This is a genomic window from Erythrobacter sp. SDW2 (assembly GCF_021431965.1).
In the GTDB taxonomy this organism is placed as follows: Bacteria; Pseudomonadota; Alphaproteobacteria; order Sphingomonadales; family Sphingomonadaceae; genus Parerythrobacter.
Genome location: NZ_CP090370.1, coordinates 1,750,270 through 1,807,020 on the forward strand (window position 1 = coordinate 1,750,270; position 56,751 = coordinate 1,807,020).

General features: G+C 63.7%; 51 protein-coding genes and 1 tRNA gene (2 of these 52 cut by a window edge). 15 read left to right on the forward strand and 37 right to left on the reverse strand.

Annotation, left to right across the window (positions count from 1 at the left end):
* From metG to LY632_RS08590, 8 genes are all read right to left on the reverse strand, one after another.
* Window positions 1–1,409, reverse strand: the 5' portion of a protein-coding gene (metG, locus tag LY632_RS08555) for a methionine--tRNA ligase (RefSeq protein WP_234090724.1). The gene continues 169 nt to the left of window position 1, outside the view; 1,409 of the gene's 1,578 nt are visible here — the first part of the coding sequence; it begins with the start codon at window positions 1,407–1,409; the stop codon falls past the left edge of the window.
* On the reverse strand, window positions 1,402–2,352 hold the full coding sequence (locus tag LY632_RS08560) for a DNA polymerase III subunit delta' (RefSeq protein WP_234090725.1): 951 nt from the start codon (window positions 2,350–2,352) through the stop codon (window positions 1,402–1,404). Before LY632_RS08560 ends, metG begins: the two co-directional genes overlap by 8 nt.
* Window positions 2,352–2,990 (reverse strand): dTMP kinase, encoded by a 639-nt coding sequence (gene tmk / locus LY632_RS08565; protein ID WP_234090726.1) that lies wholly within the window; start codon window positions 2,988–2,990, stop codon window positions 2,352–2,354. The genes LY632_RS08560 and tmk overlap by 1 nt, the downstream gene beginning before the upstream one ends.
* Window positions 2,987–4,126: a D-alanyl-D-alanine carboxypeptidase family protein gene (locus tag LY632_RS08570; RefSeq protein WP_234090727.1), complete on the reverse strand. Its 1,140-nt coding sequence runs from the start codon at window positions 4,124–4,126 to the stop codon at window positions 2,987–2,989. Before LY632_RS08570 ends, tmk begins: the two co-directional genes overlap by 4 nt.
* Before the next feature lie 33 nt (window positions 4,127–4,159).
* Entirely contained in the window at window positions 4,160–5,281 is a 1,122-nt protein-coding gene (locus LY632_RS08575) for an SPOR domain-containing protein (RefSeq protein ID WP_234090728.1), read from the reverse strand.
* Window positions 5,265–6,275: a lytic transglycosylase domain-containing protein gene (locus LY632_RS08580; RefSeq protein ID WP_234090729.1), complete on the reverse strand. Its 1,011-nt coding sequence runs from the start codon at window positions 6,273–6,275 to the stop codon at window positions 5,265–5,267. The genes LY632_RS08575 and LY632_RS08580 overlap by 17 nt, the downstream gene beginning before the upstream one ends.
* Before the next feature lie 96 nt (window positions 6,276–6,371).
* Entirely contained in the window at window positions 6,372–7,049 is a 678-nt protein-coding gene (locus tag LY632_RS08585) for a sulfotransferase (RefSeq protein WP_234090730.1), read from the reverse strand.
* 68 nt (window positions 7,050–7,117) lie between these two features.
* Window positions 7,118–8,035, reverse strand: a complete 918-nt coding sequence (locus tag LY632_RS08590) for an aminotransferase class IV (protein ID WP_234090731.1) — start codon at window positions 8,033–8,035, stop codon at window positions 7,118–7,120.
* Between the two features lie 68 nt (window positions 8,036–8,103).
* Here LY632_RS08590 and LY632_RS08595 point away from each other — a divergent pair.
* Window positions 8,104–8,193: transfer RNA gene (locus LY632_RS08595), tRNA-Ser, on the forward strand.
* Between the two features lie 130 nt (window positions 8,194–8,323).
* Here the strand turns inward: LY632_RS08595 and LY632_RS08600 are convergent.
* From LY632_RS08600 to LY632_RS08625, 6 genes are all read right to left on the reverse strand, one after another.
* Window positions 8,324–8,935 carry a 2-hydroxychromene-2-carboxylate isomerase gene (locus LY632_RS08600; RefSeq protein ID WP_234090732.1) on the reverse strand — a complete coding sequence of 204 codons (612 nt, stop codon included), beginning with the start codon at window positions 8,933–8,935 and terminating at the stop codon, window positions 8,324–8,326.
* On the reverse strand, window positions 8,935–10,806 hold the full coding sequence (locus LY632_RS08605; RefSeq protein ID WP_234090733.1) for a cation:proton antiporter: 1,872 nt from the start codon (window positions 10,804–10,806) through the stop codon (window positions 8,935–8,937). The genes LY632_RS08600 and LY632_RS08605 overlap by 1 nt, the downstream gene beginning before the upstream one ends.
* A gap of 21 nt (window positions 10,807–10,827) precedes the next feature.
* On the reverse strand, window positions 10,828–12,084 hold the full coding sequence (locus LY632_RS08610; RefSeq protein WP_234090734.1) for an amidohydrolase family protein: 1,257 nt from the start codon (window positions 12,082–12,084) through the stop codon (window positions 10,828–10,830).
* Window positions 12,085–12,109: 25 nt separating this feature from the next.
* The gene (lpdA, locus tag LY632_RS08615; RefSeq protein ID WP_234090735.1) at window positions 12,110–13,558 is read right to left on the reverse strand and encodes a dihydrolipoyl dehydrogenase; all 1,449 of its coding nucleotides are present in this window, start codon (window positions 13,556–13,558) and stop codon (window positions 12,110–12,112) included.
* Window positions 13,551–13,913, reverse strand: coding sequence for an acyl-CoA thioesterase (locus LY632_RS08620; protein WP_234090736.1), 363 nt, complete (start codon window positions 13,911–13,913; stop codon window positions 13,551–13,553). The genes lpdA and LY632_RS08620 overlap by 8 nt, the downstream gene beginning before the upstream one ends.
* Window positions 13,914–14,216: 303 nt before the next feature.
* Window positions 14,217–15,500, reverse strand: coding sequence for a pyruvate dehydrogenase complex dihydrolipoamide acetyltransferase (locus LY632_RS08625; RefSeq protein ID WP_234090737.1), 1,284 nt, complete (start codon window positions 15,498–15,500; stop codon window positions 14,217–14,219).
* A gap of 175 nt (window positions 15,501–15,675) precedes the next feature.
* Between LY632_RS08625 and LY632_RS08630 the strand changes: the two genes are divergently transcribed.
* A complete protein-coding gene (locus LY632_RS08630; RefSeq protein ID WP_234090738.1) occupies window positions 15,676–16,125 on the forward strand; it encodes a universal stress protein in 450 nt (149 codons plus the stop codon).
* A gap of 3 nt (window positions 16,126–16,128) precedes the next feature.
* Here the strand turns inward: LY632_RS08630 and rnr are convergent, their stop codons facing one another.
* The 9 genes from rnr to radA form a co-directional block, all read right to left on the reverse strand.
* Window positions 16,129–18,465, reverse strand: a complete 2,337-nt coding sequence (gene rnr, locus LY632_RS08635; protein ID WP_234090739.1) for a ribonuclease R — start codon at window positions 18,463–18,465, stop codon at window positions 16,129–16,131.
* Window positions 18,466–18,488: 23 nt separating this feature from the next.
* Window positions 18,489–19,868: a M28 family peptidase gene (locus LY632_RS08640; RefSeq protein WP_234090740.1), complete on the reverse strand. Its 1,380-nt coding sequence runs from the start codon at window positions 19,866–19,868 to the stop codon at window positions 18,489–18,491.
* Between the two features lie 188 nt (window positions 19,869–20,056).
* Window positions 20,057–21,601 carry a proline--tRNA ligase gene (proS, locus tag LY632_RS08645; RefSeq protein ID WP_234090741.1) on the reverse strand — a complete coding sequence of 515 codons (1,545 nt, stop codon included), beginning with the start codon at window positions 21,599–21,601 and terminating at the stop codon, window positions 20,057–20,059.
* A gap of 56 nt (window positions 21,602–21,657) precedes the next feature.
* Complete coding sequence (gene phaR / locus LY632_RS08650) at window positions 21,658–22,221, reverse strand: polyhydroxyalkanoate synthesis repressor PhaR (RefSeq protein ID WP_234090742.1); 564 nt, start codon at window positions 22,219–22,221, stop codon at window positions 21,658–21,660.
* A 92-nt stretch (window positions 22,222–22,313) separates the two neighbouring features.
* The gene (alr, locus tag LY632_RS08655; RefSeq protein WP_234090743.1) at window positions 22,314–23,357 is read right to left on the reverse strand and encodes an alanine racemase; all 1,044 of its coding nucleotides are present in this window, start codon (window positions 23,355–23,357) and stop codon (window positions 22,314–22,316) included.
* Between the two features lie 9 nt (window positions 23,358–23,366).
* Entirely contained in the window at window positions 23,367–24,980 is a 1,614-nt protein-coding gene (locus tag LY632_RS08660; RefSeq protein ID WP_234090744.1) for an MFS transporter, read from the reverse strand.
* 48 nt (window positions 24,981–25,028) lie between these two features.
* Window positions 25,029–25,460, reverse strand: a complete 432-nt coding sequence (locus LY632_RS08665) for an iron-sulfur cluster assembly scaffold protein (RefSeq protein WP_234090745.1) — start codon at window positions 25,458–25,460, stop codon at window positions 25,029–25,031.
* Window positions 25,457–25,993, reverse strand: a complete 537-nt coding sequence (locus tag LY632_RS08670) for a CvpA family protein (protein WP_234090746.1) — start codon at window positions 25,991–25,993, stop codon at window positions 25,457–25,459. Before LY632_RS08670 ends, LY632_RS08665 begins: the two co-directional genes overlap by 4 nt.
* Window positions 25,994–26,007: 14 nt before the next feature.
* Window positions 26,008–27,375 carry a DNA repair protein RadA gene (gene radA / locus LY632_RS08675; protein ID WP_234090747.1) on the reverse strand — a complete coding sequence of 456 codons (1,368 nt, stop codon included), beginning with the start codon at window positions 27,373–27,375 and terminating at the stop codon, window positions 26,008–26,010.
* A gap of 70 nt (window positions 27,376–27,445) precedes the next feature.
* Here radA and LY632_RS08680 point away from each other — a divergent pair, with 70 nt between their 5' ends.
* Window positions 27,446–29,761 carry a patatin-like protein gene (locus LY632_RS08680; RefSeq protein WP_234090748.1) on the forward strand — a complete coding sequence of 772 codons (2,316 nt, stop codon included), beginning with the start codon at window positions 27,446–27,448 and terminating at the stop codon, window positions 29,759–29,761.
* A gap of 3 nt (window positions 29,762–29,764) precedes the next feature.
* On the opposite strand, the gene LY632_RS08685 is transcribed toward LY632_RS08680, so the two are convergent.
* The 3 genes from LY632_RS08685 to dnaK form a co-directional block, all read right to left on the reverse strand.
* Window positions 29,765–30,646: an MBL fold metallo-hydrolase gene (locus LY632_RS08685; RefSeq protein WP_234090749.1), complete on the reverse strand. Its 882-nt coding sequence runs from the start codon at window positions 30,644–30,646 to the stop codon at window positions 29,765–29,767.
* A 75-nt stretch (window positions 30,647–30,721) separates the two neighbouring features.
* Window positions 30,722–31,834 carry a molecular chaperone DnaJ gene (gene dnaJ / locus LY632_RS08690; protein ID WP_234090750.1) on the reverse strand — a complete coding sequence of 371 codons (1,113 nt, stop codon included), beginning with the start codon at window positions 31,832–31,834 and terminating at the stop codon, window positions 30,722–30,724.
* Window positions 31,835–31,908: 74 nt separating this feature from the next.
* On the reverse strand, window positions 31,909–33,831 hold the full coding sequence (dnaK, locus tag LY632_RS08695; protein WP_234090751.1) for a molecular chaperone DnaK: 1,923 nt from the start codon (window positions 33,829–33,831) through the stop codon (window positions 31,909–31,911).
* A gap of 192 nt (window positions 33,832–34,023) precedes the next feature.
* On the opposite strand from dnaK, the gene LY632_RS08700 reads away from it, so the two are divergent.
* From LY632_RS08700 to LY632_RS08715, 4 genes are all read left to right on the forward strand, one after another.
* Window positions 34,024–34,527: a copper chaperone PCu(A)C gene (locus LY632_RS08700; protein ID WP_234090752.1), complete on the forward strand. Its 504-nt coding sequence runs from the start codon at window positions 34,024–34,026 to the stop codon at window positions 34,525–34,527.
* Between the two features lie 2 nt (window positions 34,528–34,529).
* On the forward strand, window positions 34,530–35,051 hold the full coding sequence (locus tag LY632_RS08705) for a vgr related protein (RefSeq protein ID WP_234090753.1): 522 nt from the start codon (window positions 34,530–34,532) through the stop codon (window positions 35,049–35,051).
* 25 nt (window positions 35,052–35,076) lie between these two features.
* Window positions 35,077–35,580: a PH domain-containing protein gene (locus LY632_RS08710; RefSeq protein ID WP_234090754.1), complete on the forward strand. Its 504-nt coding sequence runs from the start codon at window positions 35,077–35,079 to the stop codon at window positions 35,578–35,580.
* A gap of 108 nt (window positions 35,581–35,688) precedes the next feature.
* Window positions 35,689–36,843 (forward strand): indoleamine 2,3-dioxygenase, encoded by a 1,155-nt coding sequence (locus tag LY632_RS08715; RefSeq protein WP_234090755.1) that lies wholly within the window; start codon window positions 35,689–35,691, stop codon window positions 36,841–36,843.
* Window positions 36,844–36,960: 117 nt separating this feature from the next.
* On the opposite strand, the gene LY632_RS08720 is transcribed toward LY632_RS08715, so the two are convergent.
* Genes LY632_RS08720 through hrcA form a run of 3 tightly spaced genes read right to left on the reverse strand, consistent with a single transcriptional unit; the run spans window position 36,961 to window position 40,367 of the window.
* On the reverse strand, window positions 36,961–38,724 hold the full coding sequence (locus LY632_RS08720) for a DUF885 family protein (protein WP_234090756.1): 1,764 nt from the start codon (window positions 38,722–38,724) through the stop codon (window positions 36,961–36,963).
* On the reverse strand, window positions 38,721–39,308 hold the full coding sequence (gene grpE, locus LY632_RS08725; protein ID WP_234090757.1) for a nucleotide exchange factor GrpE: 588 nt from the start codon (window positions 39,306–39,308) through the stop codon (window positions 38,721–38,723). Before grpE ends, LY632_RS08720 begins: the two co-directional genes overlap by 4 nt.
* 18 nt (window positions 39,309–39,326) lie before the next feature.
* A complete protein-coding gene (gene hrcA, locus LY632_RS08730; RefSeq protein WP_234090758.1) occupies window positions 39,327–40,367 on the reverse strand; it encodes a heat-inducible transcriptional repressor HrcA in 1,041 nt (346 codons plus the stop codon).
* Window positions 40,368–40,515: 148 nt separating this feature from the next.
* Between hrcA and rph the strand changes: the two genes are divergently transcribed.
* Genes rph through LY632_RS08750 form a run of 4 tightly spaced genes read left to right on the forward strand, consistent with a single transcriptional unit; the run spans window position 40,516 to window position 43,923 of the window.
* Window positions 40,516–41,241 (forward strand): ribonuclease PH, encoded by a 726-nt coding sequence (gene rph / locus LY632_RS08735; protein WP_234090759.1) that lies wholly within the window; start codon window positions 40,516–40,518, stop codon window positions 41,239–41,241.
* Window positions 41,238–41,867: an RdgB/HAM1 family non-canonical purine NTP pyrophosphatase gene (rdgB, locus tag LY632_RS08740; protein ID WP_234090760.1), complete on the forward strand. Its 630-nt coding sequence runs from the start codon at window positions 41,238–41,240 to the stop codon at window positions 41,865–41,867. The genes rph and rdgB overlap by 4 nt, the downstream gene beginning before the upstream one ends.
* A gap of 11 nt (window positions 41,868–41,878) precedes the next feature.
* On the forward strand, window positions 41,879–43,030 hold the full coding sequence (gene hemW, locus LY632_RS08745) for a radical SAM family heme chaperone HemW (RefSeq protein ID WP_234090761.1): 1,152 nt from the start codon (window positions 41,879–41,881) through the stop codon (window positions 43,028–43,030).
* A complete protein-coding gene (locus LY632_RS08750) occupies window positions 43,027–43,923 on the forward strand; it encodes a tyrosine recombinase XerC (RefSeq protein WP_234090762.1) in 897 nt (298 codons plus the stop codon). The genes hemW and LY632_RS08750 overlap by 4 nt, the downstream gene beginning before the upstream one ends.
* On the opposite strand, the gene LY632_RS08755 is transcribed toward LY632_RS08750, so the two are convergent.
* The 4 genes from LY632_RS08755 to rsmI are packed head-to-tail and all read right to left on the reverse strand — an operon-like array spanning window position 43,920 to window position 46,725.
* On the reverse strand, window positions 43,920–44,525 hold the full coding sequence (locus LY632_RS08755) for a DedA family protein (RefSeq protein WP_234090763.1): 606 nt from the start codon (window positions 44,523–44,525) through the stop codon (window positions 43,920–43,922). The two genes, LY632_RS08750 and LY632_RS08755, sit on opposite strands and share 4 nt — an antisense overlap.
* Before the next feature lie 20 nt (window positions 44,526–44,545).
* Window positions 44,546–45,502, reverse strand: a complete 957-nt coding sequence (gene gshB / locus LY632_RS08760; protein WP_234090764.1) for a glutathione synthase — start codon at window positions 45,500–45,502, stop codon at window positions 44,546–44,548.
* Between the two features lie 9 nt (window positions 45,503–45,511).
* Window positions 45,512–45,862 (reverse strand): YraN family protein, encoded by a 351-nt coding sequence (locus LY632_RS08765; protein WP_234090765.1) that lies wholly within the window; start codon window positions 45,860–45,862, stop codon window positions 45,512–45,514.
* Entirely contained in the window at window positions 45,859–46,725 is an 867-nt protein-coding gene (gene rsmI / locus LY632_RS08770) for a 16S rRNA (cytidine(1402)-2'-O)-methyltransferase (protein WP_234090766.1), read from the reverse strand. The genes LY632_RS08765 and rsmI overlap by 4 nt, the downstream gene beginning before the upstream one ends.
* Window positions 46,726–46,751: 26 nt before the next feature.
* Here rsmI and LY632_RS08775 point away from each other — a divergent pair, with 26 nt between their 5' ends.
* The gene (locus LY632_RS08775; protein ID WP_234090767.1) at window positions 46,752–47,921 is read left to right on the forward strand and encodes a penicillin-binding protein activator; all 1,170 of its coding nucleotides are present in this window, start codon (window positions 46,752–46,754) and stop codon (window positions 47,919–47,921) included.
* Between the two features lie 78 nt (window positions 47,922–47,999).
* On the forward strand, window positions 48,000–49,976 hold the full coding sequence (gene parE / locus LY632_RS08780) for a DNA topoisomerase IV subunit B (protein WP_234090768.1): 1,977 nt from the start codon (window positions 48,000–48,002) through the stop codon (window positions 49,974–49,976).
* Window positions 49,977–50,021: 45 nt separating this feature from the next.
* On the opposite strand, the gene LY632_RS08785 is transcribed toward parE, so the two are convergent.
* The 3 genes from LY632_RS08785 to LY632_RS08795 form a co-directional block, all read right to left on the reverse strand.
* On the reverse strand, window positions 50,022–51,071 hold the full coding sequence (locus LY632_RS08785) for a TerC family protein (protein WP_234090769.1): 1,050 nt from the start codon (window positions 51,069–51,071) through the stop codon (window positions 50,022–50,024).
* Window positions 51,072–51,150: 79 nt separating this feature from the next.
* Window positions 51,151–51,321, reverse strand: coding sequence for a YdcH family protein (locus tag LY632_RS08790; RefSeq protein WP_234090770.1), 171 nt, complete (start codon window positions 51,319–51,321; stop codon window positions 51,151–51,153).
* Between the two features lie 218 nt (window positions 51,322–51,539).
* Window positions 51,540–52,769 (reverse strand): bifunctional alpha/beta hydrolase/OsmC family protein, encoded by a 1,230-nt coding sequence (locus tag LY632_RS08795; protein WP_234090771.1) that lies wholly within the window; start codon window positions 52,767–52,769, stop codon window positions 51,540–51,542.
* 352 nt (window positions 52,770–53,121) lie between these two features.
* Here LY632_RS08795 and LY632_RS08800 point away from each other — a divergent pair, with 352 nt between their 5' ends.
* Window positions 53,122–53,979: a MoxR family ATPase gene (locus LY632_RS08800; protein WP_234090772.1), complete on the forward strand. Its 858-nt coding sequence runs from the start codon at window positions 53,122–53,124 to the stop codon at window positions 53,977–53,979.
* Between the two features lie 210 nt (window positions 53,980–54,189).
* Here the strand turns inward: LY632_RS08800 and LY632_RS08805 are convergent, their stop codons facing one another.
* Entirely contained in the window at window positions 54,190–55,587 is a 1,398-nt protein-coding gene (locus LY632_RS08805; protein ID WP_234090773.1) for a methyl-accepting chemotaxis protein, read from the reverse strand.
* An 82-nt stretch (window positions 55,588–55,669) separates the two neighbouring features.
* On the opposite strand from LY632_RS08805, the gene LY632_RS08810 reads away from it, so the two are divergent.
* Window positions 55,670–56,751 carry the 5' portion of a VWA domain-containing protein gene (locus LY632_RS08810; RefSeq protein WP_234090774.1) on the forward strand. 103 nt of this gene lie beyond the right edge of the window, so only the first 1,082 of its 1,185 coding nucleotides appear in the window; it begins with the start codon at window positions 55,670–55,672; its stop codon lies off the right edge, out of view.

The following is a 56,751-nucleotide window of genomic DNA, read 5'->3' on the forward strand; positions in this document are numbered from 1 at the left end:
GGGATCACCGGGGCAATCGCCACCGCCAGCCGGGCGATGCAGATATAGAGCGTGGCGAGCACGGTCTCCATCCGTTCGGGGTCGGTTTTGCGCAGCGTCCACGGCGCCTGGGCATCGATATAGGCATTGCAGGCGAAGCAGGCCTGCAGCCAGGCCTCGACTCCCTGCTGCAAGGCCAGCGTATCGAAGGCGGCGGGGATTTCGCTGCGAACCGCCCTGTCGATTGCTTCGAACAGTTCGGCATCTGCGGGCTCGTGCCCGTGGATCGTCGGCAGCGCCCCGTCGAGGTTCTTGGCGATGAAGCCCAGCGTGCGCTGCGCCAGGTTGCCGAAGGCATTGCCGAGCTCGCCATTGGCGCGCTGCACAATCGCCTCGGCCGAATAGCTGCCGTCCTGCCCGAAGGCGATTTCGCGCATGAAGAAATAGCGCAGCGGATCGACCCCGAAACGCTCGGCCAGCTCCATCGGATCGACCACATTGCCCGCACTCTTGCTCATCTTCTCGCCGCCCCGGGCGAGCAGGAAGCCGTGGGCGAAGACCTGCCTGGGCAGCGGCAGCCCCGCGCTCATCAGGAAGGCCGGCCAATAGACGGTGTGGAAGCGGACGATGTCCTTGCCGATCATGTGGATGTCGGCGGGCCAGTAGCGGCTGAACATCGCGCCTTCGGTATCGGGGAACCCAACCCCGGTCATATAGGTCGTCAGCGCATCGACCCAGACATACATTACATGGCCCTGGCTATCGGGCACCGGCACGCCCCAGTCGAAACTGGTGCGGCTGACCGAAAGATCCTTCAGCCCGCCTTCGACAAAGCGCAGCACCTCGTTGCGGCGGCTTTCGGGGCGGATGAAGTCTGGCTGCTCGGCATAGAGCGCCAGCAGCTTGTCCTGGTATTTCGACAGGCGGAAGAACCACGTTTCCTCGACGGTCCATTCGACCGGCGTGCCCTGCGGCGATAGCTTCGCCCCGCCCTCACCATCGGTCAGTTCGCTTTCGTCGTAGAAGGCCTCGTCACGGACCGAATACCAGCCTTCGTAGCGGTCGAGATAAAGATCGCCATTGGCCTCCATCCGCTGCCACAGCTCGGTGCTGGCCGCATGGTGGCGCGGTTCGGTGGTGCGCACGAACTCGTCATAGGCGATGTCAAGCTTGGCGCACATGTCCTTGAAGTGGCCGGACATCTCTGTCGCCAGATCGATTGTTGCCATGCCCAGCCGGCGCGCGGTCTGGTCCATCTTGAGCCCGTGCTCGTCGGTGCCGGTGACCAGCCGCACATCGCGCCCGCGCATCCGCTGGAAGCGGGCGACGACATCGGTCGCGATCCCTTCGTAGGCATGGCCGATATGCGGGCGACCGTTAGGGTAATTGATCGCGGTGGTGATGTAGAAGGGTTCGGCGGGGTCAGACATAGGCGCGCTCCTTATTGGGCGCGGCCGATGCGAGCAAGCTGCCGATTTCCATGGCGAGGAATTGCGGGTCGAAATTATAGGTCGGAGCCTGGCCCGCCAGCGCGACCAGATCGGCATGGGCGTCGGCCAGTTGCATCAATTGTGCGGTCGGCACAGCGCCCATCTGCTCGGCCAGAATCGCGCGGCCCAGGTCGAAAGTCGCCTGCATCCGCTCCCGATCTGGGCGCGCCCCGATTGCGGCCGAGAGCTGTCCGCGCAGCTGGAAATCGGCATCACCCTCGGTCAGGATGGCGCGCATCAGGGCGGCAATCGGCGAGAGGTCCTGCGCGACGAACTCCAGCGCCGCCCCCGGCGAACCGCCTGCTGCGGCGATCGCTGCCGCGCGGGTCGCGGCATCGGCCTGCGGTGCAGATTCGGCCAACAACTTCGCTACTTCGCCCTCTGCCAGCGGGGCGAAACGCACCACGCGGCAGCGCGAACGTATCGTTGGCAGCAGCCTTGCCGGGCGGTGGACCACAAGCAGGAAAAAGGTTCCTTCGGGCGGCTCTTCGAGGCTCTTGAGCAGGGCATTGGAAGCGCCCTTTTCCAAATCATCTGCCGGATCGATGATGATTGCGCGTCGTGCCCCAAGGGTCGGCCGCGTGGTCAGACGTCGCTGCATGGCGCGGATCTGGTCGACGGTGATGTTGCGTTTCCGCTCGAATTCCTTGCCTTCGGCCCGCTTGCGTTCTTCCTTGTCGTCCTTGGGCGGGCGCGACAGGACGATGATGTCGGGGTGTTCGTCGGGGGCAGGCCCTCCCCCCACGAGCTTGTGCGCGGCGGCGAGAGCGAATTCGCGCTTGCCCAGCCCCTGCCGCCCGGCGAGCATCCAGCCGTGGTGCATGCGTGGGCCGGACAGCGCCGCCTCCCATTCGCGCCAGGGTTCTTGGTGGCCTGGGAGCATCAGGCAGTTCCTTCGAGCAATGGTGCAACGGCGGCGAAGATGCGCGCTTGCACCTCTTCGATCGAACCGCCGCCGTCGACCACGGCGAAACCTCGTGGGTCGCCCTCGGCAAAACGGCGAAAGGCCGTGCCGACGGCGGCGTGATATTCCGCCCCGCGCCCGCCGATGGCATCGCTGGTGTCGCCATCGCGCTCTGCCAGCCGGGCTGCCACCAGTGCAGGATCGACATCGACGAGCACGGTCAGGTCGGGCCGCAAGCCGTCGCTGCCCACGGCATGCAGCGCGCGGACAGCCTCGTCCCCCACGCCCCCTGCCCCGCCCTGGTAAGCGCGGCTCGAGTCGACAAACCGGTCGCACACCACCCATGCGCCGCGTTCGAGTGCGGGGCAGATCAGCTTCTCCACATGGTCGGAGCGTGCGGCGGCGAACAGCAGAGCCTCCGCGCGAGCGCCCCACCCCATGCCCGGAGGATCGAGCAGCAATTGCCGGATGGCTTCGGCCCCCGGCGTGCCGCCCGGTTCGCGCGTGAGCACGACATCCAGCCCACAGGCTTGCAGGGCTTCAGCCAACAGGCGCGATTGCGTGGACTTGCCGGTCCCTTCCCCACCCTCGAGCGCGATGAAGCGGCCCCGATTCACGAGACAAGTCTCACAAGGGCGTTGCGGATGCGGCGAAAGAATCCGGCCTTGGCGACGTTCTCGGCTGCGACCAGCGGCACCCGCGAAGGCTCCATCCCGTCGACCGAAATGACCAGTTCTGCCACGGTTTCGCCGGCCCTGACCGGTGCGCGCAAAGGGCCGTCATAGGCGATTGCCAGCGACAGTTTGCGCGTCGCGCCTACAGGCACGGAAAAGCGGATCGGATGATCGGTCGTCAGCGTAACCTCGCTCGCCGAACCGTCCTGCACCCTTGCCGAACCGAACTCGGCACCCCTTGCGAACAGTTGGGTGCTCTGGAAGTTGTCGAAACCCCATTCCATCAGTGCCCGCGCCGTTTCGTCCCGTTGGGATTCTTCGGCAGCACCGGCAACGACCAACACCAGTCGCCGGTCACCGCGCTGGGCGCTGCCGAGGAAGCCGAAACCGGCCTGGTTGGTAAAACCGGTCTTGATCCCGTCAGCGCCTTCGACACGACCTGTCAGCGGGTCATGATTGTCTTGGGCAAAGCCGTTGGTACGCAGACCCCGATGGCCGAAATAGCGGCGATAGAGCGCCGCATGCTCCGTCGTCAGCGCGCGGCCCAGCGTCACGAGGTCGCGGGCGGTGGTGAAGGTCCTTCCGCCATCCGGGAACCCGTTGGGATTGCCGAAATGGCTCTGTGTCATGCCCAATGCGCGGGCGTTGGCGTTCATGATCCTGACCCAGCCGTCGAGCGAACCGGCGACGCCCTCGCCAAGCACGACAGACCCGTCATTGGCGGAAACTGTGGTGATGCCCATCAGCAGGTCGTTGACCGTAACCTCCTGCCCCGGTTCGAGGAACATGGTCGAACCGGTGCGGCGCCATTCCTTGGCCGCCGCTTCGCTGAAGGTGAAGGTCTGCTCCGGCCTGAGCTTGCCCTGTGCGATCAGGTCGAACGCGGAATAGACGGTCATGGCCTTGGTAATCGAAGCCGGGACGAAACGCCGGTCGATATTGCGGGCATGGAGCACCTGGCCGCTCGACAGGTCGACCAGCATGGCGATGGGGATGTCGTCAGGGACCGGTGCCGGGGCCGCATGCCCGGGCACGCCCAGCGCGGCAACGGCCAGAACTGTCCCGAGAAATCGCTTCACTTTCACTCCCGCACACCGGCGGGAGCCGGTGGCCTATCCTGCTGAAACTACCTGAGCGTCGCTATAGCCAGCCGCCCGCACCTTGGCGAGCGCTGCCTCGGCCTGTCCACGGGTGGCGTAAGGCCCACAGCGGACACGGTAGATACTGCCGGACTTCGTCACGAAGCCGCCGTCGAGTTTGGCCGCGAGCCGCTTGGCGTTGGCTTCGCTGGAGAAGGCGGCGGCCTGGACCGCGAACTTGCCTTCCAATGCCGGGGCTGGTTCGCGCAGAGGGGTGTAAACAGGCTGCGCCGCCGGCATGGCTGCCTGTACCCCAGGAAGCGAGTAGCGCTGAATCTCCGGGGCACGGGGGACAGCTGCCGGCGCAGCCGGAACAGCGGCGCGGCTGGACTGCATCGGCATGGAGCCGGCCGGAAGCGGCGGCAGCGGATACACCTTGTTTGCCTTGGCAGGCTGGCTGCCGAAGGTACGGTCGAATTCGGTCTGCACAGGCGTCGTGCTGGCAGCCGAAGGTGCGACCGCCGTCGCGACAGGTCCAGTGCTTACAGGCGGACCCGACGGACCTGCGAGGCTGGCGAAGCCGCCATCTGCCGGTAGCTTCTTCTTCAGCACTGCCAGAAGCGAATCGGGCGTCGCGAGGCGTTCGGGGACCTGTTTGCCCATGCGCAGTTCGGCGCGTTCGGCCTCGGGCGGATTGACGCGGCGGACGCGCACCGGTTCGCCTTCGCGGATACCCAGCTGGGCTGCAGCACCCGGGGAAAGCGCCACTTCCCGCTGTGACGTCATCGGGCCCCGGCGATCGACGCGGGCGAGAATTGTGCGGCCGGTCTCCAGCGAGGTCACTTCGACATAGCTCGGCATCGGCAGTGTCTTGTGCGCCACGGAGACACCCTGCCCGCCTTCGCCATCGAAGGCGGCATAGCCGACAGTGTCGTAGCTGTAGGTGTCCTCTGGCGTGAACAGCTGGCCATCGACCGTGAACGGCTCGCCCAGCACTTGTGGATAGTCCGCCTCCGGACCGTAGGCTGCACCGGACCTTGGCGGAGCATCAAGGCTGGAAATGTCATAGCCGCCCGACCCACCGCCACAGGCGGCAAGCAAAGCGCTCAGGCCAAGGGCAAGGAAAGCCTTGTGGGCATTATCGGGCAATCTCATCGGCTAACAGCCCCACACTCATCGCGTAGTAGTTGGAGCAGTTATATTCGAGGATAACCCGATAATTTGAGGTTAAGAGCCAGGCACGCGTGCCAGGCCCATCGGGCTGGAACAGCGAAGTAAGCGTTCCGTCTGGCAGCGAACCATAGGGCTGGACACCGAGCTGGCGCCACTCCCCGACGGTCTTCCACTGGCTGTGCCGCTCATGCACCCGCGAGCATACAGGAGCGACCAGTTCGGTCTTGTAGCTGTCCGGATTGAAGCCTGCGGGCAGCGAGGCCTGCACGCCCCAGGGTATTCCGCTGCGCCAGCCCGAGTCCTGGAAATAGCGCGCGATCGAGGCGAGCGTATCGGCGCGATTGTCGAAAATATCGGCCCGCCCGTCGCCATCGCCATCGGTGGCCAGCCGCAAATACACGCTCGGCAGGAACTGCGGGTTGCCGAATGCTCCGGCCCAGCTGCCGACCAGCTTTGAGCGCGCGTAGCCCTTGTCGGCCACCTTCATCAGCGCGACCCATTCGTCCGCGAACAGATCGCGCCGCCGCCCTTCCCACGCCAGCGTGGCAAGCGAGCGCGAGAGGTCGAAATCGCCCTTGTAGCTGCCGTAATTGGTCTCGTGCCCCCAGATCGCCAGCAGGATCGGCGCCGGGACGCCGTAGCGGGACTCGATCCGGTCATGGAGATAGCGCGTAGCGTCGTACGCCCGCCGCCCGCCCTGGATGCGATTGTTGTCGACGTGGGTGTTGAGATAGGGCTGGAGCTTTGGAAAGCCGCTGCTGCTCGGGGTGCCGGGTTGCGAACGGTCGAGTTCGATCACGCGCTGGTTGGGCGTCAGTCCCTCGGTCATACGCAACAGGGTGGGTTCACTCACCCCCTCTGCTCTCGCCCTGGCCATCAGTATCTGGAGGTAGGAATCGAACGCCATGTCCTGCGCCGAAACGGGGGCAGCAAGAGCGATCGCGCTGAGGGCAAGGAGCAGGCGGTTCATTGGCATAGCTCGCCTTGTGTCACCCTCACACTGAATCGCCAATGACTGGAATGTGGGTTTTCGACCAGGGGTTGGTCGCACAGGCTGGAAAATCGCGAATGGTCATGGAGTTATCGCAAACTGCTTCAGCGTCTCGTAATCTTCGCGGCAGGCATCGGCGACCTCCCGATAATCTTCCGACAGTTCCGGCAAAGGACCCGGCGGATCGCCGAAGCCGGTCGAGGCATTGACCTTGTCATACCAGTGGCTGCCCCACACCCCGTCCTGCGGATGCGGGCCATGCGCCCATCGCAACATCGCTGGCTCCCAAGCGATATCAAGCGCTTGGCAGAGTTTCTTGAGAACGCTTTCGGGATTAGTCAGTACATCCGCACTATCCACCACGGGCGGTGCGCTGCCCCGTTGCTCGGCAATCATGTCGAAATAGCGCCGCTGGCGGGTGATGCCGAGATGGTCGGCATTGATGGCGCTGCGCTTGTTGGCATAGCTCGCCGCGACGCGGATGGGATCGCGGATCAGGAAGGCGTGGCGCATCTCGGGAAAGTCGCGGATGTCGACCGGCCCCTCCATATGGTGCGGCATGTGCTTCTGGTACCAGATCGGGCTGCCGTTGGGCACAGGGCCGCGCAGCGTTGCGGCAACCGACTGCCAGTCGCAGTCCATGCTGGCAATGACCGCGTCCGCCATCGGCTGCGGATCGCCAGTCGTTTCGAGGTAAGCGCCATAGAACGGCTCGTCGCTCACGAAGGTATCGGCGCGGCTGGAGAAACTGCGCATCATCGCGGTCGAGAGGTTGCGGGGCCCGCTCCACATTGCAATCCGAACGGGATCAGTGGCTTGCGATGACGTCATGCCGCCACATCCCGCTCCATCAGCGCCTTGTAGAGACGCTGCAACCGCTCAACCATCGGCCCCCTGCCCTGCGTCAGCTGGCGACCGTCGACCTCGGTGACGGGGACCACCCCGGCAAAGGTACCGGTAACGAAGGCCTCGTCCGCGCCATAGACATCGGTGAGCGAGAAATTTTTCTCGAACACCGGGATGCCTTCCTCGCGGCACACCCGGATGACATTGGCGCGGGTGATGCCGCCCAGGCAATAATCACCGCTGCTGGTCCAGACCTCGCCCTTGCGGACGATGAAGAAATGGGTCGAATTGCAGGTGGCGACGAAACCATGCGGATCGAGCATCAACGCCTCATCGGCCCCTGCCTGGGTGGCCTGGATGCAGGCGGTGATGCAATTAAGCTTGGAATGCGAATTGAGCTTCTGGTCCTGCACCGCCGGATCGCCGCGCCGGACATGGACCGTGAACAGGCGGATGCCCCGCTCGATGGTGGCGGGCAGCGGGGCCTTGTACTCGGGGATGATGACCACCGTTGCCGGTGAGATCACCACACGCGGGTCCTGGTACGGGGTCGAGCGGATGCCGCGCGTCACCATCAGGCGAATGTGGACCCCCGGCTGATCGCGCATGCCATTGCTATCGATGGTCTCGTAAAGTCGTGACGTCAGTTCGTCGCGGGTCAGGCCGATGTCCATCGCGATGGCCTTGGCGCCTTCGTAGAGCCGGTCGAGATGCGCCGCGAGGAAGGCAATGCGCCCCTTGTGGACCCGCAGCCCCTCCCACACCCCGTCACCCAGCATGAAGCCGCTGTCGAACACGGAGACGGTCGCCTGCGCCCGCGGGACGAGCGCGCCGTTGACGTTGATGAGGATGTTTTCGTTGCGCGGATCGGGCGCGAACTCATGGGTGCCTTGTGCCATGGGGCGGACCTTACTGCGCTGATGACAGGTGACAATCGCCAAAACGCCCGCTAGCGAGCGCACCACGCGGACAGGTGGCAGAGCGGTTGAATGCACCGGTCTTGAAAACCGGCGTGGGCGCAAGTCCACCGTGGGTTCGAATCCCACCCTGTCCGCCAAACGGGCTCGCCATCAGGCGGGCCCGTTTGGCGTTCAGGATGGTGGCAAGAATCCACCGGGTTCGGAGTCGGAGCCGCAAGGCGGAGACGTCCCGAAGGGACAATCCCACCCTGTCCGTCAAACCCGCGATCAGATCAGCGCCCGGATCCTCTGCGCCACGAGCGGCAACTGGTCGTTCCCGAAGTACCAGTGCTCTTCCCCGACAAAAATAGTCGGAGAGCCAAAGGCCCCGCGCGCAATCGCTTCGTCGGTGTTGGCGCGCAGGCGGTCCTTGACCGGCTGGCTTGCGGCCAGTTCGACCAGTGCCGCGCCGTCCATCCCGATCCCGTCCGCCACTTTGGCCAGCTCGGCCGGATCGTCGAGATTGCGCGCTTCGCCGAAATAAGCCTCGAACGCCGCCTCAGCAAAGCGCAGAAGCGCAGGGTGGTCATCCTCAAACGCGCAGCAGCAGCGCATCGCGTGGACCGACTTCAGCGGATGGTAGGGCGAAGGGAAATTCATCGCCACGCCCGCCAGCTGCGCCCATTCCTTGAGCCAGTCGAAACTGAGGAGCATCCGCGACTGGTCCCCCTCGCGCGCTTCGTAGACCCTGGGATTGACCGCATTGAATACCCCGCCGACCAGAAACGGTCGCCAGCGGGTTTCGGTCAGCGCGAATTCCGGCAAGCGCTGGTAATTGTGGAACGCCAGCCGCGTCCAGGGCGACGACAGGTCGAAGAAAAAATCGACAGCAACGGACATCACTCGGTCCCCAGTCCTCGCCTCATGATCTGGTCCATCTGGTCGCGCAGCTTGGGGTCCCATTCTCCGCGCAATTCGCGAACCTTGGCGATCAGTTCCTCGTTCTCATGTGCCGGGACATCGACCTTGTAGACATCCGCGATGGCCACCATCGAGCTGCGGTCCATGTCCTGGAAGGCGTCGGCCATCGCCTGCGCCGCCTGCCGGTCGTGCCCCATCGCTTCATAGGCCGAGCGGCCCATGCGGATCGAGCCGTCATAGACCTCGCGGATAATATCGCGGCAGCCGAGCGCCCACAGCTTGTAGACATGGTCCCGGTCGATCGCCCGGGCGATGACGTGCACCTTGGGATAGTTTTGCACGACATGGGCGACCAGCCGGTCGATCTGCTCCTTCTCGTCGAGCGCAACGATCAGCAGCTTGGCCCGGGCGATCCCGGCACTGGCGAGCAGGTCGGGCCGCGTGGCATCGCCGAAATAGGCCTTGGTGCCGAACTTCTCGAGATTGGCGATATGGCGCGAATCATAGTCGATCACGGTGGCCTTGTAGCCGGCCGCATCGAGCATCCGGTCGACAATCCCGCCGACCCTGCCGCGCCCGGCGAGGATGATCTCGTTGTTTTCGGCAATCGCATCGGCCTCGCGTTCGTCGCCGCCGGTGCAATACATCCGCATGATCACCTTGTCATAGACAATGAACAGCAGCGGAGTGATGAGCATGGAGGAAGCGATGACCAGCAGCAGCAGGCTCGCCAGATCCTGACCAAACACCGCATTGGCGACGGCGAAAGACACCAGCACGAAGCCGAACTCGCCCGCCTGTGCCAGCCCGAGCGAGAACAGCCAGCGGTCCTGCGCCCGCAGGTGGAACGCCTTGCCGATCGCGAACAGCACTGCCATCTTCGCGAGGACTACCACTGCGGTCCAGAACACGACATCGCCCAGACGGTCGCGCAGCAGGGTGAAGTCGATCCCCGCCCCGACGGTGATGAAGAACAGGCCGAGCAGCAGGCTCTTGAACGGGTTGATGTCGGCCTCGAGTTCGTGCCGGTATTCGCTGTTGGCAAGCACCACACCGGCGACGAAGGCACCCAATGCAGGCGAGAGGCCAACCAGCGTCATCAGCAGCGCGATACCGATTACGAACATGAGCGCCGCGGCAGTGAACAGTTCGCGCAATTGCAGGTTGGCGATCATGCGGAACACCGGGCGGGTCAGATAGATCCCGATCAGGATCACCAGCCCGACCGAGGCAATCGTAACGATGCCCGCCAGCCAGGTCGGCAGGTTCTCGACCAGATTGATGCCGCCGTGGCCATGGCCTGCATCGGCCCCATGGGTTGCACCGGCCAGTTCCGGTAGCGCCAGCAGGGGCAGCAGGGCAAGCATCGGGATCACCGCGACGTCCTGCACCAGCAGTACGGAGAAGCTCGCCTCCCCGCCCTGCGTCTTCATCAGGCCCTTTTCCTCGAGCGTCTGGAGCACAATGGCGGTGGAGGACAGGGCGAGGATCATCCCGATCGCCAGCGCGGTCTGCCACGGATTGCCGCCGACGAAGACTGCCACCGCCGCCAGCACCAGCGAAGTCAGCAGCACCTGCCCGCCGCCGAAGGCGACCAGGCGGCGCCGCATGTCCCACAGCCGCTTGGGCTCCAGCTCCAGCCCGATGACGAACAGCATCATCACCACGCCGAACTCGGCGAACTGCTGCATCTGGCCGACATCGACCCGCAGGACGCCCAGCAAAGGGGCAAGCGCCATCCCGGCGAGCAGGTAACCGAGGACCGTCCCCAGCCCGAAGCGCGTCGCCAGCGGCACTGCTACCACACCTGCCACCAGCAGGCTGAATGCGAGGATCAGGAAGTCGCCCATGGTATGCGCTGCGGTGCCGGCCTACTCGACCAGCACCCCGCCCTTCACCACCGCATCGACATCGGCCAGTTCACCCACATCGGCCAGCGGGTCGCCGGTGACCGCAATAAGGTCGGCCCATGCGCCCGGCTTAAGCGTGCCGACCTGCCCCTGTTGGCCCAGCGCCTCCGCCGCGTTGAGCGTAGCAGCCTGGATCGCCTGCAGCGGGCTCATGCCCAGCTGCACCATGATGGCGAACTGCCCACCGACATCCTCATGCGGCATCACCCCGGCATCGCTGCCGAACACCATGCGGACCCCGGCCTTGTGTGCCTTGGAGAAATTGTCGCGCTGGGCCTTGGACACCAGCCGCTCCTTGGCGAGGTTTTCTTCCAGCACGCCGTTCTTGGCCCCCTCGGACAAGGTGTATTCGGTGTTGAAGATATCCATCGACAGGAAAGTCCCGCGTTCCTTGGCGAGGCGAATGCCCTCGTCATCGATGAAGCTGGCGTGTTCGATGGTGTCGAACCCGGCGCGGATCGCGGCCTTGATGCCGTCGGCACCGTGCGCATGGGCGGCGGCCTTGAGGCCCCAGAAATGCGCTTCCTCGGCAATCGCGGTCAGTTCTTCCAGGCTGAGCTGCTGGATGCCCGGTGCCGTGTTGCGGCTGAACACGCCCCCGGTGGCGCAGGCCTTGATCACTTCCGCCCCGTATTTGCGCTGTTCGCGCACGCGTTTCTTGAGCTCGTCGGGGCTGTCGCCGACTGCCGGGCTCTTCTGGTTGAAGCTGGGCGGCAGAAAGGTGCTGTCGCAGTGCCCGCCGGTGGCGCCGAGCGCATAGTTGGCGTTGACGATACGCGGGCCGACGAGCCAGCCCTCGCCAATCGCCTGGTCCAGCCCGGCCACGTTGTAGTCGTCATCGCCCAGATTGCGCACAGTGGTGAAGCCGGCCTTGAGCATCTTCTCGGCATTGGCCGCAGCGAGGAAGGTCCAGAACCGGTCCGTGAACTGCAGGCCGCTGTAGCCGCCATATTCCGGCCGCCCGTCGAGATGGACATGCATATCGATGAGGCCGGGCAGGATGGTGTGCCCGGTGAGGTCGATCACTTCCGCTTCTGCCGGAGCAGAACCTGTGCTGACCGAGACGATCTTGCCGTCCTCAACCGCGATCACCGGCTTGGCGATGTATTGGCCGGTCTCGACCTCCAGCAGCCGGTCGGCCACCACATAGGTCGGCTCTGCCAAGGTAGCTGTCGAGGCGGAAAGGGCCGCCGCCATGAGTGTAAGTCGTTTCAGCATGGCGAAACCCCTGTTGATTGCCCGATCAGATATGCAGCGCCCGCCCGTAGGCCGAGAGCACGCTTTCGTGCATCATTTCAGAAAGCGTCGGATGCGGGAAGACGGTTTGCATCAATTCCGCCTCGGTTGTCTCCAGTTGCTTGCCGACGGTGTAGCCCTGGATCAGCTCGGTGACTTCCGCGCCGATCATGTGCGCGCCCAGCAGCTCGCCGGTTTTGGCGTCGAACACCGTCTTGATGAAGCCCTCGGCCTCGCCCAGCGCGATGGCCTTCCCGTTGCCGATGAAGGGGAAATTGCCGACCTTGACCTCGTGCCCCGCTTCCTTGGCCTTGGCTTCGGTCATGCCGACGCTGGCGACCTGCGGGTGGCAATAGGTGCAGCCGGGTATGTTGTTGCGATCAAGCGGGTGCGGATGGACGTCCTTGTTGCCCAGTTCCTGCGCGATGGCCTCGGCAGCGGTGACGCCTTCGTGGCTCGCCTTGTGCGCCAGCCAGGGGCCGGGAGTGCAGTCGCCGATGGCCCACAGGCCCTTGCTCTTGGTCCGGCCATAGGGATCGATCTGGATGAAGCCGCGGTCCATCTCGACCAGCTTTTCCAGTCCGATGTTCTCTGTGTTCGGAACGATGCCGATGGCGACGATGCAGTGAGTGAAGTCCTGCTCGACCGTCTTGCCCGAAGCCCCGGACCCCGATCCGGGGTTGATCTTGGCCTTCACGCCCTTGGCATCGGCCTTGATGTCTTCCACGCCCGCTCCGGTCAGGATGGTCATGCCCTGCTTCTTGAGGCTTTTCTCGAGGAAGGCGGACACTTCGTGATCCTCCACCGGCACGATCCGGTCGAGCATTTCGACCACGGTCACCTCCGCGCCCATATCATTGTAGAAGCTGGCGAATTCGATCCCGATCGCGCCGCTGCCGATCACCAGCAGCTTCTTCGGCATTTCGGGCGGGGTCATCGCGGTGCGGTAGGTCCAGATGCGCTTGCCGTCGGCAGGAGCAAAGGGCAGGTCGCGCGCGCGGGCGCCGGTGGCGACGATGATATGTTTGGCGGTGAGCTTCTCCTCGCCCTTGCCTGCCCCGGACCCCGATCCGGGGGCGCCTTTCACGGTCACAGAGGTCGGCCCGGTGAGCGTCCCCTCGCCCATATGCACGGCGATCTTGTTCTTCTTCATCAGATGGGTGACGCCCTGATTGAGCTGCTTGGCCACCCCGCGGCTGCGCTTCACCACTGCTTCCAGATCAGCCTCTATCCCCTGGGCCTTGAGGCCATAGTCGCCCGCGTGCTGCATATAGTGGAAGATCTCCGCCGAACGCAGCAGCGCCTTCGTGGGAATGCAGCCCCAGTTGAGGCAGATCCCGCCCAGGTTCTCGCGCTCGACAATCGCGGTCTTGAGCCCCAACTGCGCACAGCGGATCGCCGCGACATAGCCGCCGGGTCCGGAGCCGAGAACGATAACGTCGTATTGGTCAGCCATTCATGTCTTCCTTGGGGAGAGAAGCAGCCGCAACCGCGCGCGGCCTGTCGTTGTCGTCGAGCAGAACGAATTTGAAGGTCCCCTGCGCCACCTTGGTTTCCGCCTCGCCGTTGCGTGTCCGGGCGATGGCTTCGGCGGTGATGGTGAGCGAGGTGGTGCCGGTGGCGGCGATGGTGCAATAGACCGACAGCTCGTCGCCCACCTGCATCGCGCCGGGAAAGGCGAAGTCCGTGGCCGAAACGACCACCGCCTTGCCCTGCCCCTCGCGGCTGGCGAGCGATCCCGCGCCGAGCGCCATCTGCGCCATCAGCCACCCGCCGAACACCCCGCCATAGGGGTTGAGGTCGGTCGGCATGGCCGTGACGCGTATGAGGGGCTGACCTATCACCATCTATTGGTTGCCAAAAGAGCCGCGATGATAATCAGGATACCGCCAAGCGCCATCATTTGCGGACTGGGCCTTTTGAAAAGGGTGAAAGCGATCGCCAGAGACGCGACGCAAGCTACCCCGCTAATCGCGAGCAAGCTAAACGTCTGCCAGTGAAAGGCGCCGAGCAATGCAAGAAATCCCCATAAGACAGCTACTGCGCCGTAGACTGCCGCTGCTCCGAAGAGCACCAAGCCTTCGAGGATCGCGACTAATCGCATACTGAAAGACCTAGACCACCAGCCCCATCGGGTTCTCGCAAAGCTGCTTGAGGGCCTCCATCAGCTGCGCCCCGTCGGCGCCATCAATCGCGCGGTGGTCGAAGCTGCCGGTGGCGCTCATCACGGTGGCGGGGACGATCTGGCCGTCCTCGACCCACGGGCGCTGTTCGCCCGCGCCCACGGCGAGGATCATCGCCTGCGGCGGGTTGATCACCGCGTCGAACTGCTTGGTGCCGAACATGCCGAGGTTGGAGAGGCTGGCGGTGCCGCCCTGGAATTCATGCGGTTGCAGCTTGCCGTCCTTGGCCTTGCCCGCCAGCTCCTTCATCTCGGTGCTGATCTGGGCGAGGCCCTTGCGGCCCGCGTCGCGGATGATCGGGGTGATGAGGCCAGACGGCGCGGCCACCGCGACGGAGATATCCTGCCGCGAATACTCGAACAGCTCGTCGCCCTGGAAGCTGACATTGCACTTGGGAACGCGCTGCAGCGCACGGGCCAGCGCCTTGATCAGCAGGTCGTTGACCGACAGCTTCACACCGTCCGCCTCGAGCGAGGCGTTCAGCTGGCTGCGCAGCTTCAGCAGGGCATCGAGCCGGACGTCCACGGTGAGGTAGATGTGCGGGATCGTCTGCTTCGCTTCGGTCAGGCGGCGTGCGATGACCTTGCGGACATTGTTGAGCTTTAGCGCTTCGTATGGCGCATCGAGATCGCCGCCGAGCGTGGCGGGTTTGGCCGGGCCGGGTGCAGCAGCGGCCTGCGTCTTGGGCGCGGCCGAGGCCGTAGCGCCTTCGACATCAGCCTTGACGATCCGCCCGTTGGGACCGCTGCCCTTCACGCCGGCGAGGTCGATGCCCTTCTGTTCGGCGATGCGTTTGGCGAGGGGTGAGGCAATGATCCTGTCCCCACTCGTCGCCCCAGCGGAAGCTGGGGCCTCTCTCGGTGTCGGAGCCGGTGGCGCGGATTCGGCAGAGGTCCCAGCTTTCGCTGGGACGACGGTTTCCTCATGGGCAGGAGCAACAGCACCCGCCCCCTTCGCCGCATCCAGATCCTCGCCTTCTTCGGCCAGGATCATGATCACTTCACCGACCTTCACATTCTCGCTGCCTTCGGGGATCACGATTTCGGCCACCGTGCCTTCGTCGACCGCTTCGAATTCCATCGTCGCCTTGTCGGTCTCGATCTCCGCCATGATGTCTCCGGCGCCGACCGTGTCGCCGACCTTGACGAGCCATTTGGCGAGCGTGCCTTCCTCCATCGTGGGCGACAGCGCGGGCATCTTGATCTGGGTCGGCATGGGCGGACAAGGTTCCTCTCTGGCGGCCGGAGCAGCGACCGGCGCGGTTTCCGCTACGCTTTGGCCAATTTGCGCGCGCGCGGCAAGGCCATTGGCCCGTCACGCGCCGCCCCCTTGCCACGCATACGATTTCAGCGGATACGCGGGTCATTGGAAGGGCCGAGGACGGGGACTTATGCGCGCATTCCTGGTGATCGTCGACGAGACCGAAGAAGCGCACAAGGCGCTGCGCTGGGCCTCGCGCCGGGCGGTGGCGGTCGATGGCGCGGTGCATGTGCTGGCGCTGGTCCAGCCGCAGAACTTCAGCGCCTTCGGCAGTGTCCAGGCGACTATCGAGCAGGAAGCGCGCGACCGGGCCGAGGCGGTCGCCTCCAGCGCGGCGGGCACGCTGCTGGCCGAAAGCGGCAAGATGCCGCAGATCACCGTCAAGGTCGGCGAAGGGCGCAAGGTCATCAAGGAATATCTCGAGGAACACCCCGAGGTGCACGCGCTGGTGCTGGCCGCGGGCGAGAACAGCTCCGGCCCGCTGGTGATGCATTTCAGCGAAAATGCCTCCAGCCTGCCCTGTCCGCTGTTCATCATCCCCGGCCATTTCACCGATGAGGATATCGACCGGGTTACCTGAAAGCTATTTGCGCCGCTTGCCCTGATGGCGGATATTGCCCGGACGCCCGCGTTTCCCCTGCGCGGTTCCAGCTTTCTTGCGCGGTGCTTGGCGGTTGCCGCGCGGTTCGATCGGATCGCCCTCGGTATCGGGGACTTCGAACTTGAGCGCGCCTGTCAGCGGGTTAGCCTCCGCCAACTTGAGCTCCAGCCGCTGGCCGACCTCATAGCGGGTGCCGCTCTGCTCGCCGATCAGTGCTTGCGCCGCTTCGTCATGGCGGAAGTACTCGCGGCCCAAGGTCGATACCGGCACCAATCCGTCGCCACCCAAGTCCTGTATGGTGGCGAAGAAGCCGAAGCCCTGCACCCCGGTGATGCGGGTCTGGAAGGTCTTGCCGACATGCTGTGACAGGAACGATGCGACATAGCGGTCGATGGTGTCGCGTTCGGCCTCCATCGCGCGCCGCTCGGTGGTGCTGATCGCGTCGCTGATCTGCTGCAGGTCCTTGCGGTCGCGATCCGCCAGCCCTGAAGTCTCGGGCAAGTTGCTCTTCGGCTTGGGCTGTTCAAGCTTGTAAGCGTCGACCAGCGCACGGTGCACCAGCAGGTCGGAATAGCGCCGGATCGGCGAGGTAAAGTGAGCGTAGGACGCCAGCGCCAGCCCGAAGTGCCCTGCATTGCTGGGCCCGTAATAGGCCTGCGTCTGGCTCCGCAGCACCGCCTCCATCAGCAGCGCCCGCTCGGCCTCGTCGCTGACATCCTTGAGGAACCGGTTGAACAGCGTCGGGGTGATGACCTGCCCCAGCGCCAGCTTGCGGCCCATGGTGCCGAGATAGTCGCGCAAGGCGATGATCTTCTCGCGGTTCGGCGGTTCGTGGATGCGATAAACCACGGGTGCGGTCTTGGCCTCCAGCGCCTTGGCCGCGGCGACATTGGCGGCGATCATGAAATCCTCGACCACCCGGTGCGCATCGAGCCGTTCGCGCACGGCGATGTCGGCAATGCGGCCTTTCTCGTCGAGCACCACGCGGCGCTCGGGGATTTCCAGTTCGAGCGGGTCGCGCGCTGCGCGGGCGGCGGCGAGTGCTTTCCAGGCTTCCCATAGATGCTTGAGCTCGCCTGACGCCTCGCCGCTGTCGATCTGCGCCTGCGCGTCCTCATAGGCGATGTTGTGCGTCAGCCGCACGATGGCGCGGGTGAAGCGCCACGAGGTGACCTTGCCCTCGGCCGAAATGCGCAAGTGGCACGCCATGGCCGCGCGGTCCTCGCCCTGCTTGAGCGAGCAAACATCCGCGCTCAGCACCTCGGGCAGCATCGGCACGACGCGGTCGGGGAAATAGACTGAATTGCCGCGCTTGCGCGCCTCGCGGTCGAGCGCGCCGCCGGGACGGACGTAGTGCGACACGTCGGCAATCGCGACGATCGCCTGCCATGCGCCGGGATTGTCCGGGTCAGGCTGCGCCCAGATCGCATCGTCATGGTCGCGGGCATCGGCTGGGTCGATGGCGAGGATCGGGATATGCCGCAAATCCTCGCGCTTTTCCTCGCTCAGCGGCAGTTTGGCAGCGAGCTCCGCCTCCTCGATGGCGGCTTCAGGGAAGATGTGCGGAATGCCGAACTTGGCGATGGCGATCAGGCTGAAGCTGCGCGGGGCCAGCGGGTCGCCATAGACCTCGACCACCTTCACGCCCGAGCGGGGTGATTTGCCGGCCTGTTCGGCCAGCACCAGTTGCCCCGCTTCGGCCTGCCCAATGTCGGCGATGGGAACCGAATTGCGCACCCGCTTGTCGACCGGGGCAAGCCAGGGCTTGCCACTGCCGTCGAGTTCGACCACGCCCATCATGCCTTCGGTGCGGGCGGGCAGCTTCTTCATCGGGAAGGCGCGCCAGCCGTCCCCGGTTTCCTCTGTGCGCGCGAGCACGCGGTCGCCGCGCTTGAGCGCGGGCATGCCTTTGGATTTCTTGTCCCGGCGGCCCTCGACCACGACCAACCGGGGTGGCTTGGCGCCATCATCAGGCGACCAGTTGTCGGGTTCCGCCACGAGATCGCCATCATCGACATCGACGATCCGCAACACGGTGACCCTGGGTACGCCGCCCATGCGATGATAGGCGGTCTTCTTGCCGTCGATCAGACCTTCCTCGGCCATGTCCTTGAGCAGCTTCTTGAGAGCGATCTTCTCCTGACCCTTGAGGCCAAATGCCTTCGCGATTTCCCGCTTGCCGGCGGGCGTATCGGCGGACTGGATGAACTCGATCACCTGCTCGCGTGAAGGCAGGCCCTCTGGACGAGTGCTGCGGTGCGGCGCAGGTTTGCGGGAAGCGGGCTTGCGCTGGGGCGGTTTACGGGGAGGCTGGGCCATATATCCGGCATATGGGCGAGCGCCTACTTGCTGTCACCCTCTTCCTTGGCAATCGGCTCGAAAGCCCCGGCAGGGACTGCGCTGGCGACGGGGCTGCACACATCGCCATTGCAGGCGCTGACGCCGAAGATCCAATCGTCACCACGAACAGGGACGACCAGTTCGAACTTGCGCTCGGGCACAGGCGTTACTGCCGCATTGGCCGCCGGCGTCTCGCTCGAGGCGATACCGAAATCGCGGGACCAATAGGGTTCGTCGGTTCGTCTTCCGAACACGAGGTAAGTCGAGGCCCCTTCCACACCGTTCCACGTGATCAGTGTATCGGTTCGGACTGCTGCATTCGCCGACACCTTGGGCGGCATCGGCGCCCTTGCGAGCTCTTCAAGCGCCCGCACATTGAGTTGCGTCACCTTGGCGAGATAGGGGAAGTCCATCTCGTCGACCGTGTCGCCATAGGTCACGCCGTCCTCGACCCGCAGGTCCTGGTGCTGGTGGTCGTAATCCTCCACTGCGACCGAGATGCGGATCGCGGGATAGCCCTTCTCCAGGAACGGGATCTGGTCCCCGCCCCGCCCCATGCGGTCGGTGCGCCAGATCTGGCGGACGTTGAGACCGTCCGGGTTCTCTTCTGCCAGCCCGTCGAGCCAGCGCGAGAGATTGCGGCTGGGGCTGTCGTTCTCGCCCCCCTCGCGGCGCTGTGCGGCGCGCAGGGCATCGGTCAAATCGGCGCGCGGGCCTTCGGAAAAGACGCGGACGGCCTTGTCATCGCAATAGCCGTCACTGCCGCAGCTGCCGCCGACGATATCGTTGTTGAGCACCGCCTTGACGGTGAAGCCTTGTTCGGCCGCCCAATCGGCCAGCAGCCGCCCGCCGAACAGTCCCTGCTCCTCGCCCGAAAGCAGCGCGTAGATGATCGTCGTCGGGTATTTCTTGCCCGAAAGCACCCGCGCCGCCTCGATTGTCAGCGCCGTGCCCGAGGCATCGTCATTCGCGCCCGGCGCATCGCTTTGCCAGTCGAGCACGTCGCTGACGCGGCTGTCGATATGACCCTGGACGATGACGACTTCTTTGGGCCGTTCCGTCCCCCACTGGATCGCCACCGCATTGCGCAACCGCACCGGCTCCGGAATGCGAGGTCCCGAAACCATGCGTTCGGGCAGCACGACTTCCAGGCAGCCGCCGCATTTCTCCGAGATGGCACGGAACTGGTCCGCGCCCCAGTCGACCGCCGCGCCGATCCCGCGCTCGGGATTGTCCTGTTCGGACAGCGTGTGGCGCGTGCCGAAAGCGACCAGCCGCTCGACATCGGCCTTGAGCCGGTCAGCGGAAACGGAGTCGGCGGGATGATCCTGCGCCGCGAGCGGTGCGGCGAGGAGAACGGTGGCGAGAAGGAGTTTGCGCATGGCGTCATTGTTACGGCAATCGAGCGCCAACACAACACCCGTCACCGCACTATCGCGAAAGCATTTTCCCACACGGCCAGCGCTCGCCAGCCTTGCGCCAGCTCTTTGAAATCGCTGCCTCTATCCGCCCGCCACTGCCTGCGCGCGGTGTAGGGTTTTGGTGTGAACTTAGTGTGACCTTTCGACCTTCAATAAGCCTTGGCGACGTAAATCCACTCCACTGCGGGTTCGCCGGTGAAGATGCAGCAACCGGTCGGCTTGGGTGCGTTCATCGGCACGTTGCGGATGGTCAGCTTAAGTTCCTTGAGCTGTTCGACCACTTTCTCCAGTACGGCTCCGGTCGGCTTGGCCCATTGCACCTCGACCCAGCCGGGGAACTTGCGCTCTTCGGAGAAATATTGGCGGATCTGCTCGAAATCGGTGCAGCCGCCGACAATCATAGCATTGCGGCGCGCCTGTGCCTCGCCGAACAGGCCGGCCTGGATTTCGCCCAGGAAGGTCGCAATGTTGTCGGCCAGTTGCTGACGTGTCGGGGCCTGGAAGGCGACCTTGCCGGTTTCCATGTCCCACAGTCGGTCACGCCGCAGCAGGCTGACAACGCCATTTTCCATGTCGCGCCCGCCGACCTCTATAATCAGGGGGGCGCCCTTGCGGACCCAGTCCCAACGCTTGGCAGTAGCCTTTCCCGCCTTGTCGTCAAGCAGCACGCGGACCGGTTCGCCGAGTGCCCATTCCTTGGCAAGCATTTCGCGCAGTTGCCCGCAATAGGCCAGCAGCTCCGCATCCTCGGGCTTCTCGCGCAGCATTGGTAGGATCACGACCTGCCACGGCGCGATCTTGGGCGGCACGCGCAGCCCGTCGTCATCGCCATGCGTCATGATGACACCGCCGATCATGCGGGTCGACACGCCCCAGCTGGTGGTGTGGCAATATTTCTCGCCGCCTTCGCTGGCCTGGTACTTGATGCCCGAAGCCTCGGCGAAATTGGTCCCGAGATAATGGCTGGTGCCGGCCTGCAGCGCCTTGCCGTCCTGCATCATGGCCTCGATCGACCAGGTCTCGACCGCGCCGGGGAAGCGCTCGTTTTCCGGCTTCTCGCCCGCGATGACGGGCAGCGACAGGTCCTCTTCCGCGCAGGCGCGATATACCTCGAGCATGCGCAGCGTGTGTTCCTTGGCCTCTTCCGCGGTGGCATGGGCCGTATGCCCTTCCTGCCACAGGAACTCGCTGGTGCGCAGGAACATGCGGGTGCGCATTTCCCAGCGCATCACATTGGCCCACTGGTTGAGCTTGAGCGGCAGGTCGCGCCAGCTACGGATCCAGCGCGCCATCGCATCGCCGATGATGGTTTCCGAAGTCGGACGGATAACCAACGGTTCTTCCAGCTTGGCAGAGGGGTCCGGGATCAATCCGCCGTCGGGCCCGGCAATCAGCCGGTGGTGCGTGACCACCGCCATTTCCTTGGCGAAGCCATCGACATGCTCGGCTTCGCGCTCGAAGTTGGCGAGCGGGATCAGCAGCGGGAAATAGACGTTGTCGTGACCAGCGGCCTTGATCCGATCATCGAGCAGGCGCTGGATGCGTTCCCAGATGCCATAGCCCCACGGCTTGATCACCATGCAGCCACGCACGCCCGATTCCTCGGCCATGTCGGCAGCGGCGATAACGGCCTGGTACCAGGCGGCGAAGTCTTCCTCGCGCGTGACGTCGAGGGCATGGCGGAAATTCTTCACGACCGAAAATCCTGTGGTTTGGCAATAGATTGGGGCGGGTCAGAGCGTGTTGGACGCTACTTGCCCAGTTCGTCCAGCTTCTTCTGCATGGCAGCCATCTGCTCTTTAAGCGCGGCCAGTTCGTCATCCTTCGATGGCTTGGCGGGGTCCGGCTTCTTGCCGCCGGGCAGGCCGCCGGGAATGAAGGCTTCGCCCATGGCCTTCATCATCGCCATGTTGGTTTCGTGCAGCTTGGCGAGCGGGTTGGCGGCGAGACCTTCGCGGAACGCCTCCTGCAGCTTCTCGCGGTTCTGGCGAAAGTTCGCCATGCTGGCCTCCAAATAGCTCGGCATCATCGCCTGCATCGAATTGCCGTACATCGAGATGATATCGCGCAGGAAGCTGACCGGCAGCATCTGCTTGCCGCTGGTCTCTTCCTCCATGATGATCTGGGTCAGGATGGTGTGGGTGATATCGTCGCCGGTCTTGGCGTCGAGCACCTGGAAGTCGACCCCGTCGCGGGTCATGCCGGCCAGATCATCGAGCGTGATGTAGCTCGAGCTCTGGGTGTTGTAGAGGCGCCGGTTGGCATATTTCTTGATGACGACGGTGTCGCCTTCGGCGGTGTTCTTGCGGGCCATGGCGGGGCTGGTCTTCCGGTCAATGCTGCGCACAATGCTGCGATGCAATCGGCCTTAGCACCTGCAATATGTGCAATGCAATGTAGCGGGTTTCAGCCGCGCAGTCGGCGTCCGAGGATGGTCAGCAGTTCGTACTGTGAAAGGCCGGTCACAGCCGATCCTTCGGGCAGGCTGTATGGCACATCGAGCCAGTCGCCCACCTTGAGATCGGGTGCTGCGGCGAGATCGACCACAATCATGTCCATCGACACCTTTCCCAGGATCGGCAGCTTGCGGCCCTGGCTCTCAAGCGCCCTGCCCTTGCCGCCCCACGCCCGCAGGAAACCATCGGCGTAGCCGAGCGACACCGTGCCGACTCGCGTCTGCGCCGGGGCCGTGAATTCACGGTTGTAGCCGACGCTCTCGCCCGCGAGCAGCTCGGCGACCTGGATCAAGGCGGCCTGCAGGTAGGCGACCTGCCGGACTTGGCCCGCCAGTTCCGGGCGCGGGATACCGCCGTAAAGCGCCAGGCCCGGGCGCGTGAGATCCAAGGCGTAGTCAACCCCCAGCCCGATCCCGGCACTATTGGAGAGGCTCACCTCCTTCACTTGCACCTTGTCGCGAACCGCTAGGAGCGATGAAAGCTGCGCAGCATTGGCCAGGCTGTCCTCATCAGCGGAAGAAAGATGCGACATCAGCACCTCGATATCGAGCGCGGCAATGGCTGGATCGCTTGCCTCCTCCGGCCTTATGCCAAGCCGGTGGATGCCGGTATCGACCATCAGGTGGCAGGGGCCACCACCTGCCTCGGTCCAGACCTGCGCCTGGTGGATCGAGTTGATCACTGGCCGCACACCCGTAGCGCGAGCGTAAGCAGCTTCTTCGGCTGAGTTGGCTCCGTGCAGGACCGAGACCTGCTCTGGCGGAACATGCTTGAGCACCTCTGCGACTTCGCTCCAGTGTGCGATAAAGAAGTCGCGCGCTCCCGCATCGCGCAGCGCCGGTACACAAGCGTCGACACCAAGCCCATAGCAGTCGGCCTTGACCGCGGCCCCTGCCCTTGCCCGTCCCGACAGTCGGTCAAGAGCACGCCAATTGGCGGTGAGCGCCTCGCGGTCAACATTGAGGCGCAAGGTAGGGGGCGGCGGGGGAACCATCTCGGCGGGCTATTCCTCGAAGTCGCACGGCGGGCCGCCGGGGATGCCCCACCAGGCCACGGCCAGACCGAAGGCCATCACCACCCAGCAGTACCACAGCCCGGCATAGGCATTGCCGGTGCTAGCCACGATGTAGCCTGCGATCAGCGGCAGGAACCCGCCGAGATAACCCGCGCCGATGTGATAGGGGATCGACATCGAGCTGTAGCGGATCCGCGCCGGGAACATCTCCGCCAGCAAGGCCGCAACCGAGCCATAGGTCAGTGCCGATAGCATCCCGAGCGCGCAGAGCAGCCCGACGATGCCTATGAGGTTCGGCAGTGGAGGCGATTGCCTGGAGAAATCATAACCCTTGGCTTCGAAAGCAGTCTGCAATGCGGCCTTGCGGGTCGCATCGTCCGAGATGTCTGCTGCGACGGCTTCGCCGCCGACGGTAACGCTCGGTCCACCGGTCGAGCCGGTCAGGTCATAGCTCACCCCGAGCGAGGTCAGGTCTGCCAGCAGACGCCCACACTCGGTTGCCTGCTTGCTGGCAAAGGGATCGAAATCGCACTGCTCGCCGGAAACAGAGATGGGTGCCTCCCGCCCACTTTGCGCGAGGCCCGGATTGCTGAGAGCGCCGAGCCCCCAGAAGATCGGGAACAGGAATAGCAAGGTGGCAAGGGCGCCGATGATGATCGGCTTCTTGCGACCCACCCGATCCGACCACTTGCCGACCATGACATAGAAGCTCATCGAGATGAGACCTGCAATCAGCACGATGATCTCGGTTACGCCCTCGTCCATCCGCATCGGTCCGCGCAGGAACGAAAGGCCGTAGAAGAAAGCTGTGTACCAGATCACTGTCAGCACACCCGCAACGCCAAACAACGCAATGAAGATGCGCTTCTTGTTGCCAGGATAGGTAAAGCTTTCGACGAAGGGATTGCCGGCCGTTTCGCCTGCTTCCTTCATCGCCTGGAACACCGGGCTTTCCGACAGCTTCATCCGCATCCACAGCGAAATCAGCAGCAGGATGATCGAGAGCAGGAACGGGATGCGCCATCCCCAGGCGGCAAAGTCGTCGGCCGGAATGAGCGCCCGGCACAGCAGCACCACCAAGATCGAAAGCACGAACCCGCCGACGACGCTGGCCTGGATGAAGCTGGTATAGAAGCCGCGCTTCTCGGGCGGAGCGTGTTCCGCGACGTAGATCGCCGCACCTCCGTATTCACCGCCTAGTGCAAGCCCTTGAAGGATGCGCAGGACGAGGACGATCAACGGTGCAGCGATGCCGATGCTCGCGGCACCGGGCACGAGACCGACACCCGCGGTGGCGATACCCATCAGCGTGACAGTAACGAGGAAAGTGTATTTGCGTCCCAGCCGGTCGCCCAGAAAACCGAAGAGGACCGCGCCGAGCGGACGGAAGCCGAACCCCACCGCGAAGCCGGCCCAGACCAGCAGGATCTCGAGCGTCTCATTGTCGCTCGGGAAGAACGCTGCACCGATCAGCGCGGCGAGCGTGCCGTAGATGAAGAAGTCATACCATTCGAAGATCGTCCCGGCGGACGAAGCGGCGATGACCAGCCGGATTTCCTTCTCGGTCGGTTCCCGCCCCTTGAGGGCTGCTGCCTCGCTCATGACTAACTCGCTCTCCCTGCTGCGAAGCGGCCATCCCTAGCGGGGGTCTCATGCGATGGAAAGCGCCTGCTCGGCAGCCTTCCACGGGAGCAAGATCGCTCCATGACGCGCCGGGTAATCTCGCGCCCGGGCGATCAGGGAAAGGTCGGGCCAATCGGGCAGGTCGCTTTCGCTCGAAAGCCACTTTTCCAGAGCGAGGCTCGAAGCGAGAACGGAATCGAGTCCGGTACCAACAGCGTGCCGGGCGAAGATCGCCGCGCTGGCCTGTCCTATGGCGCAGGCTGTAACCTTCATGCCAATCGCAGCGATACCGCCGCTCTCGTCGCAGGATACGCGGATCTCGAGCGTGCTGCCGCAGGTTTTGGAGCGCGCGCTGCCCCGAAGGGGAAGGGCTTCGCTGAGGGGATACTTCGCCAGCTCGACAGCCAGGGAAAGGATTTCAGGCGTGTAGATTGAACCGGATGACCTGCCTGTCGTCACAAGCCGAGCAGCTCGTCCTGCCTCTTCTTCTCGGCATGCAAAACCGCGCGTCGTTCTGCGATCAGTTCGACCAGCGCTTCCGAGCTTGCGTTGATGACCGGATAGGTCCGGGCCGTCGTGATCCAGGTGGGACGTCCCTGATAACCCCAGACCTGATCATAGCCGAGCACAAGGACTGAGAATGCGAGAACCGAGATGATTGCACCCTTGATCGCCCCGAAACCGAAGCCGAGCACACGGTCGATGGGGCCAAGGAGCGACTTGCGGACTCCGTCGACGGTCCGTCCCTCGATCAGTTTCATCCCGGCATAGGGAATGAGCAGCAGCATCACGAATGCAATGATGGCAGCACCGGTTTCGGTCGGGACATACGGCTCGATCCCGACATAGAGCGGCGTGTGCAGGTTCCTGATGGCAAACAGCGCCAGGATCCAGGTCGCGAGCGACAGAACTTCGGGCAGGAATCCCCGCAGGAAACCGCCTATCGCCGCAACGCCGACGATCCCGAAGACTATGAGGTCGAATCCGGTCATATCCGGCGCAGTAACTAGGTTGTGGTTACTACCCGGTCAACGAGCGACGCGAGGCGCTCGACGGGAGAGAAGCGCATGCCGTCGATCTTGTCCACGTCATTCTTCGGGCCGCATCCGGTGGCGAACCCCAGCTTGGCCGCTTCGCGCAATCTCAGCCCGGCGTGAGCGACGGGCCGAACCTCGCCCGCCAGCGAAACTTCGCCGAACCAGACCGAGCGATCAGGTAAGGGTTTGTCAGTCAAGGCGGAAACCAAAGCGGCTGTGACCGCGAGATCTGCTGCGGGATCGGACAGGCGATAGCCGCCGGCGACATTGAGATAGACTTCGGCCGAGCTGAAATTGAGGCCACAGCGCGACTCCAGCACTGCAAGCAACATAGCCAGCCGTCCACTGTCCCAGCCGACAACAGCGCGCCTTGGCGTGGCCCCGGATTGCAGCCTGACGATCAGCGCCTGCACTTCGATCAGCACCGGTCGCGTTCCTTCCAGCGCAGGGAAGACTGCGCTACCTGCCAGCGGCTCGTCGCGACCGGAGAGGAACAGCAGCGAGGGATTGGCGACTTCTTCCAAACCCTTGCCTGCCATTGCGAAGACACCGATCTCGTCGACTGCACCGAAGCGGTTCTTGAGCGCGCGCAGGATGCGGTACTGGTGGCTCCGCTCGCCCTCGAAACTCATCACCACGTCGACCATGTGCTCGAGCACGCGCGGCCCGGCGATATTGCCGTCTTTGGTCACATGACCGACAAGCACCAGCGCGGTGCCGGTTTCCTTGGCATAACGGATCAACTCGAACGCGCAGCCGCGGACCTGACTTACGGTTCCCGGAGCGCCCTCGATCGTGTCGGAGTACATTGTCTGGATCGAATCGATCACCAGCATGGCCGGCGCTTCCATTGTGCCGAGCGTGGTCAGGATATCGCGCACCGAGGTGCTGGAGGCGAGTTTGAGCGGGGCGTCAGCCACTCCCAGTCGCGACGCGCGCATTCGCACCTGCCCGGCGGCTTCCTCGCCGCTGACATATACGACCGACTGGCCACGTTTGGCGATATGCGCCGCGGCCTGCAGCAAGAGGGTCGACTTGCCGATCCCCGGGTCGCCACCCATCAGGATTGCACATCCAGGAACCAGCCCGCCACCCAGCGCCCGGTCGAATTCGGCGAGCCCGGTGCTCCGCCGGACCAGCTCATCCCCGGGCTGGTTGAGGTCGACAAACTCGATCGACCTGCCCCCGCTTGAGAGATCGTGCTTGAGCGAAAAGACCGTTGCCGGCGCATCCTCGACCAGCGTGTTCCACTCGGCACAGTCGGCGCATTGCCCTTGCCAGCGATGCGCGACCGAGCCGCAATTCTGGCACACATAGCGTTTCTTGGTCTTGGCCATGGGCGATCGATAAACAGAACATTTGCAGAACGCAATTGCTATCGGGCGCGAACCTGCCCACAATCCACTTATGCGGCAGAAAGAGCTTCGCATTGCGCTGGTGTGTTACGGGGGGGTCAGCCTCGCCGTTTATATGCACGGCGTGACCAAGGAGCTGTGGCACCTCGCCCGGGCCAGTCGCGCCTTCCATAGCTCAGAAGCCCCGCCATCGGGCAGCGCAGGTGTCTATGAAGCTTTGTTGCAAGCGATCGAGCAGGACACCGGCATCCGGCTGAGGGTGCTGCCTGACATTCTGAGCGGGGCTAGTGCAGGTGGTATCAATGCCGTCTTTCTTGCTCAGGCAATCCATTCAGGCGCCTCGCTGGAACCGCTCACAGATCTGTGGCTGGAGAACGCCGACGTTGACCGTTTGCTGGACCCCGATGCCCGCCCGCTTTGGCGCTTCGCCAAGTTCTGGGCCCAGCCGATCGCCTGGTGGCTGCTTAGCCGCCCCGGCAACGCCGTCTCGGAAAGTGTCGCGCCCGAAACCCGCTCGGAGGTTCGGGCGAAGGTGTCACGCTTCATTCGAGGACGTTGGTTCGAACCCCCGTTCTCGGGCATCGGTATGTCGGGCCTGTTGTTCGACGCGTTGCAGACCATGGCCGAGGGTGAGCTGGGGCCACCGCTTCTGCCCGAAGGTCATCCCATCGACCTGTTCGTGACCGCGACCGATTTTCGCGGCTACATCGAAATGCTCCGGCTCAACAGTCCGCCGCTGGTGGAAGAAAGCGAGCACCGGATGCCGATCACATTCCATGGCATTGCCACTCGCGAGGCTGGTTCGGATCTCGCCGATCCGTTGGAACTGACACTTGCCGCACGCGCGACGTCGAGCTTTCCGGGAGCCTTCCCCCCCCTCACATTGGATGAGATTGATCGCCTGGCGAAAGCTACCGGTCGACAATGGTGGAACCGCAAGGCCTTCCTCGACCGGGTGATGCCGGCGCATGTCGCAGCCGAGAGCACAGGCACAGTTGCGCTGATCGATGGTTCAGTGCTGGTCAACCGACCTTTTGCCGGAGCTATCGACGCCCTGCATGGGCGCCCAGCCCATCGCGAAATCGACCGGCGGTTCGTCTACATTGACCCCCGGCCAGACCGCGTCGGCAGCTTGCGCGAAGAAGCGGACAAGCCGGTTGGTTTCTTCGCCGCCATCTTCGGATCGCTGTCGACCATCCCGCGCGAGCAGCCTATCCGCGACAACCTCGAGGCGCTCGAAACCCAATCGCGCGAGGCAGAGCGGCTGCAGCGGGTCATAAGTGGGATGCGACCAGGGATAGAAAATGCAATCGAGCGCCTGTTCGGACGGACCTTCTTCCTCGATAGCCCCACTCCAAAGCGCTTGGCCGCATGGCGCAACAAAGCTCAGCAAGCGGCGGCCGAAAGCGCTGGCTTTGCGTTCCATGCCTATGTCCAGACCAAGTTCATCGGCATCGTCGAACAGCTTGCAGAACTGGTCGAAGCAGCGGCACCGCAGCTAGGATTGCCGGACACCCGTCCGGTGGTCGAGGCCCTGCGAAACGAACTCGATGCGCGCGGACTAACCGCATTGTCGATGCCGTCAGGCGGAGCGACCGCAGAGGCGATTGCCTTCTTCCGGGCCTATGACCTTGCCTTCCGCATCCGCAGATTGCGGTTGCTCGCCCGCCGTCTATCGCGCGACTGGGATGCAGATCCGGAGATCGATGATCTCGCGCTCGATCAGGCTCGCGAGAGCATCTACGAAATCCTGTCGCTCTATTTCGACCGCGAGGGGCTCGATCACATGGACGCGAGCTTTGCCCAGTTGGCGACCAACGTTCTTGAGGACCCGGGTGCAGTCATCGATGCCTTGGCCCAGCAGCATTTGCTGCCCGGTGTGGACAAACAAGCTGAGGAGCTGCTGGCCGATGCATTGCAGGCCATGCCGAAGAACCTGCGACGCAGGATGCTGCTGACCTATCTCGGCTTCCCCTTCTACGACGTCGCGACCCTGCCATTGATCGGGCCTCACGGATTGACCGAGTTCGAAGGCGTGAAGGTTGACCGGATCAGCCCGGAGGACGCCCGCTCGATCCGCGAAGCCGGCACGCGGGCGACGCTCAAGGGCATCGAATTCTACAACTTCGGTGCCTTCTTCAGCCGTGTCTATCGCGAGAATGATTACCTGTGGGGACGGCTGCACGGGGCGGAGCGGATGATCGATCTCGTTTGCTCGACCGTCGATCACAACTGGCCAGACATGCGGTGCCAGCAATTCAAACGCGACGCATTCCTCGCGATCCTTGACGAGGAAGAACAGGCCGGACGATGCAAGAAGACACAGATAGATGAGCTGCGGCGGGAAATTGCCGAGCGCCTTGGCTAGGCCCTATTTCATGCTTTGCCAGATCGCGGTGACGAATGCGTCATCACTGATGAAGCCTTCGCCGCGATTAAAGTCGGCGAGCGGCTTTGCGGCGACAGTTTCTTCAAGTGTCTTGCCTTGATCCTTTAACGCCATCACGCGTGCCACGGCATCCCCGATCATCGCGCGATAGGCAACCAGTTCGGCCTTGTTCGACATGGGGCCGTGGCCTGGAATGACCTTCGTCTGGGCATCGATCATCCTGATGACGGCATCGAGCGAGTTCATGGCGTTGAACACATTCCCGCCGGACGAGACATCGATGAAAGGGTAGCCGGGGATCTTGAAATAGAGATCGCCCATGTGGACGACGTTGTCCTCGCGCCAGAAGATCACGCTGTCACCATCGGTGTGCCCGCCGCCGAGGAACATGACATCGACGGTGTCCCCATTGACGTGCAAACGCAGGCCTTGGCCATAGGTGACGACCGGCAGCGCTTCCTTGGCAGCCGGAGCAATCGGGTTTTCTCCCGCGCGTCCTTCCTTCAGCCGCACCCTGACATTCTCCTGCGCGAAGATGAGCGCGCCCTTCTTGCCGAAGTTCTCGTTCCCGCCGGTGTGGTCACCGTGATAGTGGGTGTTGATCAGAAACTTAACCGGCGTTGCGCCAAGCGCTGCCACGGCGGCTTCGATCTTTGCGGTCAATGGTGCGAACTGGTCGTCGATCAGGATTGTACCGTCCTCGCCATGGCTGACCCCGATATTGCCGCCCGCGCCGAACAACACCGCGATACCTGGTGCAACTTCCTCGGCCTTGATCTCGACATCGTCGAAATTGCGCTGGGCACTGGCCGACGCTGAAAGAGCGAGCAGCGAAAGGCCGGCGAGCGGAACGAGATACTTCATGAGGAACCCCCTATGGTTGCCATGGCTGAACGAGCGGCATTGGCTGGGGTTCCTTCGATAGCCTATTCGGGCAGGTTAAGCCCCAAACGCGTCCTTGATCTTGTCGAAGAAGCCCCGGCTTTGCGGGCATTCGTCGCCGGTCTCGGTCTCGCGGAACTGTTCGAGTAGTGCCTTCTGCTCCTTGGAAAGCTTGGTCGGAGTCTCGACAATCACTTCCACGATCAGGTCACCCCGCCCGCGACCTTGCAGCACCGGCATGCCGGAGCCGCGCTTGCGCAGCTGCTTGCCCGACTGGATACCGGCAGGGATGTCGATGGTGTTGGTCGAGCCGTCGAGATCAGGGATTTCCACGCAGCCGCCCAGTGCCGCCTTGGTGAAGCTGATCGGGACGCGAGTGATGAGCGAGGTCCCGTCACGTTCGAACACATTGTGCGGCTTTACATGCAGAAAGATGTAGAGATCGCCCGGCGGTGCGCCACGCGGTCCGGCCTCGCCCTTGCCGGTCAGGCGGATACGGGTGCCGGTATCGACGCCGGGCGGGATTTCGACCTTGAGCGCCTGCGCCTTGTCCACCCGGCCTTCACCGCGGCACGAGTGGCACGGGTCTTCCAGAACTTCGCCGCGGCCGTGGCAATTGGGGCATGGCCGCTCGACCATGAAGAAGCCCTGCTGCGCGCGGACCTTGCCGTAACCCTTGCAAAGGTTGCAGCCGCGCGTGCCGGTGCCGGGCTCCGCGCCCGAACCCTTGCAACTGTCGCAGGCGACCGAGACTTCGATCTCGATCTCGGTGTCTTTGCCATGGAACGCATCGTCGAGCGTGATGTCCATGTCATAGCGCAGGTCCGCCCCGCGCTGCGGCCGCTGGCGTCCTCCGCCGCCGAAGGCGCTGCCGAAGATGGTCTCGAAGATATCGCCGATATCCCCGAAGTCGGGCTGCGGCCCGCGCCCGCCGCCGCCGTTCTGAAAGGCGGCGTGGCCGAAGCGGTCATAGGCAGCGCGCTTCTGCGGGTCTTTGAGCACTTCGTAAGCGGCGCTGATGGCCTTGAACTGCGCCTCTGCATCGGCATCGCCCGGATTGCGGTCCGGGTGCCACTTCATGGCGAGCTTGCGGTAGGCGGATTTGATCGTGGCATCGTCCGCATTGCGAGCGACGCCGAGCAAATCGTAGAGATCGGTTTCGGCTGACATCTTACCCCAGTCCCAAAACTCGGACCGCCACCGATGCGCATGCATCAGCGGCGGCCCGGTCTTCCATCAGGACATCAGCCCTTGTTGTCTTCGTCGACTTCCGAGAATTCGGCGTCGACGACGTCTTCGTCTTCCTTCTTGGGCGCTTCGCCGCCGTCACCGGCAGGGGCGGCATTGGCCTGTTCCTGCTCGTAGATCGACTGGCCCATCTTCATGGCGACCTGGGTCAGCGCCTGCGCCTTGGCGTTGATGGCATCGACATCGTCGCCTTCCAGCGCGGTCTTGGCCTCGGCCACGGCGGCCTCGACTTCACCCTTCAGGGCAGCATCGATCTTGTCGCCGTGCTCTTCGAGCTGCTTTTCTGTTGCATGGACCAGGCTGTCGGCCTGGTTGCGGGCTTCGGCAGCTTCCTTGCGCTTCTTGTCTTCCTCGGCGAACTTCTCCGCGTCCTTGACCATCTGGTCGATGTCGGCATCCGACAGGCCGCCGCTGGCCTGGATGCGGATTTGCTGTTCCTTGCCGGTGCCCTTGTCCTTGGCGCTGACGTTGACGATGCCGTTGGCGTCGATGTCGAAGGTGACTTCGATCTGCGGCACGCCGCGCGGCGCCGGGGGGATGCCGACGAGGTCGAACTGGCCGAGCAGCTTGTTGTCCGCCGCCATCTCGCGCTCGCCCTGCGACACCTTGATCGTCACCGCGTTCTGGTTGTCCTCTGCGGTCGAATAGGTCTGCGTCTTCTTGGTCGGGATCGTCGTGTTGCGGTCGATCATGCGGGTGAACACGCCGCCCAGCGTCTCGATGCCGAGCGAAAGCGGGGTCACGTCGAGCAACAGCACGTCCTTGACGTCGCCCTGCAGCACGCCGGCCTGGATGGCCGCGCCCATGGCAACGACTTCGTCCGGGTTGACGCCGGTGTGCGGTTCCTTGCCAAAGAACTCCTTCACGACTTCGCGGACCTTGGGCATGCGGGTCATGCCGCCGACCAGGATCACTTCATCGACGCCGCTCTTGTCGACACCGGCATCGGCCAGCGCCTTCTTGCACGGTTCGATGGTGCGCTTGATGAGATCGCCGACCAGCTGTTCCAGCTTCGATCGGCTGATGGTTTCGACGAGGTGCAGCGGGGTCGAGCTGCCGCCTTCCATGCGGGCGGTGATGAAGGGCAGGTTGACTTCGGTCTGGGCCGAGCTCGAAAGTTCGATCTTGGCCTTTTCCGCAGCTTCCTTCAGACGCTGCAGCGCGAGTTTGTCGGCGCGCAGGTCCATGTTTTCCTTCTTCTTGAACTCGTCGGCGAGATATTCGACGATCGCGTTGTCGAAATCTTCACCGCCGAGGAAGGTGTCGCCATTGGTCGACTTCACTTCGAACACGCCGTCACCGATCTCGAGGATCGAGACGTCGAAGGTGCCGCCGCCGAGGTCATAGACGGCGATGGTCTTCCCATCGTCCTTGTCCATGCCATAGGCGAGCGCGGCCGCAGTCGGCTCGTTGATGATGCGCAGCACTTCGAGGCCCGCGATCTGGCCGGCGTCCTTGGTCGCCTGGCGCTGCGCGTCGTTGAAGTAGGCCGGGACGGTGATGACCGCCTGGGTGACGGTTTCACCGAGATAGCTTTCGGCGGTTTCCTTCATCTTCTGCAGGATGAAGGCCGAGATCTGGCTGGGCGAGTATTCTTCGCCGCCGGCCTTGACCCAGGCATCGCCATTCTTGCCCTTGACGATGTTGTAGGGGACGAGCTCCATGTCCTTCTTGGTCATCGGATCGTCGAAACGGCGACCGATCAGGCGCTTGATCGCGAACAGCGTGTTGTCAGGGTTGGTCACCGCCTGGCGCTTGGCCGGCTGGCCGATCAGGCGTTCGCCATCCTTGGTGAAAGCGACGATCGAAGGCGTGGTGCGCGCACCTTCCGAATTCTCGATGACCTTGGGCTTGCCACCGTCCATGACGGAAACGCAGCTGTTGGTGGTGCCGAGGTCGATCCCGATAACTTTGCTCATTACTACCCCATTCGGTTCGTTTGTTGGACGCCGCGCACTTGGCCCCCCGCTGGGCGGCAAGGCCGGTCGGCGGCTCGGTTGACCCGGCGGATATAGGTGGCCTTTGGGCCGGGACAAGGCCTCGGGCGAGGGTTGGCAATGCCTGCGGTCAGGACTAGTTGATGAAGTGATTTGAGAAGGAACCCGCCCCCCATGAATCACACCTTCGCTGCTTTGGCATTCGGTCTTGCCGCATTCACAATCGGCGGTTGTCAGAACGAGCCCCGCACAGCGACGGAGCATGAAGCCGCGCCAGTTTCGGACACCGGGATTGAAGGGCTGACTGTCGCCAAGGCTCACCTCATGATGCCGGCAGTGGCGGGAAATCCGGCTGGCCTGTTTTTCGATGTTTCCTACAGCGGCACTGACGAACTCACCCTAGAAAGTGCAGACATTGCGCAGTCGCAGGCCACCACGATCCATGACGTTGTCGAGAAGGACGGGATGACCCAGATGGTAGCGCTTGGGCCGCTCCTTATCAAAGCGGGGGATGCTGTGTCCTTCGCCCCCGGCGGCAAGCACGTCATGGCGATGAAGCTCGACGAAGCGGTTGCGCCTGGCAGCAAGGTCGACGTCACGCTGACCTTCGCTGGAGGCAAGACCGCCAAATTCACCGCCGACGTCATGCCTGCCGGCGAAACGAAGATGGAACACTAGGTTTGGCAGACGGGGTCGATCACCTTCACGCCGAACCGCTGCCTTCCTGCCCGGTGGGCGGCGAACGCGGGCTGACCGAGGCGGAAGTTGCCCTCGCCCGCAGCGTGTTCGGAGACGCGATCCGCTATGACAAGGTGACCCTGCGGCGGCGCAAGTTCTTCCCCTTCCAGCCGCGCAGGATCACCATGGCCCCGCGCGGGCATCTGCATTTCCACCCCCGGGGCGAGGCCTATTGCGACGATTTCGGCCTCGCCGATTTCCGCAAGCGGGGACTGTTCATCCATGAGATGACGCATGTCTGGCAGACCCAGCAAAAGGGCGAGTGGTACCTGCCGCTGCACCGGCACCCGTTCTGCCGCTATTCCTACAGTCTGAAGCCCGGCTGGACTCTGGAGCAGTACGGGATCGAGCAGCAGGCTGAGATCGTCAAACACGCCTATTGGCTACGCAGCGGCATCCGGATCGGCGGGGTCGGCGATGCCTCGGCCTATGACCTGCTGGTCAATTTTCCGGGTGCGGGTTAGTTTGGTTCAAGAGGGGGTTCGAAACATGAGTGAACTGCGCGATGTGTTCCGGTCTTCGCTCGGCCGATGGCTGATCGGTACCTCGGCCGGGCTTGGCACCGTACTTCTCGGCATAGCAGGCTTTGTGGTCATGGTCGGCGCAGCGGGCGAATGGGGCGCATGGCCATTGGGCCTGACGGCTGTCGCCTTGCTGATCGTTGGGTGGAAGTGGCTCGAAGTGATGAGCGAGTCGTTCGAAGTCACCCCCCAGCGCGTTGTCGTGCGGCGCGGCATCATCATGAAGAGCGTGGACGAGATCGAGCTTTATCGGGTCAAGGATGTCCGGCTCGATTTCAGCCTGCTCAACCAGATGGCGGGTATCGGCACCATCACCATTACCTCGAGCGACGAAACCACACGCGATGGCAAGCTGGCGATGAACCATGTCGCCCGGGCGCAGGAGCGGCGGGAGGAAATCCGCGAGCTGGTTGACAAGGCGCGGCGCGAACGCGGTGTGCGCGAGATCGACATGTCGCATGAGCCACACTGACGGCTAATACCTCCTTTTTGCCGTATCGGGCTTGAGCAAACCGGTTGCAATTGATACCGGATACGCGTCCGGGCGGCCCAACCCGCGCCCGGCCCACGAGTCCCAACAATGGAGCTTCAAGACTACGGTTTGAGCCGCGAGCGCGGCTACCTTTCGCATTACGAGATCGACGAGATCACCCTGCCCGGCCAGTTCGCCGATGTGGTCAAGGCCGCCGGCAACCTCTCCGGCCTGCTCTCGACCGGGCGCGTGCGCCACTGGCTTGATCAATTGCCCGATCCGGGTCTCGAGGACTGGGCCCGCGAAGCGCCCGAGGAAGAGGTCCGCACCGCGATGGTGCATTATTCTTTCCTGGTGCAGGCCTATGTCTGGGGTGAGCCGACCCCGCCCGCGCATCTGCCCGCCAATCTGGCCCGGCCGATGGTCGCCGTGTCCGACCGGCTCGGACAGGCACCGCTGCTGCCCTATTCGGGCTATGTACTCGACAACTGGGCACGGCTGGACAAGTCGGGCCCGATCACGCTCGACAACATTTACATGCACCAGAACTTCCTCGGCGGAGACGACGAGAACTGGTTCGTGATGATCCACGTCGCGATCGAGGCCGAGGCCGGTGTCTTGCTCGACAATGCTGCCAAGCTGGTCGGCGTCGCGGACGAAGCCGAGGCCGAGCGCCTGCTGGTGGAAATGAACGAGGCGTGGGAGCGTATCTATGGCCACTTCGCGCGGATGCCCGAACGCTGCGATCCCTACATCTATTTCCACCGTGTGCGGCCCTATATCCATGGTTGGGCCAACAACCCGGCGCTGGAACATGGCGGTCTCATCTATGAGGGCGTGGAAAAGCTGGGCGGCAAGCCGCAGGCGCTGCGCGGCCAGACCGGCAGCCAGTCGAGCATCGTCCCGGCCATGGATGCGCTGTTCCAGGTCGGCCACAGCGACGATCCGCTGCGGCAGTTCCTCGACGAGCTGCACAGCTATCGTCCGGTGCCCCACCGCCGCTTTATCGAGGATCTGGCGGCGCAATCGACCCTGCGCGATTTCGTGCGCGCCTCGGGCAACCAGAGTCTCAAGGACGCGTTCAACGCCTGCCTCAACCAGTCGGCCCGCTTCCGCACGCGGCACCTGGAATATGCCGCCAGCTACATCAACAAGCAGGCGGGCAGCATTGCCGGCAACGACCCCGATGTCGGCACTGGAGGCACGCCCTTCATGAAGTACCTGAAAAAGCACCGCGACGAGAACGCGGCGCAGTTGGTTTAGGCAAAGGATCTCCACCCTTCCCCGTCTTGCCAGCGAAAGCTGGCATCGCTCTCCTCTAGCTCTTCGCTTGCCGAGGGTGATCCCAGCTTTCGCTGGGATGACGGAGTTGGTGTGTGTTTAGTCATAACTCACCCCCGCAAGCCCCTGCCCGCCATCGGCGATAAAGGCATCGATCCGATCTTCCAGCACCGGCAGCGGGACCGAGCCCAGTGACAGCACCACATCGTGAAACTTGCGGATGTCGAACTTGTCGTCCAGCGCCGTCTCGGCCTTGGCGCGGACGCGGCGGATGGTCATTTCGCCGAGCTTGTAGGCCAGTGCCTGCCCCGGCCAGCTGATATAGCGGTCGACCTCGGTGTTCACCTCATGCGTCGATAGCGCAGTGCGGGTGGCGAGATAGTCCACCGCCTGCTCGCGGCTCCAGCCATAGTGGTGGATGCCGGTGTCGATCACCAGCCGCACGGCACGCCACATCTCGTAGCTGAGCTGGCCGAACTTCTCATAGGGCGTGCGGTAAATGCCCATCTCGTTCCCGAGATACTCGACATAGAGCCCCCAGCCCTCGCCGAAGCCGCTGAAATAGGTCCGACGGCGGAACTCTGCGGCGGCTGGCTGCTCGTTGGCTACCGCCGCCTGGAAGCTGTGCCCGGGCGCGCATTCGTGGAGGGTCAGCGCGGGGATATTGTAGAGGGGGCGCGACGGCAGGTCGTAGGTGTTCATCTGGCACGCTTCGTATCCGCCCCGACCGGCGGTATAGAAAGGCGCGATCGCCGGATCGACCTCGACAATTGCGAACCGGTGCCGCGGCAGGAAGCCGAAATAGGCCCCCAGCTTGCCGTCCACGCGCTTGGCGGCATAGGCTGAGACGCCCATCAGCTCGTCGGGCGTGCGCGCCACGAATTGCGGATCGGTGCGCAGGAAACGGATGAACTCCTGCAAGCTGCCAGCGAAGCCCGCTTCCGCCTTCACCTTCTCCATTTCGGCAGTGATGCGCGCCACTTCACTGAGGCCGATCTCGTGGATCTGTTCGGCAGTGAGGTCGAGGGTGGTGTATTGGCGGATCTGCTGGGCGTAATAGGCCGGGCCATCGGGCATGGCATTGGCAGCCAGAGTGGTGCGGGTTCCGGGCCGATACTCTTCACGGAAAAAAGTTAGCAGCCTGGCATAGGCGGGTGTCACGCCATCCTCGATCTCGCTGCGGCCCGCCGCTTTCAGACGGTTGGCCTCGCTCGCCGGGATCGACGCCGGCATCTGCGCAAACGGCACCCAGAACGGGCTCGTCTCCGCCGTATCGGTGACATAGGCGGCGAGCGAGACGTCGCGCCCCTGCAGCGTCACCTGCGGCACCGAGAACCCGCGCGCAAGCCCGGTGCGGGCGTTGGCGATATGCTCGTCGAAATAACGCGGGATGTCCTGCAGCCGGACGAGGTAATCCTCATATTCCTTGACCGTCGCCATGCCGCCGCGCTCTGTCAGATAGCTCCAGAAGTTGTTGTCGCTGTCGAACGGCATTTCCCATTCGCGAAAGCGCGCATCGCCGATCTCTTCCTGCAGCAGCGTACGCAGGACCGCAGCGTCGATCCTGGCCTTGTCGGAAAATTGCGTCCGATCGATAGCCTCCAGCTTGTCGAGCAGTTCCGCAGCCTCGGCGGCGTATGCCTGCTGAGCCGCCGGCGTCACGTCCGGCAGCTTGCCCGAGTAGGAAACCTTTCCGTCCTCGCCGATGGTGGCACCGGAGCGGACCGCCTGATCCTTTTGATACTCGTCGGCCAAGGCCTTCAGCGCATCGTCGGCGCTAACCTGGGCTTGGGCCTGAGCGTGGGCGGGCGAAACGACCGCGACGAGAGCCACCGCCGCGATACCGAAGGCCCGCCGGATCATTCCGGTTTCTTCGCCACACCGACCATGGCCGGGCGGAGCAACCGGTCCTTGATCATATAGCCGGCCTGCATTTCCTGCACGATGGTGCCCGGCTCGGCGTCATCCGTGGGGATTTCCATCATCGCCTGGTGCTGGTTCGGGTCGAGGGGCAGGCCCAGGGCGGCGATACGGGTCACGCCGTGCTGGCCGAAGACCTTGTCGATCTCGCGCTGGGTCGCCTCGATCCCGGCGACGAGTCCCTTGAACTTGTCGTCATCGCGCAATTCCTGCGGGATTGAATCGATTGCGCGGCTGAGATTGTCGGCCACCGATAGGATGTCGCGGGCAAAGCCGGTCGCGGCATAGGCGCGCGCATCCTGGATGTCCTTCTCCATGCGGCGGCGGACGTTCTGCGTATCGGCCTTGGCGTAAAGCACCTCTTGCCTCGCGGCCTCGAGGTCGCTCTTGAGCTGGGCGATGGCGTCCGACAGGTTTTCCCCCCTGTCATCGCCGCCATCATCACGGAGGTGTTGGGGCACGCCTTCCAGTTCACGTTCAACTTCTGCGTCAGCCGCAGTGTCCTGCTTCTTGGTATCTTCGATCATTGTTCTGAGATTTTCCGGTTAACCGATCAGTTTGCCCAGCGAGCGGGCCGTGAAATCCACCATGGGGACGACGCGCGCGTAATTCAACCGCGTCGGGCCGATCACCCCCAGCACGCCGACCACCCTGCCCTCGCGGTCGCGATAGGGCGAGGCGATGACGGAAGAGCCCGAGAGCGCGAACAAGCGGTTCTCGCTGCCGATGAAGATCCGGGTCGCCTGCGCCTCGCGCGCGGTCTCCAGCAATTCGGCGACCGACTGCTTGTTCTCGAGATCGTCGAGCAGCGAGCGGACCCGCTCCAAATCCTCCAGCGCACTGGCATCGAGCAGATTGGCCTGCCCGCGCACGATCAGCAGCGGACGCTTGGCCGTGTCCTCGGTCCACACCGCGAGACCGCGCTCGACCAGGTCCTGACTCGCCTTGTCGAGCGCCGATTTGCCCGCAGCGATCTCCTGCCGCATCGCCGAACTCGCTTCGGCCAGGGTCCGTCCCATCAACCGTGACGTGATGTAATTGCTGACCTGTTCAAGCAGGTGCGCAGGAGTGTCACCGGTCTCGATGACGCGGTTCTCCACTCCGCCATCCTCGCCGACCAGCACGGCCAGCGCCCGCCCCTGCCCCAAGGGAACCAGCGTGATCTGCGCCAGTCGAGGTTCCCGGCTCGGAACCATCACCATGCCTGCAGCCCCGCTAAGGTCGGACAGCATCGCACTTGTCGCTTCAAGCGCCTGTTCGATTGGCCCCGACTTCTCCAGCCGCGATTCGATGGCCTCGCGTTCGGCCTGCGTGGGTTCCGCGACCTGCATCATCCCGTCGACAAACAGCCTCAGGCCCGTCTCGGTCGGCAAGCGGCCCGCGCTGGTATGCGGCGCGGCCAGCAGACCCACAGCCTCAAGGTCTGCCAAGACTGAACGGATCGAAGCGGGCGAGAGATCGAGCGACTGGTCCTGCGACAAAGTCTTCGACCCCACCGGCTGCCCGCTCTCGAGATAGCCCTCGACGACCAGGCGAAAGATCGCCCTGGCGCGTTCGGTCAGTTCGGTGACGGGTGGGCTGGTCATGCAGCACACTTAGCCGCAATCACCAGACTTTCAATTTTCCGCTCGGGCTGAGCTTGTCGAAGCCCCGCACTTTCCTATAGCGCAGCGGCAGAAGCAGGACCGCGCCTCGACAAGCTCAGGGCGGACGGATCCTGGAACAGGAGTTGTTATGAGACCTTCCGGACGCGCGCCCGACGAGATGCGCGCTATCACCATCGAGACCGGCTTTACCAAGCATGCCGAGGGCTCCTGCCTGATCAGCTTCGGCGAGACGCGCGTGCTGTGCACTGCCAGTGTCGAGGAGCGCCTGCCGCCATGGCTGCGCGGCAAGGGCCAGGGCTGGGTCACCGGCGAGTATTCGATGCTCCCCCGCGCCACCCACACCCGTGGCGACCGAGAGGCGGCGCGCGGCAAGCAGTCGGGCCGGACGCAGGAAATCCAGCGGCTGATCGGGCGCAGTTTACGCGCTGTGGTCGACATGAAGAAGCTGGGTGAGCGGCAGATCACGCTCGATTGCGACGTGATCCAGGCCGATGGCGGTACGCGCACCGCGTCGATCAGCGGGGCCTGGGTGGCGCTGCGGCTCGCAGTGAACAAGCTCATGGCCGAGGGCGCGATCAAGGACGATCCGATCTCTGCCAAGATCGCGGCGATCAGCTGCGGCATATACAACGGCACGCCGGTGCTCGATCTGGATTACGTCGAGGATTCGGGCGCTGACGCCGATGCCAACTTCGTGCTGATCGAAGGCGGCCAGATCGCCGAAGCACAGGCCACCGCCGAGGGCGCGACCTATGATGAGGAAGCCCTGCTGCGCCTGCTTCGCCTCGCCCAGATCGGCTGCGCGCAGATCTTCAAGGCTCAAGAACAAGCAACGCACGCGGCGACGAAATGACTCGCCGCCTAGGTTCCGGCTCGCTGGTGATCGCTACGCATAATGCGGGCAAGCTGAAGGAGATTTCGGCGCTGCTCGATCCCTATGGGGTCAAATGCATCAGCGCAGGTTCCCTCGGCCTGCCGGAGCCGGCCGAGACCGGGACGACCTTTGCCCAGAATGCGCTGATCAAGGCGCGGGCGGCGGCAGACGCTTCCGGGCTGGCGGCGCTGGCGGACGACAGCGGCTTGTCGGTCGAGGCGCTGGGCGGCCGTCCGGGAGTCTACACCGCCGACTGGGCCGAACGGCAGTGGTTCGAAGGCGAGCCGGGCCGGGACTGGTATATGGCGATGGGCAAGGTCGAAGGGATGCTGCAACAACTTGGCCCTGAGACTGATCGCTCGGCGGCTTTCCATTGCGTGCTGGCGCTTGCCTGGCCCGATGGCGAGCATGTAATTTACGAGGGCACCTGCAACGGTTCGCTGACCTGGCCCCCGCGCGGTACGCTGGGCTTCGGTTACGATCCCGTTTTCATACCCACGGGCAGCGAATCGACCTTCGCCGAGATCGACCCTGCGCAGAAACACGCCATCAGCCACCGCGCCGACGCCTTCGCCAAGCTGGTCGCGGAACAATTCGGCGGCTAAAGTCCCGGCCCATGGCCCGCGCGCTTTACATCCACTGGCCGTTCTGCGCCCGCAAATGTCCCTATTGCGACTTCAACAGCCATGTCCGCGCCAGCGTGGACCATGGTGTGTGGGAGCGCGCCTTGCTGGCGGACATGCGCCACGAGGCCGCCCTGGCTGGCGGCGAGCCGCTCGATTCGATCTTCTTCGGCGGCGGCACGCCTTCTCTGATGCCCCCTGCCCTCGTGGCGTCATTGCTGCACCAGGCCGAGGCGTTGTGGGGCTTTGCACCCGATATCGAGATCACGCTGGAGGCGAACCCCTCCTCGGTCGAGGCGGCGAACTTCGCTGCTCTGGCCGAGGCCGGCGTCAACCGCGTATCGCTCGGGGTGCAGGCGCTCGATGACGAGGCCCTGCGCTTCCTCGGGCGACTCCACGGCGTCGACGAAGCGCTGGCCGCGCTCGAGACGGCGCAAAAGGCGTTCAGTCGGGTCAGCTTCGACCTGATCTACGCCCGGCCCGGCCAGACCGAGGCGCAATGGCGGGCGGAACTGGACCGTGCGCTTGGCTTCGGCACATCGCATCTGTCGCTCTACCAACTCACTATCGAGCCGGGGACGCGCTTCGCCACCGAGGTGCGGCAGGGCACGTTCACACCACTCGAAGACGACCCGGCAGCAGAACTTTTCGTCCTGACGCAGGAGATGAGCGCCGCAGCTGGACTGCCCGCCTACGAAATCAGCAACCACGCCCGGCTTGGCGAAGAAAGCCGCCACAACCTCACCTACTGGCGGTACGAGGACTATTGCGGGATCGGGCCGGGCGCGCATGGTCGGCGTGGTGGCCATGCGACCATGCGCCACAAGAAGCCCGAGAACTGGCTCGCGTCGATCGAAGAGCGAGGCCACGGTGCACAGGAAGAACGCGCACTTACTGTAAGCGAGCAAGCATCGGAAGCGCTGATGATGGGACTGCGACTGGCGGAGGGCGTGGACCTCGCAGCAATGGCGCAGAGGTTCGGTCTTGCAGAAACCGCACTGGTCGCTGCCGAGCGGGTCGAATTCTACCGGCGGCTGGGGATGGTGATGCGAGCTGGCCCCCGCCTGATCGTTACACCACAAGGCATGCCCCTGCTCGATGCCTTGCTGGGCGAACTGGTCGCGTCGGAGCTGGTGCTGGCATGAGCGCCGCCGCTCTGCTCGGCCAATGGCACACCCACCTCGCTGACGAACGGCGCCGCTCCCCTCATACGGTCCGGGCCTATCACAAGGCCGCCGAACGCCTGCTCCACGCCCGCAGCCTGTCGGAATGGGAGGAGGTCGCCGCTATCGACAGTGGCACCTTGCGCCGCCATCTGGCCCATCGCCGCGCAGAGGGCCTGGCCAATACCTCCGCCGCACGAGAACTCTCGGCGCTCAAGGCCTTCATCGCTTATGCCCGCAGCGAGACCGGCGCGGACGAAGCCTCTGCCCCGCGCCTGCGTGGTGCTCGGGTCAAGAAGGGCCTGCCTCGGCCCGTGACGCCCGATGATGCTGTCGGTCTCGCCGATATGGTCGAGGCCAATGCTGCCGAAGACTGGATCGGCAAGCGCGATCGCGCGGTGCTGTTGTTGCTCTATGGCGCTGGAATGCGCATTGCAGAAGCGCTCTCGCTGACTGGCTCATCGTATCCGTTGGGCGAACGACTTCAGGTCACCGGCAAAGGTGGCAAGCAAAGGATAGTGCCGATCTTGCCGATCATTAGAACGGCTGTGGGCGGCTATGTCGAGGCGTGTCCCCTGCCGATCGCCAAAGATGGCCCTTTGTTCGTCGGCGCCAAAGGTGGCCCGCTGTCGCAAGGCTTGATCCAGAAGGCCACCGCCCGCGCCCGCCGTGCGCTCGGCCTGCCCGACACCGCGACGCCCCATGCCCTGCGCCACAGCTTCGCGACGCATTTGCTCGGTGCCGGGGCTGATCTCAGGAGCCTGCAGGAATTGCTCGGCCATGCCAGTCTCGGCTCGACGCAGATCTACACCAAAGTCGATGCCGCGACATTGCTCGAGACCTATCGCGATGCGCACCCGCGCGAGCGGCGCTAGCGGTCCGCGCGCGGTTTCCACGTCACCACTCGCCATAGGTAGGCGCCTAGCGCCAGCGCGGTCAGAGAGATGATCCCCCATCCCAGCACGTCCTGCGAACGTTCCAGCCAGCGCGACAGCCATTGCCCGCCCATGATCAGTGCCGCGTTCCAGATCAGCGATCCGGTGAAGGTGAAGAACAGGAACCGCCCGATCTGCATGTGCGCCAGCCCTGCCGGGAGCGAGATGATCGTTCGCAGGAAGGGCGAGAACCGCAGCAGGAAGATCACCCAGTCGCCATATTTGTGGAAGAACAGGATGGCGCGCTCCACGTCCTCCCACTCCAGCGTCAACCAGCGGCCCCAGCGCTGCACAAATGGTTCAAGCCGCCGATATCCGAACCGGTCGCCGAGCCAGTACCAGAAGTAATTGCCGGCGGTGGTGCCAAGCGTGCCGATAACCAGCAGGGGCCAAAACTGCATCTCGCCGCGCGCCACCAGAATGCCGCCGATACCCATTATGACTTCCGAAGGGACCGGCGGAAAAACGTTCTCCAGCACCATCAGCGCGAAGATGCCCAGGTACCCGCCGCGGGCGATGGTATCGACGATGAACTCGCCCATTCTGGAATATTCGTCCCGATTCAGTGCATGGCCGCGTGCCGCGCTTCGAAAGCTTCCCAAAGCCGGGCGGGCGTATCGGTTCCGTTGAATTTGTCGATCGCCATGATTCCGGTCGGTGAAGTGACGTTTATTTCGGTCAGATACTTGCCGCCGATCACGTCGATTCCGACGAACACCAGTCCGCGCCGTTTCAATTCCGGACCCATGGCGGCGCAGATTTCCTCTTCATGCGGGGTCAGCTCTGTCGCCTCGGCATAGCCGCCCTGGGCGAGGTTGGAGCGGAACTCGCCCTCGCCCGGCTTGCGGTTGATGGCGCCGGCAAACTCGCCATCGACCAGCACGATGCGTTTGTCACCCAGCGCCACTTCGGGAAGGAAGGGCTGGACCATATGCGGCTCGGGCCAGGTCTGGTTGAAGACTTCGCTCAAGGCCGAAAGATTGCCGCCGTCGGCCTCGACCTTGAAGATCGCCTTGCCGCCATTACCGTGGAGAGGTTTCACAACCACAGCGCCATGCTTCTGCTGGAAATCGCGAATGTCGGCCAGCTCGCGCGCAATCAGCGTCGGCGGCATGAAGCGGGCGAAATCCAGCACGAACATCTTTTCCGGTGCGTTCACGACCTCGCGCGGGTCGTTCATCACCAGCGTGGTGCCTTTCAGCCGGTCGAGCAGCAGTGCCGAGGAAATGTAGCCGAGGTGGAACGGCGGATCCTGCCGCATCAGTACCACGTCGATATCGGTCGCAAGGTCGATCCGGCGGCGTTCGCCCATGGTGAAATGATCGCCTTCGACCCTTTGCACAGTCACCGGTGCGGCATGGGCAGTGATCCGGCCATCCTCATAGGCCAGCGTCTTCACATCATAATGCCAGACGCTATGCCCCCGTGCCTGCGCCGCGACCATCAGCGCGAAGCTCGAATCCCCGGCGATGTTGATGCTTTCCAAAGGGTCCATCTGGACCGCGACGCGCAGGGACATGGTTCTTCCTCATGGTTGCCAGGCGTTGGCGATGTGGCGCGGGAAGCTGCCGGGCGCAAGGAGGATGACGTCGATGCGGATGTCCTCGCCCTGTGTGGCATAGTCGTGCGCGACTGCTTCAGCCGCAGCGGCGACACGCGACAATCGGCGCTCGTCGATCGCATAATCGAGCTCTGACTTCTCCTTGCGCCATTTGACTTCGATGAAGGATACCAGCTTCCCGCGCCTGGCGATCAGGTCGATCTCGCCAAGCGGGGTTTTCACGCGCTGAGCAAGGATCGACCAGCCCTTGGCCCTGAGCCACAGCGCCGCGCGCTTTTCGCCGTCGCGGCCGCTCTGCTCGGCGACCTGGCGTTTCATCCCTTGAGCTCCATCGCCCGGGTGTAGAGGTCCTTTCGCTCGAGCCCGGTGAGCTTGGCGACATGCGCGGCTGCTTGAGACGTCTTCATCGTCGCCAAGGCTTCTCGCAACAAGGCGTCGGAATCTCCGGCGAACTCTTCCTCGGGCGGCGGGCCTACCATCAGGACAATCTCTCCCTTTGGAGGGTTGGCCTCGTACCAGGCTACCAGCCCCGCTCCCATGCCCCTGCGGCATTCCTCATGCAGCTTGGTGATCTCGCGCGCGACGGCGATTTCCCGGTTCGGCAGGACTTCGTCGATGGCTTCGAGGCTCTTCACCAGCCTTGGCCCACTTTCATAGAAAATGAGGCTGGCCGGCACGGTGGCCAGCTCTGTCAGCATATCGCGCCTTGCCTTGTCCTTGGGTGGCAGGAAGCCAGCGAACAAGAAACGATCATTGGGCAATCCCGATAGCGTCAGCCCGGCAATCGCTGCACAAGCGCCGGGGGTCGTTGTCACGTAGTGGCCGAGTTCGCGAGCCTCGCGCACCAAGCGGTAGCCAGGGTCCGACACCAACGGCGTCCCGGCATCGCTAACCAGCGCGATCGCCTTCGCGCCGCATTCCTGCGCAATTTGCACGCTCGCCTTTGCCTCGGCATGATCGTCGTAACGCCACAGTGGCTTCGAAATACCCAGGTGCTTGAGCAGCTTGCCGGTCACGCGTGTGTCTTCGCAGGCCACCGCGTCGCAGCGTGACAGCGTATCGATCGCGCGCATGGTCATATCGCCAAGATTGCCAATAGGCGTGGCGACTATATAGAGGCCGGGACGAAGGGCCTCGCCCCGCGGCGCGATGGGTGGATCACTCTGCACCGGGCAAGGCATGGACAGAAGTTTTGGGAGTCGCAAGCATGATGGGCTTGAAAACGGGCTGGCGCTGGTTGGCCATGGTGGCAGCAGGTCTGGTCCTGGCCGGGTGCCAGGTCATTCCGAAAGCGCCGGACGTCACCACCGATCCGGTAGTTGTCGACCCCGACGATACGCCAATTGATACCGCCCTTCCCTCCGATGATGAACGTCATCGCGTAGCTCTGCTGGTCCCGCTGACAGGCGAGAACGGCCGCGTGGGTCAGTCGATTGCCAATGCCACCACCATGGCACTGCTTGATACCAGTGCCGGCAACCTGCGCATCACTACCTACGATACCGCGACGGATGCCCGCGCGGCTGCGAAGCAGGCAATCGCCGACGGCAACAAGCTGATCCTCGGCCCGCTGCTGGCAGAGAATGTCGCGCTGGTGCTGGCCGAAGCGCGCCCTGCGCGGGTGCCGATCATCTCCTATTCGAATGACGAGAGCGTCGCGTCCCCCGATGCCTTCGTGATGGGGCACCTGCCAGGCCAGTCGATCCAGCGCTCTGTTTCCTATGCAAAAAGCCAAGGTGCAGCGAACGTCGCAGCAATTGTTCCCGATGGCGAATACGGCCGCCGTGCCGAACGCGCGCTGACGGATGCCTTGCGTGAGAACGGTCTTGCGCTTGTCGGTATAGAGCGGTTCGACCGCGGTAACACTTCGATCGTCAGCGCATCCGAGCGACTGCGCCAGCGCGGCGGGTTCGACACTGTCCTGATCGCTGACGGATCGCGGCTTTTCATCCAGTCGGCCAACGTGCTGCGGCCCTCTGGCCGCGGCACAACCCAGTTGATCGGGACCGAGCTGCTGAGCGGTGAATCCTCGATTACGCAGGCAGCCTCGATGCGTGGGGCATGGTTCTCCGCCGTATCGGACAGCCGGTTCAAGCGCTTTGCCGACAGCTACAACACCCGGTTCGGTAGCCAGCCGTTCCGCATCGCGACGCTGGGTTACGACAGCGTGCTTCTCGCGCTCCGTGTCGCTCGTGACTGGAAGGTCGGCACCAGCTTCCCGACCGGCAAACTCTATGCCGATGACGGCTTCCTGGGTCTCGACGGGGCGTTCCGCTTCAACGCCAATGGCGTGGTCGAGCGGGCCATGGAAGTGCGCGAAGTGCGCGCCGGTGAAGTCGTGGTCGTAGACCAGGCGCCTGCGAAGTTCGTCGAGTAGGCCCGCTACGAGCGGGGCTGCGCAAAACATGCCGGCTCCGCTTGTGGGGCCACGAAGCCGGGGCCTATAGCTTCGGCCATGTCTGACGATCTGTTCGAGAATACCCCCGCCTCCAGCGGCGATTATGACAGCTCATCGATCGAGGTCCTTGAAGGCCTCGAGCCGGTACGCCGTCGGCCCGGCATGTATATCGGCGGCACCGATGACCGCGCCCTGCACCACCTGGTCGCAGAAGTGCTCGACAACTCGATGGACGAGGCCGTCGCGGGCCACGCCACGCGGATCGAGATCAGGCTCGAAGAAGGCAACACCGTCTCCATCGCCGACAATGGTCGCGGTATGCCGGTGGACGAGCATCCCAAGTTTCCGGGCAAGTCGACGCTCGAGGTCATTCTGTCGATGCTCCATTCGGGCGGTAAGTTCTCCGGCAAGGCATACGCCACCTCCGGTGGCCTGCACGGTGTCGGGGTGAGCGTGGTCAATGCGCTTTCCAGCCATACGCGGGTCGAGGTCGCACGCGACCGGCAGCTGTTTGCGCAGGAGTTTTCCAAGGGGCAAACGCTCGGCCCGCTCCAGCAGCTCGGGCCTACCCCGAACCGGCGCGGAACGACCGTTACTTTCACCCCCGACACCGAAATTTTCGGGGATCGCCTGTTCAAGCCCGCGCGGCTGTTCAAGATGGCGCGCTCGAAGGCATACCTCTTTGCGGGTGTGGAAATTCGCTGGAAATGCGCTCCTTCACTGGCGAGCGAGGATGTGCCGGAAGAGGCGGTGTTCAAATTCCCCGGCGGCCTGGCCGACCATTTGCGCGAACAAGTGGGAGCGCGCGAATGCGTGACCGCCGATCCCTTCACCGGACGGCAGGACTTCCCGGACGAGCAGGGCCGCGTCGAATGGGCCATCGCCTGGCCGCTATGGTCCGATGGCTCGACCAGCTGGTACTGCAACACCGTGCCGACGCCGGACGGCGGCACGCACGAGCAGGGGTTGCGCACCGCCCTCACCCGCGCCCTGCGGGCTTTCGGCGAGCTGACCGGCCAGAAGAAGGCGAAGGACCTTTCCGCCGACGACGTCATGACCGGCGCCGAGATCATGCTCAGCGTCTTCATCCGCGATCCGCAGTTCCAGAGCCAGACCAAGGACCGCCTGACCTCGCCCGAAGCCGCACGCCTGGTCGAGAACGCGGTGCGCGACCATTTCGACCACTTTCTCTCCGACAATATGGAGCGCGGCAAGGCGCTGCTCGCCAGTGTCATGGAGCGGATGGACGAGCGGCTGCGGCGCAAGGCCGAGCGCGAGGTCAAGCGCAAGACCGCCACCAATGCCAAGAAGCTGCGCCTGCCGGGCAAGCTCACCGACTGCAGCGGCGAAAGCGACGGCGAGACCGAACTGTTCATCGTCGAAGGCGACAGCGCCGGGGGCAGCGCCAAACAGGCGCGCAACCGCAAGACCCAGGCGATCCTGCCGATCCGCGGCAAGATCCTCAACGTCGCCAGCGCCACCGCCGACAAGATTCGCGCCAACCAGGAAATCGCCGACCTCGCGCTCGCCCTCGGCTGCGGGATGCGCAAGGATTGCGACCCCGAGAACCTGCGCTACGACCGCATCATCATCATGACCGACGCTGATGTCGACGGCGCGCACATTGCGACGCTGCTGATGACGTTCTTCTTCCAGGAAATGGCCGAGGTGGTGCGCAATGGGCACCTCTATTTGGCGCAGCCTCCGCTCTACCGGCTTACCGCAGGCAAGGAGAGCGCCTACGCCCGGGACGACGCCCACCGCGCAGAGCTGGAAGCGACGCAGTTCAAGGGCAAGAAGGTCGAGGTCGCGCGGTTCAAGGGCTTGGGCGAAATGAATCCGCAGCAGCTGCGCGAAACCACCATGGCGCCCGAAAGCCGCTCGCTTATCCGCATTACCCTGCCGCCGGAGCACGAACAGCGCCACGCGATCAAGGAACTGGTCGACCGGCTCATGGGCCGCAATCCGGAACACCGGTTCAACTTCATCCAGAACCGTGCGGGCGAAGTCGACCGCGACCTGATCGACGCCTGAGATGTAAAAAGGGGGGCGGACCGCAATGCGATCCGCCCCCCTTGCTTATCCGGCCTTGTTGTCGGCCAAGTCGTCGATGTGCTTCTGGACCATGGCAGGCGAATCTTCAGCCGGCCACTCCGGTTCAGGCTCCCCGCGGGTCTTCCACAGCGAGTAGAATATACCGGCAGCGATCAGCCCTGCCGTTACCCCCAGGCTCAGCACAGGCGGGAACTTGTCTCCGCCCATCACGAAGTCGGCAACGAAGATTTTCGAGCCGATGAACACCAACACGGCGGCCAGCGCGTATTTCAGATAGTGGAACCGGTGCACCATCGCTGCCAGCGCAAAGTAAAGCGCCCTGAGGCCCAGGATCGCCATGATGTTGCTGGTGTAGACGATAAAGGTATCCGTGGTGATCGCGAAGATCGCTGGCACGCTGTCGACCGCGAATACCAGGTCTGCGAGGTTGATAACCACGAGCGCCAGGAACAGCGGTGTCGCCGCCGTCACCAACTTGCCGGTTTTCTCGTCGGTCACCTTCACGAAGAAGTGCTGGTCGTGCAGCCTTGGTGTGACCCGCATATGCGTCGATATCCATCGCACGACAGGGTTCTTGGCCACATCCATCGGTTCGTCACCGGCGAAGAACATCTTGATGCCGGTGAAAATCAGGAAGGCGGCGAAAATATACAGCACCCAGTAGGCCTGGCTGACCAGCGCGGCGCCGCCGGCGATCATCAGGCCGCGCAGCACGATCACCGCCATGATACCCCACAACAGGGCGCGGTACTGGTATTTCGGCGGGATCGCGAAATAGGTGAAGATCAGACTGATCACGAAGACGTTGTCGATCGACAGTGCCTTCTCGATGAAGAAGCCGGTGTAGTACTGCATGCCCAGCTCGGCCCCGCGCTCGAACCAGATCCAGCCGCCGAACAGCAGTGCGATGCCGATGTAGAAGGCGCTGAGCTTCAGAGATTCGCCGATGCCCATCTCCTTGTCCTCCTTGTGGAGGACGCCGAGATCGAAGGCAGTCAGCGTGGCGACAAGGCCGAGAAAGACGAGCCAGAACCAGGCCGGCGTGCCGAGCCAGTCGGCGTAAAGAAATTCCATGACGAACGATTCCCAGGTATAGACGCAACAACGCGCGGGGCTTGGGTTTCGATCCCCGCGCGTTGCGGCAAATGTCGGATCAGTGCCGCCCGCTGCGTTGCAGCCGTGCAAGCCGGTCCTTGATGGCGAGTTTCAGCTTTTTCAGCCTGCCGACTTCGGATGGATCGGGGCGCAACCGGCCCTGCGCTAGGCGCAACAGTTCATCGAGGCGCTGGTGGCGCTCGAGCAGGCGAAATTCGCGATAGGACATGCGTAATGCTCCCTTCGAAACGGATTGACGTTCGATCGGAAGCACCGGGCACAGACCCGGACCGTTGGAAGGGGGAGGGAGGAACGACCCCGGACCCGTGCATCGGTGCTATCCGATGCGGTCCGACATCACGAGGCGATCATCCGGCAATCCGGGCGATGCGCCGCGCCAGAGGGGCCCGGTCCGCACAGGTCAAATACGAACGATCTGCTCCGATTTCAAGCCGTATTTCCGCCCTTCGTGGTATGAATGTGCAAACGGCCTTCGAGCGTACGGTGCACCGGGCACTTGTCGGCAATTTCCATCAGCTTGGCCTGGGCCTCTTCGGTCAGCTCCGCACCGATGATCGTGATGGCGCGGTGAAGTGCCTGGACCTGGGTACCTTGCTCCATCGCCCGGGCATGCTCGCAAGCCTTTCCGTGATCGCGCTCGTGCGTGACGTGGACGCTGACGCCCTCAAGGGGCAGCCCCTTGCGATCGGCGTACATCTTCATCGTCATGGCGGTGCAGGTACCCAGCGCCGCGCCGAGGAGGTCGTAAGGCGTCGGTCCGGTGTCGTCTCCACCCACGCTGCGCGGTTCGTCGGCGATGAAACGATGGGCGGTCGTATGCACCTCCGTGCCGAACCTGCCGTGCCCGGTGCATACGATGACGCCTTCCTGCGGCAGCGGCCAGTCGGCATTGATCGGCAGGTAGCGCTCCGCCCAACTTGCGATCATGCCCGCCACGAAATGTGCATCGGCGACTTTGGTCAGCAAATGGTCGGCGTCGGCGAGGCTGACGAAGCTCTTGGGATGCTTTGCGGCGCCGAACAGGGCCGACGCATGTTCGATGCCCACGATCTGGTCAGTCGGTGAGTGGCAGAACATCAGCGGCAGCCGCAGCGTGCCGACCTGTTCGAGCAGCGTGGCGTTGCGGGTCCGGTCGAGGAATGCCTTGCTCAGCTTGAAGGCGCGGCCACCGATGGTGACATCGCCCTCCCCGTCCCGCTCGATTGCGGCAAGATCGCCCTGGATATTGTCCAGCACGTGCGGGACATCGGACGGGGCACCGATGGTCGCCACGGCGGCAACGCGTCTCCTTCCCAGCAAGTTTGCAGCAGCCAGGACCGCCGCCCCGCCGAGGCTGTGGCCGACCAGCAGGATGCCGTCGCCGAACCTCTCGCACAGCGCGCCGGCACTGGCGACCAGGTCCTCGACGTCGCTGGCGAACCCGGCGCGGCCGAACTCGCCCTCGCTCCCGCCAAGCCCGGTGAAGTCGAACCGCAGCGTGGCGATCCCGCGCCGGGCCAGTGCACGCGTGACCTCGACCGCGGCTTTCGACTGCTTCGTGCAGGTGAAGCAATGTGCGAACAGCGCGGCGCCGCGAACCAACCCGGTCGGCATTTCGAGCGCGCCCGATAGCTTGTGACCGGCGGGCGTATCGATAGCGAACTGTTCGGTGGGCATGGGCGATCCTCTTGCGGCCTGTCCGGAGAGCCTAGCCTAAAGGTCGCGGCGTGGCGATGCTGCCGGGGCACCGGGGCGATCGGTTAGGCTGTCCTACACTGCCACTGCCGGTTATTGCCAAGTGGTCGAAACGAGGAAGTCCCGAATTGACCGGAAAGTCACAGCGTCACACCGGAAATTCCCACCAATCATCCGAACCGTCAGCGAAAACCCCGAAGATCGCACGTTTCTTTCGCGCGGTTGGTGTGACAGGGCGCCGAACGCAAGGCCGAATTGGCTCCATCGTTTCACCCTTGCCCCGGCCGCGCCGCTTCCCTAACGCTCGCGTAAAGCAAGTTGCATAGGGAAACCCATGGCCGACACACCGAAGCGCTTCGAAGGCACCAGCTCCTACATCGCCACCGACGATCTCAAGGTCGCAGTGGATGCCGCAGTCACCTTGCGGCGCCCGCTGCTCGTCAAGGGAGAGCCCGGCACCGGCAAGACCGTGCTGGCCCACGAAATCGCCAAGGCCATCAACGCCCCGCTGATCGAATGGGGCATCAAGTCGACCACCAAAGCGCAGCAGGGCCTGTACGAATACGATGCGGTCGCCCGCCTGCGCGACGGCCAGCTCGGCGACGAGCGCGTCCATGACATTTCGAACTACATCAAGAAGGGCAAGCTGTGGGAGGCGTTCACCTCGCCCCGGCTGCCCGTCCTGCTGATCGACGAGATCGACAAGGCCGACATCGAGTTTCCGAACGACCTGCTGCAGGAACTCGATCGCATGTCGTTCTATGTCTATGAAACGCACGAGACGATAACGGCGGTCGAGCGCCCGATCGTGGTCATCACCTCGAACAACGAGAAGGAACTGCCAGACGCATTCCTGCGTCGGTGCTTCTTCCACTACATCAAGTTTCCCGATCGTGAGACGATGCAGGACATCATCGACGTCCACTTCCCCGGCATCCAGAAGATGCTGGTGAAAAAGGCGATGGATGTCTTCTACGAAATCCGCGAGGTGCCGGGCCTCAAGAAGAAGCCCTCGACCAGCGAATTGCTCGACTGGCTCAAGCTGCTGCTCAACGAGGATATGCCGCTGGAGGTGCTGCAGGATGCCAATCCCAACAGCGCGATCCCGCCGCTCCACGGTGCTCTTTTGAAGAACGAGCAGGACGTGATGCTGTTCGAACGCCTGGCCTTCATGGCGCGGCGGCAGAGCTAGCTCAGCTTGCGGCAAAGCAGACACCGCCAGGCTACGTCAGCCGCTGCATATAGGGCATCGGGGCAAGCTTCACCCCTGTCACCGTCTTTCGCCACTTGCGTACCGAGCGACCCCGTTTGCCACATAGGCTGACGGGCTAGGTGTTCATTTCCGATGGAGCAAGGGGATGCCCCCCGCTCTGCTCCTCAATGGAACTGTTGGGCGCTTCCGTCAGAAGGTATATGCAAGTTCGGAATCGCCCCAACGACGACCATTGATGACCAGCGGGACGTAGACGTTGCGGACCACCTCGTAACGCTTGCCGTCGCCTTCCTGGCGATAGACCGCCATCATGTAGGGCGCGCTGCTTTGCTTGGCCTTGGCGTCGATAGCCCCAAACAGGATGCGGCCGTTGCGGCAATACTTCGTATCGTGCGCCAGATCGCCGGTCGGTAGCCGCGAACGATCCGAAATATGCGTCGGCAGGAACCCCTTCATATCGGCCGGCGATGCCATCTTGATAGCTCCACCCTCGCCCACGATTTCGTCAATAATCGGGCGCCAGTTGCGATCGGCCCAGTCGCTCAGGCGTGTGCGGAAACGTTCGGGATTGCTGCCCGGAACCAGCTTGTAGTCCTGGTCGAACAGGTCCTCCATCCGAAGCTCGCCAGCGGCAATCGCTTTTTCGGCAACATCGGCCAGGCGCTGCGCATGAGCCTGTGCCCGTGCAACCATTTCGCTGTCTTTCGGGGATAGTCCGGCTTTGACGATGCTGTCGAACATCTCGCTGGCGGTCAGCTCGAGATCTTCCATCCGCTCGTGCGCGCTCTGCAGCTTGCGCTCGTTCTCCAGTGCGGCACCGTCGAAACTCACGAGCACATCCTGTACCTTGGCGACGTGTCCGCTGATGGTGCCGGTTGCGCGGGCGATCTGGTCGTTCTGGCGATCTACCTCTTCGACCAGTTCGGAAACTCCCGACAGAGTGTCTTCGATCTTGGAGACCGATTCTTTCGCTTCGGTCGAAGCCGCTGCACCGCCTTCGATCTGAGCGATAACTGCGCGAGCTTCGCCTTCCAGCGTATCTATGGTGCTCGAGATTTCCTCGGTGGCCTTGCGAGTCGCACCGGCGAGGCTCTTCACCTCGTCAGCGACCACGGCGAAGGCGCGACCGGCTTCACCAGCCCGCATCGCTTCGATGGTAGCGTTGAGCGCGAGGATATTGGTCGTCTCGGCGATATCCTCGATCCGCTGCGAGCTGCGCTTGACCTGGTCCATTGCCGAAGCAAAGCCAGTGACATGGCGCGTGAGCGTTTCCACAAGGTCGAGCAGGTTCGTGATTTGGGAGAGCGAAGACCTGATCAGCGCATTGCCATCTCCGAGCCGTGCAATCGCCCGCTCGGACAGCAGTCGGGCTTCGTCGCTTGCCTCGCTCACCCGGGCCTGATCGGCTTCGAGCGCGGCAATGGTGCCGTGCAGCGCGGTGTGTTCTTCGCGCAGCTTCTCCGACGACTGAATGACCGCCTCGACGACTCCGGCCACATCGGTGCAGCCTACGGTTACATCGCCGCACTTTGCCGGAATAAGGTCCAGCGCACTCTGTTCGGCGGCGATAATCTTGCTAAGTTCCATGCGATCCCCCAATGGATACGCACTCCTCCTAGGGGGCATATGGTTACCGGGCCGTAAAGCCGGCGAGGAAAAGGCTGCCGAGATGTTCTTCAATTTCGTCGATGAGCTGCGCGAGGCCGGGATCGGGGCCAGTTTCAAGGAGCACCTGACCCTGCTCGAAGCGCTCGACAAGGACGTGATCGAGCAGACCCCCGAGGCGTTCTATTACCTGTCACGCGCCACCTTCGTGAAAGACGAAGGCATGCTCGATCGGTTCGATCAGGTGTTCAACAAGGTCTTCAAGGGGCTGCTGACCGATTACGGCCAGAACCCGGTCGATATCCCGGAAGACTGGCTCAAGGCGGTGGCGGAAAAGTTCCTCACCGAGGAAGAAATGGCTGCGATCGAGAAGCTCGGCAGCTGGGACGAGATCATGGAAACGCTCAAGAAGCGGCTCGAGGAGCAGGAGAAGCGCCACCAGGGCGGCAACAAGTGGATCGGCACCGGCGGCACCTCACCCTTCGGCAATTCGGGATACAACCCTGAAGGCGTGCGGATCGGCGGCGAGAGCAAGCACAAACGCGCCGTGAAGGTTTGGGAAAAGCGCGAGTTCAAGAACCTCGACAACACCAAGGAACTCGGCACCCGCAATATCAAGATGGCGCTGCGTCGGCTGCGCCGTTTTGCGCGCGAAGGGGCGCAGGACCAGCTCGACATTGACGCAACCATCGAAGGCACGGCCAAGCAGGGCTGGCTCGACATCCATATGCGCGCCGAGCGGCGCAATGCGGTGAAGCTCCTGCTATTCCTCGATGTCGGTGGCTCGATGGACCCCTTCATCAAGCTGTGCGAGGAACTGTTCAGCGCCGCGACGACCGAGTTCAAGAACCTCGAGTTCTTCTACTTCCACAACTGCCTCTACGAAGGCGTGTGGAAGGACAACAAGCGGCGCTGGCAGGAGCGGACCAAGACCTGGGACGTGCTGCACAAGTACGGGCACGACTACAAGGTGGTGTTCGTCGGCGACGCGGCGATGAGTCCCTATGAGATCACCCATCCGGGCGGCAGCGTCGAGCATATGAACGAGGAAGCCGGCGCTGTGTGGATGCAGCGCATTACCAACACCTATCCGGCGACCGTTTGGCTCAATCCGGTGCCGGAGAAACAGTGGAACTATTCACAGAG

What these genes read in the sequence shown, in the direction of transcription:
- LY632_RS08560 (WP_234090725.1), bottom strand. Translation starts at nt 2,352, where the DNA reads ATGCTCCCAGGCCACCAAGAACCCTGGCGCGAATGGGAGGCGGCGCTG.
- LY632_RS08575 (WP_234090728.1), bottom strand. Translation starts at nt 5,281, where the DNA reads ATGAGATTGCCCGATAATGCCCACAAGGCTTTCCTTGCCCTTGGCCTG.
- LY632_RS08580 (WP_234090729.1), bottom strand. Translation starts at nt 6,275, where the DNA reads ATGCCAATGAACCGCCTGCTCCTTGCCCTCAGCGCGATCGCTCTTGCT.
- LY632_RS08585 (WP_234090730.1), bottom strand. Translation starts at nt 7,049, where the DNA reads ATGATGCGCAGTTTCTCCAGCCGCGCCGATACCTTCGTGAGCGACGAG.
- LY632_RS08590 (WP_234090731.1), bottom strand. Translation starts at nt 8,035, where the DNA reads ATGGCACAAGGCACCCATGAGTTCGCGCCCGATCCGCGCAACGAAAAC.
- LY632_RS08600 (WP_234090732.1), bottom strand. Translation starts at nt 8,935, where the DNA reads ATGTCCGTTGCTGTCGATTTTTTCTTCGACCTGTCGTCGCCCTGGACG.
- LY632_RS08605 (WP_234090733.1), bottom strand. Translation starts at nt 10,806, where the DNA reads ATGGGCGACTTCCTGATCCTCGCATTCAGCCTGCTGGTGGCAGGTGTG.
- LY632_RS08610 (WP_234090734.1), bottom strand. Translation starts at nt 12,084, where the DNA reads ATGCTGAAACGACTTACACTCATGGCGGCGGCCCTTTCCGCCTCGACA.
- lpdA (WP_234090735.1), bottom strand. Translation starts at nt 13,558, where the DNA reads ATGGCTGACCAATACGACGTTATCGTTCTCGGCTCCGGACCCGGCGGC.
- LY632_RS08620 (WP_234090736.1), bottom strand. Translation starts at nt 13,913, where the DNA reads ATGCCGACCGACCTCAACCCCTATGGCGGGGTGTTCGGCGGGTGGCTG.
- LY632_RS08625 (WP_234090737.1), bottom strand. Translation starts at nt 15,500, where the DNA reads ATGCCGACCCAGATCAAGATGCCCGCGCTGTCGCCCACGATGGAGGAA.
- LY632_RS08630 (WP_234090738.1), top strand. Translation starts at nt 15,676, where the DNA reads ATGCGCGCATTCCTGGTGATCGTCGACGAGACCGAAGAAGCGCACAAG.
- rnr (WP_234090739.1), bottom strand. Translation starts at nt 18,465, where the DNA reads ATGGCCCAGCCTCCCCGTAAACCGCCCCAGCGCAAGCCCGCTTCCCGC.
- LY632_RS08640 (WP_234090740.1), bottom strand. Translation starts at nt 19,868, where the DNA reads ATGCGCAAACTCCTTCTCGCCACCGTTCTCCTCGCCGCACCGCTCGCG.
- phaR (WP_234090742.1), bottom strand. Translation starts at nt 22,221, where the DNA reads ATGGCCCGCAAGAACACCGCCGAAGGCGACACCGTCGTCATCAAGAAA.
- alr (WP_234090743.1), bottom strand. Translation starts at nt 23,357, where the DNA reads ATGGTTCCCCCGCCGCCCCCTACCTTGCGCCTCAATGTTGACCGCGAG.
- LY632_RS08660 (WP_234090744.1), bottom strand. Translation starts at nt 24,980, where the DNA reads ATGAGCGAGGCAGCAGCCCTCAAGGGGCGGGAACCGACCGAGAAGGAA.
- LY632_RS08670 (WP_234090746.1), bottom strand. Translation starts at nt 25,993, where the DNA reads ATGACCGGATTCGACCTCATAGTCTTCGGGATCGTCGGCGTTGCGGCG.
- radA (WP_234090747.1), bottom strand. Translation starts at nt 27,375, where the DNA reads ATGGCCAAGACCAAGAAACGCTATGTGTGCCAGAATTGCGGCTCGGTC.
- LY632_RS08680 (WP_234090748.1), top strand. Translation starts at nt 27,446, where the DNA reads ATGCGGCAGAAAGAGCTTCGCATTGCGCTGGTGTGTTACGGGGGGGTC.
- LY632_RS08685 (WP_234090749.1), bottom strand. Translation starts at nt 30,646, where the DNA reads ATGAAGTATCTCGTTCCGCTCGCCGGCCTTTCGCTGCTCGCTCTTTCA.
- dnaJ (WP_234090750.1), bottom strand. Translation starts at nt 31,834, where the DNA reads ATGTCAGCCGAAACCGATCTCTACGATTTGCTCGGCGTCGCTCGCAAT.
- dnaK (WP_234090751.1), bottom strand. Translation starts at nt 33,831, where the DNA reads ATGAGCAAAGTTATCGGGATCGACCTCGGCACCACCAACAGCTGCGTT.
- LY632_RS08700 (WP_234090752.1), top strand. Translation starts at nt 34,024, where the DNA reads ATGAATCACACCTTCGCTGCTTTGGCATTCGGTCTTGCCGCATTCACA.
- LY632_RS08710 (WP_234090754.1), top strand. Translation starts at nt 35,077, where the DNA reads ATGAGTGAACTGCGCGATGTGTTCCGGTCTTCGCTCGGCCGATGGCTG.
- LY632_RS08715 (WP_234090755.1), top strand. Translation starts at nt 35,689, where the DNA reads ATGGAGCTTCAAGACTACGGTTTGAGCCGCGAGCGCGGCTACCTTTCG.
- LY632_RS08720 (WP_234090756.1), bottom strand. Translation starts at nt 38,724, where the DNA reads ATGATCCGGCGGGCCTTCGGTATCGCGGCGGTGGCTCTCGTCGCGGTC.
- grpE (WP_234090757.1), bottom strand. Translation starts at nt 39,308, where the DNA reads ATGATCGAAGATACCAAGAAGCAGGACACTGCGGCTGACGCAGAAGTT.
- hrcA (WP_234090758.1), bottom strand. Translation starts at nt 40,367, where the DNA reads ATGACCAGCCCACCCGTCACCGAACTGACCGAACGCGCCAGGGCGATC.
- rph (WP_234090759.1), top strand. Translation starts at nt 40,516, where the DNA reads ATGAGACCTTCCGGACGCGCGCCCGACGAGATGCGCGCTATCACCATC.
- rdgB (WP_234090760.1), top strand. Translation starts at nt 41,238, where the DNA reads ATGACTCGCCGCCTAGGTTCCGGCTCGCTGGTGATCGCTACGCATAAT.
- hemW (WP_234090761.1), top strand. Translation starts at nt 41,879, where the DNA reads ATGGCCCGCGCGCTTTACATCCACTGGCCGTTCTGCGCCCGCAAATGT.
- LY632_RS08750 (WP_234090762.1), top strand. Translation starts at nt 43,027, where the DNA reads ATGAGCGCCGCCGCTCTGCTCGGCCAATGGCACACCCACCTCGCTGAC.
- LY632_RS08755 (WP_234090763.1), bottom strand. Translation starts at nt 44,525, where the DNA reads ATGGGCGAGTTCATCGTCGATACCATCGCCCGCGGCGGGTACCTGGGC.
- gshB (WP_234090764.1), bottom strand. Translation starts at nt 45,502, where the DNA reads ATGTCCCTGCGCGTCGCGGTCCAGATGGACCCTTTGGAAAGCATCAAC.
- LY632_RS08765 (WP_234090765.1), bottom strand. Translation starts at nt 45,862, where the DNA reads ATGAAACGCCAGGTCGCCGAGCAGAGCGGCCGCGACGGCGAAAAGCGC.
- rsmI (WP_234090766.1), bottom strand. Translation starts at nt 46,725, where the DNA reads ATGCCTTGCCCGGTGCAGAGTGATCCACCCATCGCGCCGCGGGGCGAG.
- LY632_RS08775 (WP_234090767.1), top strand. Translation starts at nt 46,752, where the DNA reads ATGATGGGCTTGAAAACGGGCTGGCGCTGGTTGGCCATGGTGGCAGCA.
- parE (WP_234090768.1), top strand. Translation starts at nt 48,000, where the DNA reads ATGTCTGACGATCTGTTCGAGAATACCCCCGCCTCCAGCGGCGATTAT.
- LY632_RS08785 (WP_234090769.1), bottom strand. Translation starts at nt 51,071, where the DNA reads ATGGAATTTCTTTACGCCGACTGGCTCGGCACGCCGGCCTGGTTCTGG.
- LY632_RS08790 (WP_234090770.1), bottom strand. Translation starts at nt 51,321, where the DNA reads ATGTCCTATCGCGAATTTCGCCTGCTCGAGCGCCACCAGCGCCTCGAT.
- LY632_RS08795 (WP_234090771.1), bottom strand. Translation starts at nt 52,769, where the DNA reads ATGCCCACCGAACAGTTCGCTATCGATACGCCCGCCGGTCACAAGCTA.
- LY632_RS08800 (WP_234090772.1), top strand. Translation starts at nt 53,122, where the DNA reads ATGGCCGACACACCGAAGCGCTTCGAAGGCACCAGCTCCTACATCGCC.
- LY632_RS08805 (WP_234090773.1), bottom strand. Translation starts at nt 55,587, where the DNA reads ATGGAACTTAGCAAGATTATCGCCGCCGAACAGAGTGCGCTGGACCTT.